This is a genomic window from Rhodococcus sp. NPDC058505 (assembly GCF_042720095.1).
Taxonomy (GTDB): domain Bacteria; phylum Actinomycetota; class Actinomycetes; order Mycobacteriales; family Mycobacteriaceae; genus Rhodococcus_G.
Genome location: NZ_JBHXNB010000007.1, coordinates 1 through 54,803, shown reverse-complemented (window position 1 = coordinate 54,803; position 54,803 = coordinate 1). Strand labels below are relative to the sequence as shown.

Below are 54,803 nucleotides of genomic sequence, written 5' to 3'. Positions count from 1 at the left end.
GGCGGGCGCCCGCAGCGGGGCACGCAACACCGCCGCGTGGGCCGCCCGGCTCGGTCGGCCGGTGCTCGCGGTGCCGGGGCCGGTCACGTCGGCGGCCTCGGTGGGATGCCACCGGATGATTCGTGACGGGGACGCCCGGCTGGCCGCGACGGCAGCGGACGTCGTCGACGTGGCGGGCCCGATCACGGTGGGGGACACCGCGTCCGGGCCCGCCCGCCGACTCGACGCACTCGGTGAGACCGAGTCGCTGGTGTACGAGGCGCTCCCGTCGTCGGGTGCGGCCGGGGTGCGGGAGCTGTCCGAGTCGTCGGGCCGGACCGTCGACGCGGTGCGGGGGGCGCTGCCGACGCTCGAACTGATGGGGCTGGTCGGGAGGGACGAGACCGGGTGGTACCGGCGCGGGTGAGGCGCAGGGACGATTAGGCCCCGAACTGCGGGCAGAGGTTCTCGAGCGCCGACGAGTACAGCTGCTTGGCCTCGGCGCTGTCGTCGCCGCGGGTCATCATCTCGACGTAGCCGTTCCAGTCCGACCAGGCGTCGGTCGAGACGGCCGACGGGCGCAGGTGCTCGTAGGTCTCGCAGAAGCTGTGCCCGGCGGCGACGATCGCGGCGCGCTGCGAGCGTTGGGACGGGACCTCGGTGCCGTCGGGGGTGGTGGTCGCATCCCAACGAGACTGCCCGCACACGGCCTTCACGAAGGCGGCATCCCCGCCCTCCGGGATCGCGGTGAACACGGCACCCGACTGCACCTGCGCGATCCGGGCATCCCGGGACTCCTCGAACTGCGCGGCCAGCTGACGGTAGGCGTCGTCGGGCTCGCCCGCGGGCTGCGGCCGGAGCACGTCCACCAGTTCCTCGGCGGTGGCGTTGGGAAGGCCGACGTCCACGCACCCGGTGTCCGCGGCCGTGTCGGCCTCCGAGGGGGACGAGCAGCCGGTCAGCACGGCGGCGGCGACGAGCAGAACGGCGGGCGTGATGCGACGAGCGAGTTTCATGATCCTCCGATGGAAGGGGCTGCGACCGAAGGAGTATGTCAGCAGGGTCCATCTCGCCGTACCGAATCGTGCGGCTGGCGACGCCACCACGCGCCCGCGTACAGTTAGGTAATCCTAATTCTCTGGAGGTTCGAGGATGACGCGGCCGACCGTCACACTGACCGTGCAACGCACCGAGCAACTCGCCCCGCACCTGGTGCGGGTGTACCTCGGCGGCCCGGGATTCGAGGAGTTCGTCCCCAACGGGTACGCCGACGCCTACGTCAAGCTGGTGTTCGGTACCGACACCGAACCCGTGCTGCGGACCTACACGGTGCGCCGGGTCGATGACCGGAGCCGGGAAATCGCAATTGATTTCGTGGTTCACGGCGACGAGGGCGTCGCCGGTCGATGGGCGGCGACCGCCCGGCAGGGGGAACAGCTGCGGCTGCGTGGACCGGGCGGAGCGTACGCGCCGCGCCGCGACGCGGACTGGCACCTGCTCGCCGGGGACGAATCCGCGCTGCCCGCGATCGGCGCTGCGCTTGAGGCGCTACCCGCGGGTGCCCGCGCACAGGTCTTCGTCGAGGTCGCCGGGCCCGGCGACGAGATCGCCCTGCCCACCGCCGCCGACGCCGCCATCACCTGGATCCACCGCGGCGGCGCGGCGGACGAGGTCGGCGACGACCGCGCGGGCGAGCACGCCCCACTGATCGCGGCGGTCACCGCCGCCGACTGGTGGCCCGGCCAACCCCAGGTGTTCATCCATGGTGAGGCACAGGCGGTCATGCACGGGCTGCGCCCGTACATCCGCAGGGAGCGGGGCGTGCGGGCCGAGTGGGCGTCGATCTCCGGGTACTGGCGCCGCGGCCGCACCGAGGAAGGATTTCGGGTCTGGAAGTCCGAGCTTGCTGCGGCCGAACCGGGCGGCTGACCGTCAGCCGGTGACCGCCGGCGCAGGCTCGGCGGTCGGGGCCGTCGCGGGCCGGGCCAGGGTGAGCAGCGCGACCAGCGCGAGGACCGAGCAGGCCAGAATGCTGATCGCCATGCCCGCCGCAGATCCGCCGACCAGCGGAGCGACCAGCGCGGCAAGGCCGAACTGTCCGGCCCCCATCACCGCGGACCCGGTGCCTGCGGCGTCGGGCACCTCGGCCTGGCCGAGCGCGGTCGCGTTGCCCATGATGAAACCGATCGCCGTCGTCACCACGAACAGCAACGGCAGCACCGCCGCCGGGCCGATGCCGCCGACGGCCACCACCAGGACCAGTGCGGCACCGGCCGCGGTGACCAGCAGGACGCCGAAGGTGAGCAACTGGCTGGCGTGGAATCGCCCGATCAGGCGGGTGTTGACGATGCTGCCGAGCACGATGCCGACCGAGTTGACCCCGAACACGATCGAGAACTGTCCTGCGGTCAGGCCGAGGACGTCCTGCACCACGAACGGCGACGCCGAAATGTAGGAGAACAGCGCGCCGAACCCGAACATGAACGCCAGCGCGTAGCCGACGAACCGGCGATTGCACACCACGTACCTGCCGTTGCGGGCCAGCGCGGCGAGACCACCGCCGTGCCTGCGGTCCGGCGCCAGCGTCTCCGGGATCAGGGCGAGCACGCCCACCACCATCACCACGCCCGCGACGGCGAGCACCCAGAAGATGCCGCGCCAGCCGATCGGGCCGAGCAGCGCACCGCCAGCCATCGGTGCGACCACCGGGGCAACGCCGCCGATGATCATCATGAGCGAGAACAGCTTCGCGGCGGCGTCACCCGACGCGCGGTCGGCGATCACCGCCCGCGCCAGCACGATCGCGGCACCGCCGCTCAACCCCTGCACCAGACGCGCCGCGATCAGGACACCCGCCGACGGCGCGATCGCGCACAGGATCCCGCTGAGCGCGAACACCGCGGTGCCGCCGAGCAGCAGCCCGCGGCGCCCCCACCCGTCGGAGAGCGGCCCGACGATCAGCTGCCCGATGCCGAGCCCGGCCATGAACGTGGTCAACGTCAACTGCACGGTCGAGTCCGATGTCGACAGGTCGTCGCCGAGCATCGGAAGTCCCGGCAGGTACATGTCCGTCGCCAGCGGGGCGATCGCCGACAACAGGGCGAGGGTCAACAGCATCGGAACCGGTATCGCACGCATCACATGGGAGTACCAGCGGCGCGTGTGCTTGCTTTATTCCCGTGGCGGGGTGATCTTTTGGGGATGACCTCCGACGCGCAGGATGCCGGGCCCGCCGAACTTCCCGCACGCCTCGCCGACCTCCTCGACGTGTACGCCGACCACCTGCGGCTCGAACGCGGCAGATCCGAGCACACCGTCCGCGCCTACCTCGGTGACGTGCGGTCGCTGCTGGCGCATGTGGTCGCGACCGACCCCGACGCCCGACTCGAGGATCTGGACCTGGCCACCCTGCGGGCCTGGCTGTCGGGGCAGGCCGCCGCGGGCGTTGCCCGCACCACCCTCGCGCGTCGCACCGCATCCGCCCGCACGTTCACCGCCTGGCTCACCCGCACCCGCCGCATCCCACGAGACCCCGGGGTCCGGCTGGCGTCCCCGAAGACGCATCGGACGCTGCCGGCCGTGCTCCGGCAGGGTCAGGCCGAGGATGCGATGCGGGCCGCCGAATCGGGTGCCGCGCAGCATGATCCGGTGGCACTCCGGGACCGGCTGATCGTGGAGATGCTGTACGCCAGCGGAATTCGGGTTGGAGAGTTGTGCGGACTCGACCTCGGCGACGTCGACCACGAGCGGCGGGTGGTTCGCGTGGTTGGCAAGGGCGACAAGCAGCGCTCGGTCCCGTTCGGGGGGCCCGCCGCCGCCGCCCTCGACCTGTGGCTGCGCGTCGGGCGTCCCGCCCTCGCGAATCCCCGGTCCGGCGAGGCGTTGCTGCTGGGCAAACGGGGTCGGCGACTCGACCAGCGGCAGGCGCGGACCGTGGTGCATGAGGTGCTCGAAGCGGTCCCCGGGGCGCCGAGCCTCGGGCCGCACGGCCTGCGGCATTCCGCGGCAACCCACCTGCTTGAGGGCGGCGCCGACCTGCGCGTCGTGCAGGAACTGCTCGGCCACAACAGCCTCGCGACCACTCAGCTCTACACCCACGTGTCCGTCGCCCGGCTCCGTGCGGTGCACGATCAGGCCCACCCGCGGGCCTGACGCCCGCCCCGGTCGTGTGAGCGGGCCTGACACCCCGCCTCCCGGTCAGGAATGGAGCGGCTTCAGCCGGACCGGGCCGGGCCGGAGCAGGGCAAGCGGGTCCAGGTACACGTCCCGTCCGCGGCGTACCCCCCAGTGCAGGCAGCTGCCGGGGCAGCCCGGGTGCCCCGCGGCCAGGGTGCCGAGCCCGGCCCCCCGGGCCACCCGCTGCCCGACCCGGACGCTCGCCAGCACCGGCTCGTAGGTCGTCCGCAGCCCGCCGCGGTGGTCGACGGACACCACCGGCTTGCCCGCGACCTCGCCTGCGAAGGCCACCACCCCGTCGCCGGCGGCCAGCACCGGCTGACCGGCGGCGGCGGACAGGTCGACGCCGCGGTGCCCGGCCAGCCAGTCGCGGGCGGGCGGATCGAACGGGGTCACCACGATCGGACGGGGGGTGAGGGGCCAGCCGAAGCCAGCGGCCGCGGCGGGGGCGGCGGCGCCGAGCAGCAGAGCGGCGCAGAACCCGAGGAGCATCGGCAGTCGCATCTCCCCACCCTGACCGTTCCCGGTCAGCCGCGGGAGCCCGCGACCGCGCCCTGGGGAGAATTCCGCGCGTTCTCCACAGCCCGCGGAGGCCGATTGGGAGCTGCACCGTGCACCCCGTACACTCGACACGCGGTCTGTGTTCGCGCAGTCCGACTTCGCGCGCCCGCGCATCGACAAGCAGCCCTCGGCTGGTCCCGCATTCGTGCAGGTCCGAGGGTTGGTGGGCGCCAGGGCAGGGGTCACCCGACCGCCTGCGTCAACCGGAAATGAAAGAGGTACACAGCCATGGCTGTTGTGACCATGAAGCAGATGCTCGACAGTGGAACCCACTTCGGGCACCAGACCCGTCGCTGGAACCCGAAGATGAAGCGGTTCATCCTCACGGACCGCAACGGCATCTACATCATCGACCTGCAGCAGACGCTCACGTACATCGACAAGGCGTACGAGTTCGTCAAGGAGACCGTCGCGCACGGCGGCACCATCCTGTTCGTCGGCACCAAGAAGCAGGCGCAGGAGTCCATCGCCGAAGAGGCCACCCGCGTCGGCATGCCGTACGTGAACCAGCGCTGGCTCGGCGGCATGCTCACCAACTTCACGACCGTCCACAAGCGCCTGCTGCGCCTGAAGGACCTCGAGGCCATGGAGCAGACCGGCGGCTTCGAGGGGCGCACCAAGAAGGAAATCCTCATGCTCACGCGTGAGATGACCAAGCTGGACCGCACCCTCGGCGGCATCCGGGACATGGCCAAGGTTCCGTCGGCCATCTGGGTCGTCGACACCAACAAGGAGCACCTGGCGGTCTCCGAGGCGCGCAAGCTGAACATCCCGGTCATCGCGATCCTGGACACCAACTGCGACCCCGACCTCGTCGACTACCCGATCCCGGGCAACGACGACGCCATCCGCTCCGCCGCGCTGCTGACCAAGGTCGTCGCGTCCGCCGTCGCCGAGGGTCTGCAGGCCCGCGCCGGCCGCAACGCCGCCGACGACAGCAAGCCCGAGGCAGGCGCCGAGCCGCTCGCCGAGTGGGAGCAGGAGCTCCTGTCGCAGGCCGCGCCCGCCGCCGACGCCGAGGCTGCGCCCGCCGCCGCCGCCGACGCCGAGGCTGCGCCCGCCGCCGAGGCCGCGCCCGCGACCGACGCCGAGGCCCCGCAGGCCTAGTTGATCCGGCCCCGACCCATCGCTGCACGGCCGGGTCGGGGCCGTTTCGCTCCCCATCCAGACACTCATTCGAGGAGGCTCGCCCCCGATGGCGAACTACACCGCCGCTGACGTGAAGCGGCTCCGCGAGCTCACCGGCTCCGGCATGATGGACTGCAAGAACGCGCTGACCGAGACCGACGGCGACTTCGACAAGGCCGTCGAGCTGCTGCGCATCAAGGGCGCGAAGGACGTCGGCAAGCGCGCCGAGCGGTCCACCGCCGAGGGCCTGGTCATCGCCAAGGACGGCGTGATGCTCGAGCTCAACGCCGAGACCGACTTCGTCGCCAAGAACGCCGAGTTCCAGGCGCTGGCCGACACGGTCGTCGCCGCGGCCGCCGCCGCGAAGCCTGCCGACCTGGACGCCCTCAAGGCGGTCGAGGTCGACGGCAAGACGGTCGACGCCCTGGTTCAGGAGCTGTCCGCGAAGATCGGCGAGAAGCTTGAGCTGCGCCGCGTCGTCTCCTTCGACGGCCCGGTCGCGACCTACCTGCACAAGCGTGCGTCCGACCTGCCGCCCGGTGTCGGCGTGCTGATCGAGTACACCGGCGAGGGTGACGCGGCGGCCGAGGCCGCCCGCGCCGCCGCCATGCAGGTCGCCGCGCTCAAGGCGAAGTACCTGACCCGCGACGAGGTCCCCGCGGATGTCGTCGAGAACGAGCGTCGCATCGCCGAGCAGACCGCGAAGGAGGAGGGCAAGCCGGAAGCAGCCCTCCCGAAGATCGTCGAGGGTCGCGTCAACGGCTTCTTCAAGGATGTCGTGCTGACCGAGCAGTCCTCGGTGACCGACAGCAAGAAGACCGTCAAGGCCCTGCTCGACGAGGCGGGCGTGACCCTGGTCCGCTTCGCGCGGTTCGAGGTCGGCGCCAGCTAGTCGCGGGCACCACCGCCGAAACGGCCCCGTCACCACCCGGTGACGGGGCCGTTCGCGTGCCTGCGGCACTGTGCGTGATTCTTACCCCCACTGGGGTAAGAATCACGCACGGGCGCGAAGTCGCACCCGACGGTGGTTCGCGCGGGTGGATAGGGCAGGATGGAGAGGTCATCTGTGGCTGTACCGCCGACGGTGGCCGATTCATGCTGGTCGCACCATCTGCGCGGCCGTGAGACGAGAGAGAGCCATGACCGAATCCGCCTCAACCGACACCACTGCCCGACGTGACGGCTTCAAGCGCGTCCTGTTGAAACTCGGCGGCGAGATGTTCGGTGGCGGCGAGGTCGGCCTCGACCCGGACGTGGTGCAGACCGTCGCCCGGCAGATCAAGGCCGTGGTGGAATCCGGGGTGCAGGTCGCGGTCGTGATCGGCGGCGGCAACTTCTTCCGCGGCGCCGAACTGCAGCAGCGCGGCATGGACCGGGCCCGCTCCGACTACATGGGCATGCTCGGCACCGTCATGAACTGCCTTGCGCTGCAGGACTTCCTGGAGAAGGAAGGCATCGACACTCGTGTGCAGACCGCCATCACGATGGGTCAGGTCGCCGAACCGTACCTGCCGCTGCGGGCGCGCCGTCACCTGGAGAAGGGGCGCGTCGTCATCTTCGGTGCGGGCATGGGCATGCCGTACTTCTCGACCGACACCACCGCCGCGCAGCGCGCCCTCGAGATCGGCGCGGAGGTCGTGCTGATGGCCAAGGCCGTCGACGGCGTGTACACCGCCGACCCCCGGCTCGATCCCACCGCGACGATGTACACCGAGATCAGCCACCGTGAGGTCATCGAGCGGGGCCTGAAGGTCGCCGACGCGACCGCCTTCAGCCTCTGCATGGACAACCAGATGCCGATCATGGTGTTCAACCTGCTCACCGAGGGCAACATCGCGCGCGCGGTGTCCGGTGAGAAGATCGGAACCCTGGTGAAATCGTGACCATCACACCATCCGCAGCCACCCCCGCGAGCCTGGAGGAACACCGTGATCGATGAAGCGCTCTTCGATGCCGAGGAGAAGATGGAGAAGACCGTCGCGTCGGCGAAGGACGACCTCGGCGGAATCCGCACCGGGCGGGCCAATCCCGGCATGTTCAACCGGATCGCGATCGAGTACTACGGCGCGATGACGCCGATCTCGCAGCTCGCGTCGATCACCGTTCCGGAGGCCCGGCTCGTGGTCATCAAGCCCTACGAGCAGGCCCAGCTGGGGCCGATCCAGAACGCGATCCGGAACTCGGACCTCGGCGTCAACCCGACCGACGACGGCACCCTGATCCGGGTGTCGGTGCCGCAGCTGACGGAGGAACGCCGCCGCGAGCTCGTTAAGCAGTCGAAGGCCAAGGGCGAGGACGCGAAGGTCGCGATCCGCAACGTGCGGCGCAAGGCGATGGACGAGCTGAACCGCATCCAGAAGGACGGCGAGGCAGGCGAGGACGAGGTGGCCCGCGCCGAGAAGGAGCTCGACAAGACCACGGCGAAGTACGTCGGGCACATCGACGAGCTGGTCAAGCACAAGGAAGCCGAATTGATGGAGGTCTAGGCGGTGCCCACCGACAGTCCCACCGGCGCCGCGCGCCACGATGGGACGGATGGTCCCCATCCGGACGGCATGACCACCGCCGTCGCCTCCAAGGCCGGCCGAAACCTACCCGCCGCGATCGCGGTGGGGGCGGGTCTCGGCGCCCTCGTGATCGCCTCGCTGCTGTTCGTGCCCATGGTGTGGTTCGGCATCGTCGCCGCGGCGATGGCGATCGCCACCTGGGAGGTGGCGAAGCGGCTGCGGGAGAGCGACGTCTCCGTCCCCCTGATCCCGCTGCTGCTCGGCGGCCAGGCGACGATCTGGCTCGGCTGGCCGTACGGGACGACCGGGGTGCTCGCCGGGTTCGCCGGCACCGTCCTGGTGTGCATGGTGTGGCGGCTGCTGGCGCAGGGGCTGCGGTCCGCGCCGCGAAACTATCTGCGGGACACCGCGATCACCACGTTCGTCGCGGCCTGGATCCCGCTGCTCGCGGCGTTCGCAACCCTGATGGTCACCCACGAGGGCGGCAACAGGTGGGTGTTCGTGTTCATGATTGGTGTCGTCTGTTCGGACGTCGGCGGCTACACCGCGGGCGTCCTGTTCGGCAAGCATCCGATGGTGCCCGCGATCAGCCCGAAGAAGTCCTGGGAGGGCCTCGGCGGGTCGCTGCTGTTCGCGATCATCGGCTCGCTCGCGACCGTCACCCTCATCCTCGACGCGAACCCGTTCATCGGCGTGCTGCTCGGCGTCGTGCTGGTGCTCACCGGCACCCTCGGCGACCTGATCGAGTCGCAGGTCAAACGGGACCTCGGCATCAAGGACATGGGCACCCTGCTGCCCGGGCACGGCGGCATCATGGACCGGCTCGACTCGTTGTTGCCGTCGGCGTTCGTGACCTGGCTGGTGCTCACGGCGCTGCTGTGACCCGGCGCAGGCCGCCGCACGGGCGGCCGATCCCGAGCCCGAACATCTGGCACTGGCCGCGGATCTACGAGGTGGAGAACCGCGCCCAGGACGCGGACGGCGCGATCTTCGCGGAACTGCGCCGGGTCGCGGACTGGGCCGGTCGCGACCTCGTCGATGTCGGCTGCGGAACCGGGTTCCACCTGCCGACATTCGCGGCGGCCGCAGGCAGCGTCACCGGGGTCGAGCCGCACCCGCCGCTGGTTGCGGCGGCGCGGGCGCGCACCGACTCGCTGGCCGGGGTCCGGGTGCTGGCGGGGACCGCGGAGGCGCTGCCGCTCGCGGACCGCAGCGTCGACGTCGTGCACGCGCGCACCGCGTACTTCTTCGGACCTGGCTGCGGGCCCGGCATCGCCGAGGCGATGCGGGTGCTGCGCCCCGGTGGCGTCCTCGCCGTCGTCGACCTGGACGCCACCGCCCCCGGCTACGGGGACTGGATGCGCGCCGACCTGCCGCACTACGACCCGGCCGTCGTCGAGGCGTTCTTCGCGGCGCAGGGCTTCGACCTCGTTCGGGTGCCGACCCGGTGGGAGTTCGAGGACCGCCGCGCGCTGCGGGCCGTCCTCGGGATCGAGTTCGGCGAGAAGATCGCGGATCTGGCGTTCGCCCAGACCCCCGGACTGGCGCTGGACGTGCGGTACCGGATCCACACCCGACGGGCTCCGCGGGGCCTGCTCGGCGGCTGACCCGGCGTCAGCCCGACGTCGACCGCTTCGCGAGGCGGCGGATCTGCATGATCCGCACCCCGCCGGCCAACGCCATGATCAGCGCGCCGGCGATCGCGGCAAGCAACAGGCTGACGCCAAGCGGGAGCGAGAACTCCCACCAGAACAGGTTCCACGTCACCGAGTCGAGGTTCTGCAGGATGAACACCAGCAGCAGGATCAGCACCAGCGTCCCGATGACCAGGCCGGTCCAGGTGGCGGCCGCCTTGGTGTGACCGAGGCGGGGGTGCCCCGGCGGGGTGTCGGCGGTCCCGGACGCCGCCGGGTGCGGTCCGGGCTCCGGGGCCGGGACCGCCGGTGTCGGGCCGGGCGGCTGGTCCGCACGGTCGGCAGGGTCCGAGTCGTCGCGGTGCGGTCCGTCGGTGGGGGACATGGACCGATCATCATGCACCGGATGTGTGATTGCACGCGCATCCCGCTCGGGAAGTTCGCATGTCGCCCCGGCCGATGGAACACTGGGGACACTATGGCCGTTTCCCTGCCCCTCGTGTTCGACGCTCCCCGCCGCGGCATGCCGCCCACCCACCTGGCCGATCTCGACGCCGACGGCCGCAAGTCCGCCGTCAAGGACCTCGGGTTGCCGGGCTTCCGCGCCGATCAGCTCGCCCGCCAGTACTACGCCCGGCTCGAGGCCGACCCGGAGCGGATGACCGATCTGCCCGCCGCGGTCCGGGAGGCGGTCGCGGAGCGGCTGTTCCCGACCCTGCTCACCCCGGTCAAGCACGTCGCGTGCGACGACGGAACCACCAGGAAGACGCTGTGGAAGGCGCATGACGGCACGCTGCTCGAATCGGTGCTGATGCGCTACCCCGACCGGGCGACGCTGTGCATCTCCAGCCAGGCGGGGTGCGGCATGGCCTGCCCGTTCTGTGCGACCGGGCAGGGCGGCCTTGATCGGAACCTGTCGACCGCGGAGATCGTCGACCAGGTGCGGGCGGCGGCAGCCGCGATGCGGGACGGGGACATCGAGGGCGGGCCCGGTCGGCTGTCGAACATCGTGTTCATGGGGATGGGGGAGCCCCTCGCCAACTACAAGCGGGTGGTCGCCGCGGTCCGCCGGATCACCTCGCCCGCCCCGGACGGCCTCGGCATCTCGCAGCGTGCCGTCACCGTCTCGACGGTCGGGTTGGCGCCCGCAATCCGCAAGCTCGCCGACGAGAACATGTCGGTGCGACTGGCGGTGTCGCTGCACACCCCCGACGACGAGCTCCGCGACACCCTGGTCCCGGTCAACAACCGGTGGTCCGTCGCCGAGGTCCTCGACGCCGCCCGGTACTACGCCGACCGGAGCGGGCGCCGGGTGTCGATCGAATACGCGCTGATCAAGAACGTCAACGACCAGCCGTGGCGGGCGGACATGCTCGGCAAGAAGCTGCACAAGGCGCTCGGTCCGCTGGTGCACGTAAACCTGATCCCGCTGAACCCGACCCCGGGCAGCGAGTGGGACGCGGCCCCGAAGGACGTCGAACGCGAGTTCGTGCGCCGCGTCATCGCGCAGGGCGTGTCCTGCACGGTCCGCGACACCCGCGGCCAGGAGATCGCCGCCGCCTGCGGGCAGCTGGCCGCCGAGAACTGAGCGCCACCCACGACAACGGCCGCGCGGCTCCTTCCGGAGCGGCGCGGCCGTTGTCGTGGACGGGTGGCTACCGCGGCTTGCGGCGACGGATGATGTCGCGAACGAGCAGGAACACCATGCCGGCGGCGAGGCCGACGAGCCACAGGTCCTCGACCCGGCCCTCGTGGTTGCCGACCGTGTAGAGCAGCAGGAACGCGGCGAAGAACCAGCCGAGGAAGCGGAACAGTCGCGGCGCCTCACCGCTCCAGCCCCATTCCGCAGAGGGCACCTCGGCGGTGTCGACTTTGCTGGTGACGATGGGCTCGCTGGCGGCCACGGCCGATCCTCCTGCTCGTGCGGGTATGCGGATTGCTCGCATATCGTGGCATACGACCCGACGTCGTAGCGAGCGGGGTGGACATGTGGGAGGGGCGTTTCGGATGACCGTCACAGCGACCGGACGGGTGATGGTCACCGATGCCGGTGTCCCGAAGCGGCACGGTGAGGCCGTGGTGGCGCGGCGAGCCGACGGCCGATGACGATCCTCGTCACCGGCGCCCGAGACGGTGCGCACTGTGGTTGCCATGGCCAGGGACGCGGGAGTCGAGCACATTGTCGACCTGTCCGGTGAACCCGAATCGTGGTGGATGAGGCCATCGCCTCGATGGTGGGTGCGCCGCAGGCCGCGACGACCACGGTCGCCGACGTGACCGGGCAGCCCGCGACGAGCCACGCCGCGTGGGCGGCCGCGCACGCCGACCACTTCCGCTGACCGCCGGGCTGTCAGGTTGCTCTCAGGTCGCATCGGGAACAATGGACGGGTGGCAGAACCTACGCGCGTGCTCCTGCTCGGCAGCACCGGCTCCATCGGCACCCAGGCCCTCGAGGTCATCGCCGCGAACCCCGACAAGTTCACCGTCGTCGGCCTGGCCGCGGGCGGTGGCAACATCGACCTGCTCGCCGACCAGATCCGCGCCACCGGCGTCACCCGGGTCGCGGTCGCCGACCCCGCAGCCGCCGCCCGGCTCGACCTGCCCGGCGTGCTCGCCGGCCCCGACGCCGTCACCGAACTGGTCCGCACCACCGAGGCGGACGTCGTGCTCAACGCCCTCGTCGGGTCGCTCGGCCTCGAACCGACCCTTGCCGCACTCGCATCCGGCGCGCGGCTCGCGCTGGCGAACAAGGAGTCCCTGGTCGCGGGCGGACCGCTGGTCACCGCCGCGGCCGCGCCCGGCCAGATCGTGCCGGTCGACTCCGAACACTCGGCGCTCGCCCAGTGCCTGCGGGGTGGTCGCGCCGACGAGGTGGACCGCCTGATCCTCACCGCGTCCGGCGGCCCGTTCCGCGGCTGGACCGCGGACGCGCTCGAGGACGTCACCCCCGAGCAGGCCGGCGCCCACCCCACCTGGTCGATGGGCCCGATGAACACCCTCAACTCGGCGTCGCTGGTGAACAAGGGCCTCGAACTGATCGAGACGCACCTGCTGTTCGGCATCGACTACGACCGCATCGACGTCACCGTGCACCCGCAGTCGGTCGTGCACTCGATGGTCACCTTCACCGACGGGTCCACGCTCGCCCAGGCCAGCCCGCCGGACATGAAGCTGCCGATCGCCCTCGCGCTGGGCTGGCCGGACCGGGTGCCCGGCGCGGCCACCGCCTGCGACTTCCGGACCGCGTCGACGTGGACGTTCGAACCGCTCGACGGCGCCGTCTTCCCGGCCGTCGACCTGGCGCGGGCGGCGGGGAAGGCGGGCGGATGCATGACCGCGGTCTACAACGCGGCCAACGAGGTCGCCGCCCAGTACTTCCTCGACGGTGCTGCCCCATTCCCGTCGATCGTGCGGACCGTGGAGCGGGTGCTGGCGGGCGGCGGCCAGTGGTCGGCGGCACCGGCTACCGTGGATGACGTGCTCGCGGCGGATGCCTGGGCAAGGGCACGCGCCCACGAACTCGTCGAGCGGAAGGGCTGACAACCGGCATGTTGATCATCGGCGTGATCCTGTTCGCGCTCGGCATCACCGTTTCGATCGCGCTGCACGAGGCCGGTCACATGTGGACCGCCCGCAAGCTGGGCATGAAGGTCCGCCGGTACTACATCGGCTTCGGACCGAAGATCTTCTCGTTCCGCCGCGGCGAGACCGAGTACGGGCTCAAGGCGATCCCCGCCGGCGGCTTTTGCGACATCGCGGGCATGACCGTGCACGACGAGCTCGCCCCCGACGAGGTCGACCGGGCGATGTACAAGCAGAAGACGTGGAAGCGTCTCGTCGTGATGTCCGGCGGCATCGTGATGAACTTCGCGCTCGGCCTGCTGCTGATCTTCCTGCTCGCGGTGGGCTGGGGGCTGCCGAACCGGGACGACCGCGCGGTGGTCGACGCGCTGGTGTGCGTGTCGCCGTCACAGGCCCCGAAGGAGCAGGACTACGCGCTGGCCGACTGCTCCGGCGTCGGTCCAGCGGAGGCGGCCGGGATCGAGCAGGGCGACGTCATCGTCGCGGTCAACGGCACGCCGACGCCGACGTTCTCCGACGTCGTGACCGCGACGCAGCCGGTGACCGGGACCGCGGAATTCACCGTCGAGCGGGGCGGCGAAACGCTGACCGTCGACGTGCCGGTGACGCAGGCGCAGCGGTGGGTCAATAACCGGGATTCGACGCCGGAGAACCCGCTGCCCCCGGTGTCGAAGGAGGTCGGCGCGATCGGCATCGCCGCGCCGCCTGCGTGGGTGGAGTACTCGGCGGTGACCGCGGTCCCCGCGACGTTCGTCTACACCGGGGACCTGTTCGTGCAGAGCGTGCAGGGGCTGATCCAGATGCCGTCGAAGGTGGCCGACCTGTGGACGGCGGTCACCGGCGGCGAGCGGGCGATCGACACCCCGGTCAGCGTGGTCGGCGCCTCGGTGATCGGTGGGCAGGCCGCCGAACGCGGCCTGTGGGAGATGTTCATCGTGCTGCTCGCGTCGCTGAACTTCTTCCTCGGCATCTTCAACCTGCTGCCGCTGCTGCCGTTGGACGGCGGGCACATGGCCGTCGCCATCTACGAGAAGATCCGCAACAGCCTGCGGATGCGTCGGGGCCTGCCCGCGGGTGGGCCGGTCGACTACATGAAGCTGATGCCGCTGACGTACGTGGTGATCGCGATCGGCGGAGCGTTCATGCTGCTCACGCTCACCGCGGACATCATCAACCCGATCAAGATTTTCTAGCCCGACTAGACTTCCCTGGTACCGCAAAAACGAAAGTAGGCAACCGTGACCAGCCCCGTCGGTTTGGGCATGCCCGACGTCCCCGCAGTCCTCGCCCCGCGTCGCACGACCCGGCAGTTGATGGTCGGGGGTGTCGGAGTCGGCAGCGACCATCCCGTGTCGGTGCAGTCGATGTGCACCACCAAGACGCACGACGTGAACGCCACCCTGCAGCAGATCGCCGAACTGACGGCATCCGGCTGCGACATCGTCCGTGTCGCCTGCCCCCGGCAGGAGGACGCGGATGCGCTCGCGACGATCGCGAAGAAGAGCCAGATCCCGGTGATCGCGGACATCCACTTCCAGCCGCGGTACATCTTCGCCGCGATCGACGCCGGCTGCGCAGCGGTCCGCGTCAATCCCGGCAACATCAAGGAGTTCGACGGCCGCGTCAAGGAGGTCGCGAAGGCGGCCGGGGACGCGGGCATCCCGATCCGGATCGGCGTCAACGCCGGCTCCCTCGACCCGCGGCTGATGCAGAAGTACGGCAAGGCCACCCCGGAGGCCCTCGTCGAGTCCGCGCTGTGGGAGGCGGGCCTGTTCGAGGAGCACGGCTTCGGCGACATCAAGATCTCCGTCAAGCACAACGACCCGGTCGTGATGGTCGAGGCGTACCGGCAGCTCGCCGCGCAGTGCGACTACCCGCTGCACCTCGGTGTCACCGAGGCCGGTCCCGCCTTCCAGGGCACCATCAAGTCGGCGGTCGCGTTCGGCGCGCTGCTGTCCGAGGGCATCGGCGACACGATCCGGGTGTCGCTGTCGGCGCCGCCCGCCGAGGAAATCAAGGTCGGCACGCAGATCCTGCAGTCGCTGAACCTGCGTCCCCGCAAGCTGGAGATCGTGTCCTGCCCGTCCTGTGGGCGGGCCCAGGTGGACGTGTACACCCTCGCGAACGAGGTGACCGCGGGCCTCGAGGGCATGGAGGTTCCGCTGCGCGTCGCGGTGATGGGCTGCGTCGTCAACGGTCCCGGCGAGGCCCGCGAGGCGGATCTCGGCGTCGCGTCCGGCAACGGCAAGGGGCAGATCTTCGTCAAGGGTCAGGTCATCAAGACCGTCCCGGAGGCGCAGATTGTGGAGACCCTGATCGAGGAGGCAATGCGCATCGCCGAGGAGATGGGCAACGATTCGGAATCGGGAACGCCGGTCGTCACCGTCAGCTGACCGCGGACCGTATCCTGTCGGCACGCCCACCGCGTGGGTGATTCAAGTGTCCGATTCGTTCGACGAGACCCGGGGGTGACGGGGTGCTCAAACTCCTCGGCGCCAGGCAACTCGGCGCGCGGGACCGCGCCGACGTGCTCCGGGTGCTCGACGCCGACCCCGTCGCGACGTGCATGGTCGCCGCCCGGGTGCAGGACCTCGGTGTCGAACCGCGTTCGATCAACGGGGAACTGTGGAGTCGCGGCGGGCCCGACGAGTCGCTGTGCTTCTCCGGCGCGAACCTCGTCCCGCTGCGCGGCACCATCGGCGATCTGCGCGCCTTCGCGGACCGGGCGTGCCGGTTCCCGCGCATGTGCTCCTCGCTGGTCGGGCGGGCCGAACTGACGATGCCGCTGTGGGAGATGCTCGAATCCGACTGGGGCCCGGCCCGGGAGGTCCGTGCCGACCAGCCGCTGCTCGCGCTCGCCGCGCGGCCACTCGTCGAACCCGATCCGCAGGTTCGCCTGGTCAGGATGGACGAGCTCGACGCCTACCTCGTCGCCGCCGTCGACATGTTCATCGAGGAGGTCGGTGTCGACCCGCGCGCCGGTGACGGGGGCCGCGGATACCGGCGCCGCGTCGCCGGGCTCATCGCCGCGGGCCGCGCGTTCGCCCGCTTCGAGAACGGCGCCGTGCTGTTCAAGGCGGAGATCGGGTCCGCGTCCCGCCAGGTGGGCCAGATCCAGGGAGTGTGGGTGCACCCCGAACACCGCTGTCGTGGCCTCGGCGCCGCGGGCACCGCCGCGGTCGCCGCCGCCGTCGTCGACGGCGGCCGCACCGCCAGCCTGTACGTCAACAGCTTCAACGCCCCGGCCCGTCGCGCATACGAGCGGATCGGCTTCACCCAGGTGGCCACCTTCTCGACCATCCTCCTCGACTAGCCTGCCCTCGGTCGGCTCCGCCGCCGTGCGTGCCGAGCACCCCGGTCGGGGTACACATCGCGCACGGTCGTTGGGCCGAATGCGTGCGCGGCGCACCTACTATGGGCGTCGATGAAGTCACGTGTCGCCCACCGCGCCCGCACCCCGTTCGTCCTCGCGCTCGCCGGGGCGCTCACCGTCGGGCTCGCCGCGTGTACCCCGAAGCCCGACGGGCCCGAACCGGCGGCCCAGCAGTTCGTGACCGCGCTCGCCGGGCGGGAGACTGCCGCAGCGGCCGCGCTGTCCGACCGGCCCGACGTCGCGCAGCAGGCGCTGGACTCGGCGTGGGACAACCTGCAGGCCGAGTCGATGACCGCGACGCTCGGCGACGTCCGGGTCGCCGGCGACACCGCGACCGTCGGCTACACCTACGAGTGGCACCTTCCGAAGAACCGGGTCTGGACCTACAGCGGTGACCTGCAGATGGGCAGGAAGGATGGGGACTGGGCGGTGCGGTGGAATTCGACCGACCTGCACCCGAAACTCGGTGACACCCACACGATGTCGCTGCGCGCGATACCGGCACCCCGGGCCAGGGTCAACGAACGGTCCGGAACCGACGTGCTGGTGCCCGGCACCATCGAACGGATCAAGCTGGACGCGCGGAAGGCGGGCGACCTGGGGTCCGTCGCAGGCGCGCTCGCGAGGATCCTGGCGCCGTTCGTCCCGTCCCTGACCGCGCAGTCGATCGCCGAGTCGGCGTCCAGCGTCAAGGGCACCTATCTGGTCGCGAGCCTGCGCGAGGAGGACTACGAGACGGTCGCCGCGTCCCTGACCGAACTGCCGGGGGTCACGGTCGACGAGGAGGCCGACCTGCTGTCCACCGACCGCGACTTCGCGCCCGACCTGATCGGCCAGGTCAAGAAGCGGGTCATCGACGAGGTGGACGGCACCGCCGGGTGGAGCGTCGTGACCGTCAACCAGAACGGCCTCGACACCGACGTGCTGACGGACACCAAACCCCAACCGGCCCCGTCGTTCTCGGTCAGCCTCGACCGCCCGATCCAGGTCGCCGCACAGAACGCGGTCGACGCCCGCACCGAGCAGGCGATGATGGTGGTGATCCAGCCGTCCACCGGGGCGATCCTCGCCGTCGCGCAGAACAAGGCCGCCGACCGGGACGGCCCCGTCGCGTCCACCGGCATGTACCCACCCGGCTCGACGTTCAAGATCATCACCGCTGGCGCGGCGATCGACACCGGCCTCGCGACCCCCGGCACCATGGTCGGCTGCCCGGGCCGGATCGTGATCGGGGAACGATCGGTGCCGAACTACAACGAGTTCGCGCTCGGCACCGTGTCGATGAGCACCGCGTTCGCGCGGTCCTGCAACACCACCTTCGCGAAACTGGCCAGCGAGATGGAGCCGGACACGCTGACCAGGGCGGCAGCGCAGTTCGGCATCGGCGTCGACTACGACGTCCCCGGTTTACCCACCGATGCGGGCTCGGTGCCCCCCGCCGACGACCTGGTGCAGCGCACCGAGGACGGGTTCGGTCAGGGCAAGGTGCTGGTCAGCCCGTTCGGGATGGCCTTGGCCGCCGCGACCGTCGCGAACGGCTCGACACCGGTGCCACATCTGATCGTCGGCGACGAGACCACCGTCGACGGCGAGCGCACCCCGATCACGCCGCAGATGGTCGACGGGCTGCGCGGCATGATGCGCGAGGTGGTCACCTCGGGCACCGCGACCCGGATCGCGGGGGAGGGCGACGTCTACGGCAAGACCGGGGAGGCCGAGGTGGACGGCGGTTCCCACGCGTGGTTCGTCGGCTACCGCGGCGATCTCGCGTTTGCGACGCTCGTGGTCCGCGGTGGCAGCTCCGACAACGCGGTCGCGGTCACCAACGACATGTTCGCCGCGCTGCCCGCCGGGTACTGAGCGGGCGCTACCCGGACACGGGTGCCGCGGCGGCGCCGCGGTGGTCGCGCACGACGGGTTCCGGCTGGGGGGTGCGGTGGTCCCGCACGACCGGTTCGGGTTCGGTGGGGCCGACCAGGACCCCGCCGCCGGGCTCCCCGCCCGGACCGCGGTGATCACGCACCTCCGGTTCCGGGTCGACCACGGTAGGCCCCGGATCCAGGACGCCGTGCGGTGTCGTCACCCGCGGGTCGCTCGGGCAGACCTCCGCGCGCGCCATGCCCGGGTCGTGCGGCGGCATCGGGCACGCGTCCGCGGGATCCGTTGCTCCACCGTCCGGGACGCCGGGGTGCATCGGAGCGGTGAGCGTCGGGTCGAGGTCGGGGACAGCGGCCGCCGACGCGACGCCGGTCAGGCCGAGCGTCAGTCCCGCCGACGCGGCGAGCACGGTGATGATGGTTCGGGCGGTGCGGGAACGGCTCATGAGGGACTCCCTGTGGGTGTTGTGGTCGAGTGCCCCATCAGCGTCCCGCGCGGCGGCTGGCGCGGACACCCACCCCGGGTGGTGGAAGATCCCACCCGCCCTGCGCGAGCGGTCCGGGTCAGGAGTAGATGACGGCGCGGACCACCCGCAGGCTCCGGCGGTCGAGGTAGCAGCACAGCAGGGCGGGCGCGCCGTCGGCGGTGCAGGACGCGGTGACGGCATCGCCGGCGGCGATCACCTTCGTCAGGTTGGTGACGGTGCGGCCGCCGAGGGTGCGCGCGGCGCCGGTGTCGCCCCGCCCCGCGGCCTCGACGAGGTGCCGGACGGCCTGCTTGCCGCGGTCACCGACGCTGCGGACCGCGGCGCCGAACGCGAGCGTCCCGCCGACGCCCTGGTGCCGCAGCATCCGCCCCGCCATCGAAAGGCCGACCCGCACCTTCGCGGGGTCAACGCCCGCGACCTGCGCGAACATCGGGGCCACCGCCCAGTGCGCGGCGATCCGACGGATTCGGGGTTCGCCGTCGTCGAGGGTGGTCTCGTACAGCAGATGCATCGGCGCCTTCGCGACGACGCCGCCACCGAGCCGGGTCTCGATGGTGACGTCGCGGACCACCGTCATCCCGTCGACGATGTCGTCGCGTTCGACGTGGAAGCGAATGTCGTTGGGAGCGATGAAGGTGTCCCAGAAGCGGGCGAGGGGCTGGCCGCCGCGGCGGCGGCTGCGCCGGTCGTAGAGGCCGCCGAGGACGGGCCTGCCCCCGACCGGGTCCTCGACCACGTGCGACCGCGCGAACAGGCCGAGCCACGCATCCCTGTCGTGGTCGGCGACCGCGGCGGGGGAGGCGTGCGCGAGCGCGAGCAGGGCGGCGGGATCGGCGAGCATGGGCACACCTCGGGGTCGGTGAGGGCTGTGGGTACCGCGGAGTATGCCAGAGTTCTGGAACGTGTTCTAGAAGTCAGTTGGTGGGGCCGTGCGGGTGCGCCGGATCGTCCCCGAGGTACTCCGGGTGCAGTTCGCCCTTGACGCCGAGCTTCTTGTTGACCAGGACGTTCACGAACCACAACACCACCCCGATCGCCAGCAGCGCCCCGGCGATCGCGTACTGGTCGGGGTTGCGGTCGGTCAGCGGGGTTGCCAGGAACGCGCAGCTGAGCGCGCCGACCACCGGAAGCACGGTGGGTGCCCGGAAGTGCTTGTGGTCGACCGGGTTCCGCCGCAGCACCAGGACCGCGACGTTGACGATGGTGAACACGCAGAGCAGCAGCAGCGCGGTGGTGCCGCCGAGCTGGGGCACCTCGCCGACAAACGTGATCAGGCCGAGGGCCAACAGGGTGGTGAAGCCGATCGCGATGTACGGGGTGCGCCGGGACCGGTGCACCCGGCCCAGCTGTGGTGGCAGCACGTGCTGCCTGCTCATCCCGTACAGCAGCCGGCTCGCCATCAGCATGTTGATCAGCGCGGTGTTCGCTACCGCGAACATCGTGATGAACGCGAAGATCCCGATCGGGAACCCGGGCGCCCCGGCCTGCACCACCTTCAGCAGCGGGGTGTCGCCCTCGCCGAGCTCGGCCGCAGGCACCAGCGCGATCGCGGTCACCGACACCAGCACGTAGACCAGGCCGGTGAACAGCAGACCGATCAGCAGCACCTTCGGAAAGATCCGGCTCGGATCCTTGCATTCCTCGGCCATGTTCACCGAGTCCTCGAATCCGACCATCGCGTAGAAGGCCAGCGTGGTCGCCGCGATCACCCCGCCGAGCGCGGTGCGATCCCCGGTGTCGAACGTCATCGCGCGGGAGAAGTCGCCGTCGCCGACGCCGAGCGCCCACATGCCGATGAAGATGATGATCAGCAGGCCCGACAGCTCCACGCAGGTGAGCACCACGTTCACCTTCACCGATTCGCCGACGCCGCGGAAGTTGACCGCCGCGACGATCAGCATGAAGGCGATGCCGAGCAGGGTGATCCCGATGCCGGTGCGCAGGTCGAGGTCGAAGGCCTCGGCGAAGTTCGCGGCGAACGCGCGGGACGCGGTCGCCGCCGACGTGATCCCCGAACACATCACCGCGAACGTGACCATGAACGTCAGGAATTGGATGCCGAACGCCTTGTGCGTGTACAGCGCGGCCCCGGCGGCCTGCGGATACTTGGTGACCAGCTCCAGGTAGCTGAACGCGGTGATCAGCGCGACCCCGAACGCGACGAGGAAGGGCAACCACACCACGCCGCCGACATCCTTGGCCACCTGCCCGGTCAGGGCGTAGATGCCGGTGCCGAGGATATCGCCGACGATGAACAGCAGCAGCAGCCACGGTCCCATCACCCGTCTGAGCGTCGGTTCCTGTCCGGTGTCGGCCGGTGTGGTCATGACGCCTCCTTGAGTGGAATCGCCTTCGGGCCTAGGGCAGCAGGCCGAGCCGCCGCGCGCTCACCACCGCTTCGTGCCGGGAGTGCGCGTCCAGCTTGCCCATCGCGCTGCGCAGGTAGCTCTTGACCGTCTCCGCCCCCAGCGAGAGTCGATGCGCGACTTCGTTGTTCGTGCAACCCAAGGCGATGTGGGCGAGGACGTCGAGTTCCCGCGGCGACAGGGCGACGGCGCCCGGGTCGGCGCCTGCGGAGAGCAGCCCGGCGAGCTTATCCGCGACCGCACGCAGCCGCCGCCGCAGCGCGTCGTCGGGGACGTCCGTGGCCAGGCTCCGCAGGTCCGCGTTGGCGTCCCGGATGCCCTCGGACACCGCCGCGTCGACGCCACCCGCCGCCGCGTCGCGGGTGCCGAGCAGACGCAGCCTGCGGTCCACCTCGTCGCGGATCGTGATCTCCGCGGCGAGTCGGCGCCCGGACAGTGTCAGCACCTCGGCGGTCCGGTCACCGATCGGTGTCGACTCCCGGATCGCCGCGTACAGCACGGCCCGGGACACGCCGTCGACGACGACCGGCACGGCGAGCACCGACCGCAGCCCCTCGCCGAGGACCGGGCCGTCGAAGTGGTGGGTGATGCTGCGGGCGATGCGGTAGTCGGGGACCGATGCGGGACGGCGTTGGTGGGCGGCGCGGCCGCCGAGACCGGATGTGGACGGCACGGTCAGGCCCCTTAGCCCGTTCGTCCGGGTGCCGAGGAACTCGGTGAGCAGCAGGTTGCCGTCGTGAACCTCGCCGCCGAACAGCACGGGAACACCCGTCAGGCCCGCCGCATGACGCAGCTCGGCGCGCAGCGCGTCGCCGTCCCTGGGACGTAGGAGGGGGCTCGGCATCGGCATCGGTGGCTACCCCTTTCCGGGGGTGGTGAACGGCTCCTGTGAGCTAGATCATAAGGCCAGTGACGTGGTCGGCGTCACGCCCGGAACGGAAGTGGGAGGAACCACCGATGAACGACACCGCGACCCGCGTTGGTGCGCTGCTGGCCCGATACGACACCGCCGACGCCTGCGCGGCCGAGCTGCTGTGCGACCGGCACCCGGCCGACGCCGTCGCGTTCACCGTGATCGACGCGGACCTGTCCTCGCGGGACCTCACCTACGGCGAGCTGCGCGACGAGTCGACGCGGTTCGCCGCCGCGCTCGCCGACCTGGGGGTCGAGCCGGGCCACTGCGTCGCCACCCTGATGGGCAAGTCCGCCGAACTCGTCGTCGCGCTCCTCGGCATCTGGCGCCGCGGCGCCGTCCACGTGCCGCTGTTCACCGCGTTCGCCCCGCCCGCGATCGCGTTCCGGCTGACCTCGGCGGGCGCGCGGGTCGTGGTCGCGGACCGGGACCAGCTGGGCAAGCTCGCGCCGGGCGACGACATCCCCGCCGACGCCCCGTGGACGACGGTCGTCGCGGCGGGAGACCCGGAGTCCGACGCGCAGCTGCGGCTCACCGACCTGCTCGCCGCGCACACCGCGGACGACCCGAAGGGCGCGGCCGTCGCGGTCGGGGGCGCGGCGCCGCTGGTGCAGCTGTTCACCTCCGGCACCACCGGAACGCCGAAGGGGGTGCCGGTCCCGGTGCGCGCGCTGGCCTCGTTCCACGGCTACCTCGAGTTCGGCCTCGACGTGCGTCCCGACGATGTCTTCTGGAACGCCGCCGACCCGGGCTGGGCGTACGGCCTGTACTACGCGCTGCTCGGCCCGATGGCGGCCGGGACCCGCAGCCTGCTGCTGCACGCCGGATTCTCGGCGGCGCTGACCTGGCAGGTGATCGAGCGCTTCGGGGTCACCAACTTTGCCGCCGCGCCCACCGTGTACCGCAGCCTGCGCGCCGACACCGGGCCGGTCCCCGACGGCCTGACGCTGCGGCGCGCGTCGTCGGCGGGGGAGCCGCTGACCCCCGACGTCGTCGCCTGGTCGCGGTCCACCCTCGGCTGCGAGGTGCGCGATCACTACGGGCAGACCGAGCACGGCATGTTCATCGTCAACGCCTGGGCCGACGGCCTGCGTGAGCAGGTTCCGGCCGGGTCGATGGGGCGGGCGCTGCCGGGCTGGTCGTGCGCGGTGCTGCGCGACGACGCCGACGAGGTGGCGCCGCCGCGGACCGCGGGCCGGGTCGCGATCGACACCCGTCGCTCGCCGCTGATGTGGTTCGCCGGCTACGTCGACGCCCCGGAGAAGACCAGGCAGCGGTTCACCGCGGACGGCCGCTGGTACATCACCGGGGACGCGGGCAGCACCGACGAGGACGGGCACTTTTTCTTCTCCTCCCGCGATGACGACGTGATCATCATGGCCGGCTACCGGATCGGCCCGTTCGACGTCGAGTCCGTCCTGGTGATGCACGAGCACGTCGTCGAGGCCGCCGTCGTCGGCATGCCCGATGAGCTGCGCGGTGAGGTGCTTGAGGCGTTCGTTGTGCTCCGGGACGGGGTGGATGGCACCGACGACCTCGAGGCCGAGCTGCAGCAGCTGGTGAAGAAGAAGTTCGCGGCGCACGCCTATCCGCGGACCGTGCACTTCGTGCCGTCGCTGCCGAAGACCCCCAGCGGCAAGGTACAGCGGTACATCCTGCGGCTGCGCCCGTGAGTCCTTTTGGCCCCCAGCGGGACCAGAAGGACTCACGGGTGCGTCAGCGCCTGCGGAGGCGGCCGACGACCAGCAGCGCGAGCAGGGTGACCGCGAGCAGCAGCGTGGTGTTCGCGGCGGCCTGGAACACCTGGCCGCGGTCGGTGAGCCCGAAGATGGTCACCGGCAGCGTCTTCCACGTCGCCGGGTACACCATCACGGTGGCCCCGAGCTCACCCATCGACAGCGCGATGGACAGCCCGGCGGCGGCGCCGATCGCGGGCAGCAGCAGCGGCAGCGTCACCCGCAGCAGCACCCGGACCGGTCCGGCGCCGAGCGACTCGGCGGCCTGCCGGTAGGCGGGGTCCATCCGGTCCAGCGCGGCGGAGACAGAGCTGAACGCGAACGCCAACACCAGCACCGTGTGCGCGAGAATCACGATCCACTTGGTGCCGCCGAGCAACAGCGGCCGCGAGTTGAACGCGATCAGCAGGCCGAGGCCGATCGCCACCGACGGCACCGCGATCGGCAGGTGGAACACGGCGTCGGTGAGCTTCCGCAGCCAGGCCGGCGCCTCCCGTGCCGCGAGCGCCGCCCACGTCCCGACCCCGAGCGCGAGGGCGCCCGCGATGAACGCCGTCTGCAGGCTCACCGCCAGGCTCGCCAGGTTGTCGTCCGACAGGGCGGCGGCGAAGTGCTTGCCGCCCAGGTCCGACGGCAGCGGCCCGGTCCAAGACCCGGCGAGGCCCGCCGCGATGACCGTCGCGATCGGGGCAACGAAGACCACCGCGACCACCAGCCCGAACACGGTCAGCGTGAGTGCCCTAGCGCGCGTTGTCCACAGCAGCACGGCTGCCTCCCATCGGTCGGTTGAACAGGACCCGGTAGCCGACGTACAGCGCGATCGACAGCGCCACCTGCACCGTCGCGATGACCGCGGCGCCGGGCAGGTCGAAGGTCACGATGCCGCGGGTGTAGATCAGCACCGGCAGCGTCACCACGTCCTTCGCCCCGGTGAACAGCACGATGCCGAACTCGTTGAGCGTCAACAGCAGGACCAGTGATCCACCGGACATCAGCGCAGGCCACGCCTCCGGCATCACCACCGTCCGCAGCACCCGGGCCGGTGACGCGCCGAGGCTGGCGGCGACGTCGAGCTGCTCGCGCGGCAGCTGGGTGAACGCGGCGAGCAGCGGCCGCACGACGAACGGGGTGAAGAAGGTGATCTCGGCGGCGATGACGCCGAGCGGGGTCGCGAGGAAGTTCAACGGCCCCTGCTCGGCGCCGGTGATCCGGGTGATCAGGGCGTTGACCGCGCCCGCGGTGCCGTACAGGAACGTGAACGCGAGGGTGATCAGGAACGACGGCAGCGACAGCACCGTGTCGATCAGCCTGCCCACCACCTTCGACCCGGGAAACGGGACGAACGCGAGGACCAGCGCAAGGAACGTGCCGAGCACCATCGCGCCGAGCGTCGACAGCGCCGCGATCTGCACGGTGCGCCACAACGCGTTCCGGAACAGCTCCGACCCCAGCACCTCGGTCCAGGTGGACCAGCCGCGGCCGTCGTCGGTGACGGTGGACTCGGCAAGCACCCGGGCCATCGGGTAGACGGCGAACCCGAGCACCAGCAGCAGCGGCGGCAGCGCCAACAGGGTCGGTGCCCATCGGCGCGGTTCGGGCCGCACCGGGATCGGGTCCGACACCGGGCGGTCCAGGAGCGCGGTCACGACACCGGTCCCGGGGCCGGGACCAGCACCGCGCTCAGGTCGGGGAAGCTCACCCCGACCGGGCTGCCGATCGGTCGACCGTCGTGTCCGGTGACGTCCACGTCGACCGGATGCCCGGGCAGCCCGTCGAGGGTGACGGTGAGGCGGGTGGTTGCGCCGCGCCAGACGCTCCCGGTGACGGTCCCGGCCAGCGCACCCCGCTCGCCGGGGGACACCAGGGTCACCGCGTGCGGCCGGATGCACAGCAGGGCGGCGGAATCGGCGGCCTCCCAGTCGGCGGCACCGGCCGGTGTCGCTGGCGCCTGGGCGGTGACCGGAACACCGGCCAGCGACACCAGGGCGGATCCGCCGATCACCCGGGTCACCGCGGCTGGCAGCAGGTTCGCCCCGCCGAGGAACGCGGCGGTGAAACTGCTCGGGGGCCGCTTCCACAGGTTCTCGGTGGTGTCCACGTCCACCAGTCGGGCGTCGCGCATCACGGCGATCCGGTCGGCGAGCGCGAGCGCCTCGGACTGGTCGTGGGTGACGTAGAGCATCGCGGTGTCCGGCAAGGCCGCCCGCAGCTGCTGCAGTTCGGTGAGCATCGACTGCCGCAGCTGCGCGTCGAGCGCGGCGAGCGGCTCGTCCAGCAGCAGCACCTTCGGGCGGATCGCGAGCGCCCTGGCGATCGCCACCCGCTGCTGTTGTCCGCCGGACAGTTCGCGGGGAAAACGCTTGCCGTAGGCCGACATTCCGACCATCTCGAGGGCGTCCGCGACCCGGCCGCCGATCTCGGACCGCGGCACGCGCTGCGAGCGCAGGCCGAACGCGACGTTCTCCGCGACCCGCATGTGCGGGAACAGCGCGTAGGACTGGACGACGACGCCGATCCCGCGCCGGGCTGGGGGCAGGTCGGTCACGTCGACGTCGCCGAGGCGGACGGTGCCCGACACCGGGCGGTTGAACCCGGCGAGCGCCTTGAGCGCGGTCGACTTGCCGGACCCGCTCGGCCCGAGCAGGGCGACGGTCTCGCCCGGCGCCACCCGCAGGTTGAAGTCGATCAACGCCCGGGTGGCGCCGCGTCCCCGCCCGTAGGCCACGTTGACGCGGTCGAAGGTGATCGCAGGGTGGGTGGCGCCGCGGGTGCCGCGGTCGGTGCCGGTGTCCGTGGCGCGCCACCGGGTGTTGATCCTGTTCATGTCAGCTCCCGGTCGCCTTCTGGTATGCGGCCAGGTCGGCGTCGAGGTCGCGCAGCACGTCGTTCCAGTTCGGGGTCCACACGTCGACGCCTGCGAGGGCCCCGGACGGGGTGTTCGGGTCGGTGCCCTCGCCCGCCGTGAGGTCGGTGCGCACCGAGACGCCGAGCGCGTCGGTGCCGACGGCGCGCTGCGCCTTCTCCGAGAGCAGGTACTCCATCAGCTGCTTCGCTTCCTCGGAGCGGGGGGCGCCCGTCGCAAGGCCCATCACGTAGGGGAGCGCGATGGTGGTGCGGGTGCCGTCCGGGTTCGCCGGGAAGAACAGGTCGAACTGCGAGCCGTCGTCCCTGATCGACGCCAGGTTCATCTGCACGTCGCCGTTCGCGACGAGCAGTTCCCCGTTGCTGACCTTCGGCTGCAGCTTGCCGGTCGACGACGACGGGCCGACGTTGTTGGTCTGCAGCGCCGCCAGGTAGTCGAGCGCGCCCTCCTTGCCCATCAGGTGCTGCAGGAGCAGCAGGACCGCGGTGCCGTCGCCGGCCTGGCCCGGCGTCGAGTACTGCAGCTTGCCCTTGAACTGCTCGGTAAGCAGGTCGTCCCAGGTCGTCGGGGCCGGGTTCGCGCCGGGGTTGGCGATGAAGGTCAGGTAGTTGTTCACCACCGGGACGTAGCTGCCCGCCGGATCCTGCACGTCGGCGGGGACGGCGGAGGTATCGATTCCGCTCGGCTGCAGCAGGCCCTGCGCCGCCGCCTTCTGGATGAACGGGGGCAGCGTCACGACGACATCGGCCTGCGGGTTGGACTGCTCCTTCTCCACCCGGGAGACGACCTCACCGGAGCCGGCCTCGACGAGGTTGACCGCGATGCCGGTCTCCTTGGTGAATTCCTCGAACTGTGGTTCGTACCAGGAGGCGAGTCCGTCGGCGCTGTAGACGGTGACGACACCGCCGTCGGAGTTTGCGGCGGTGCCGGTGCCCCCGCACGCGGTCAGGGTCAGGGCCGTCGCGACCAGTGCGGCCGCGGCGGCGGCGGGGCGGATCGTGAAGGGACGCATCGAAATCCTCACTGTGGGTGAACGGTGTCAGCGGGTGGACAGGACGAGGTCGGCGAATTCGCGGACCGAGGGCAGGACGGCGGTGGCGCCTGCGGCGCGCAGCTCGTCCTCGCCGTGCGCCCCGGTGAGCGCCCCGGCAACGACGGTGGCGCCTGCCCGCAGCCCGGAGGTGACGTCGTTGGCGGTGTCGCCGAGCACGGCGACCTCGCGGACGTCGTCGATCTGCAGGCGCAGCAGGGCGGTCAGGATCAGGTCGGGGTAGGGGCGCCCCCGTCCGGCGTCGGACGGCGCCAGCGTCAGGTCGGCGATCTCCTGCCACCCGAGGGCGGCAAGCAGCTTGTCCTGCGTGCCGCGGCTGAACCCGGTGGTGAGCGCGACCTTGACGCCCGCGTTGCGGAGCGCGGTGATCGCGTCGGCCGCGCCGGCGATCGGTTCGGCGTTGCCCTCGTCGATCAGGCGGTCGTAGGCCGCCTCAAATGCCGCGTTGGCGGCCCGGGCGCGTTCCTCGTCGCCGCCGGTCAACGCGCGGAACACGATGATCTTGGACTGGCCCATCGTGTCGAGGACGTATCGCCGGGCGGCGTCGCCGTCCGGGCCCTCGGTGGGGATTCCGCCCGCGACGGACGCGTCGGCGAAGGCCCGAAGGACGAGTCCGTCGTCGGCGACGGTGGTGCCTGCCATGTCGAGGACGGCGAGGCGGATCTGGGTGGTGGACATGCTGTCTCCTGCGGTTGTCTCTAGAGGCCGAGCTGCTCGGCGGTCTGTTCGGCGAGGGCGGGCCCGAGGGTCATGCCGCGCCCGCCCGGCCCGGCGACGACCCAGATGCCCGCGGCGGGCTGCCCGCGGTGCACCAGCTGGCCGGGGTCGAGGTGCTGGCTGTAGACGCCGGCCCACCGCTGCACGATCGGCGGGAGCTTGCGGCCCAGCAGCTCCTCCATGACGGAGGTCAGGTGCTGGTACGGGGCCTCGTCGACGTCGAAGGTGAACGGCTCGTCGTATTCGTGGGTGTCGCCGATCGTCAGGCCGCCGTGCAGACGCTGCACGCACAGCAACTGCATCCGGTGCGCCGCCGCGGTCGGGGACTGCGGCTGCGCCGCCTTCAGGGCCTCGAGGGCGTCGCCGGCGAACCCGGGGTAATAGCGGAGGCTGTCGCCGTCCGCGATCGCGGTGGTGAGTGATTCGCCGAGCGGGGCGGTCTGCATCATCTGCAGCCGGACCCGGCGCAGCGGCAGGTCCCCGGCGAGGTCACGGGCCAGCCCGCCGAGGGTGGCGCCGGGGCACACGATCGCGAGATCGGCGTCGAAGGTCCGGCCGCGGTCGTCGCGGATATGGACGCCGGTATCGTCGCTGGCCACCTCGCGGGCCTCGGTGGAGGCGTGGAAGGTGTAGCGCCCGCTGGCCTCCAGATGCGCGCGGATGGCGGGCAGCGTCACCCGGGATTCGACGGCACCGTCGCGGCTGCAGTGCAGGCCAGCGAGGTACCTGCCGCGCAGCGCGGGGTTGACGCCGCGAACCCGGTCGGGATCGAGCAGCGTGAACCCGCGGGCGTCGGCGTCGGGCCGGGCGAGCACCTCCTCCGCGACCGCCACCTCCTCGGGGGTGCGGAGCAGGGTCAGTGATCCGGCCGGACGAAAGCCGATGGCGGGGACCCGGGCGGCCAGGTCCGCCCACAGTTCGCGCGAGCGCAGCGCCGCGTCCAGTTCGTGTTCGGCCCGCCCGGACACCCAGACCAGACCGAAGTTGCGTACCGTGGCACCACGTGCCTCGGGTTCCCGTTCGAGGTGGACCACCTCGTGCCCTCTGCGGATCGCCTCGTCGGCGTGTGCCGTGCCGAGGATTCCGCCTCCCACAATTGCAATTCGCATGAGGGCAGCATGGGCATTGGTCTAGACCAACCGGGGGACGCCCGGGAAACTCCAGGTGAACAGTTGGTATAGACCAAATCTGAGGTACTGTGACGACCGTGAGCGACGACGCAATCGTGTTCGAAGAGGTTGGCGCACTGCCGGATTCGGCCCACCGTCGGCCTGGTGCAGCGGCATCGTGACGGCCGAGGGCGTGCCCAAGCATTACGTGGTGCGCACCCACGTCGAGGACCTGCTGGCCGGCCTCGCCGAGGGTGATCCGGTACCCGCGGAGCGCGAACTCGCCGCGACCTGCGGGGTGTCACGGGAGACGGTCCGGCAGGCGCTGCACGAGCTGCTCGTCGCCGGCCGCGTCGAACGGCGGGGGAGGGGCACCGTCGTCGCCCGACCCAAGCTGGTGCAGCCCCTCTCGCTCGGGTCGTACACCGAGGGCGCGCTGAGTCAGGGCCGGGAACCGGGCCGAATCCTGGTGCGGTGGGAGGAGATCGACGCGCGGGAGCGACTGTCCGAGAATCTCGAGATCGCCCCGGGTGCCCCGGTGATTCACCTCGAGCGGGTCCTGCTCGCCGATGGCGAGCGGATCGGACTGGAGAGCACTTATCTGCCGTTGGCGCGCTTCCCGGACCTGGCAGACACCTTCGATCCCGAGAGTTCTCTCTACGCGGCGATCCGCGCCACGGGGGTCCGGTTCGCGACGGCGACCGAGCGGATCGAGACCGTGCTGCCCACCCCGCGCGAGGCGGGGCTCGTCGAGGCGAGCACCGCGCTGCCGATGCTCAAGTTGGATCGGGTGTCCCGGGATGCTGCCGGGGTGCCGATCGAGCGGGTGCGGTCGCTGTACCGCGGTGACCGGATGGCCTTCGTCGCCGAGCTTCGCTGACCCGCCGTGCCCGTCCCGCCCGGATAACGAATTCGGTTCACCGGTGTCGCGACGGGCGAGGGCGACGGACAATGGGCACACATTCCATGTCGACGAAAGGGGTGCCGAAGTGAACCGGACCGAACTCCCGCAGACGTTGCGTCGATCCTCCAGGGAGGTGCAGGAGGCCTTCTCGGCGGCCCACGAGACGGCCGTCAGGCGGTACGGCGAGGGCGAGGACGCCCAGCGTGCCGCGTACGGGCAGCTCAAGCAGGGCTACGAACTCGAGACCGACCATTGGGTGCCCAAGCAGGGGTGAGTCGGATCAGTCGGTGAGGAACCCGGCGCCGAGCGCGGCATAGATCAGTGTGAGCGTCATCAGGACCCAGCCTGCGCCGTGCCACACCGGCCAGGTGCCGCCCCGCTTCCACACCGTGTAGGTGCGGACGAAGGCGCCGAGTCCACCGATCGCCAGGATCGCGGCGGGGGCAATCGCGAGGAGATAGCGGTCGGCGGTCGCGCAGACGGCCGCCTCGGTCGCCGTGCAGTCGCTGCGCCCGAGATAGGCCCAGAGCGCACTCGCGGCCATGACCGCGAGGGCGGTGCCCGCCGCGATGCAGGTATAGCGGGTGGCCCGCCGGAGTTCCGGCGGATCGTTCCACCGCTTCTCGACGTCGTCCGACATGCCGCGCGCCTCCACCCTGCCGCCCGCCGGGCGGCGGGCGCATTCCACGCTACGCCCGGGTCCGCCGCTCAGCCTGCCTCGTCGACCCGCCGCGCGGCGGACGGCCGCGGCCAGACCCGCCCGGTGCGCCGCTCGACGTCGATGTTGAAGCGCTTGAGCAGGTCCGCGAACAGGGTTCGGTCCTCCTCCGACCAGTCGGCGAGTGCGCCTTCGATGCCGAGGACCCGCAGCGCCCGCTCGTCCTGTAGCCGGCTCAGTCCCTCCTCGGTGAGCCGGAACTTGCGGGCGATGCCGCCGTCCGGATCGGGAATGCGCTGTACCAGGCCGGATCCCAGCATCGCGGTGGTCTGACGGCTCAGCGTGGAGGTGTCCAGGCCGAACGCCTCGGTGAGTTCACCGACCGACATCGGTCCCTGGACGGCCAGCCTGCTGAGCACCACGAAGGCGCTGTGGTCCAACCCGTCGGCGCCGCGTCGTGCGCGGGGCAGGTGCCGGGCGAGCAGCATCGTTTCGAACTGGATCCGATCCGCGGGCGTGTACATCGACGTCCTTCCGAGAGTTGCATCGCGCACGAAGATTGTATCGGGCACCGAATATGTATGATGCAATGAATTTGCATGCTGCAAGTTCGAGTGGTGAGGAGGTGCCCGTGGCAAGGTCCGCTGGCGGGGTCGGTGCGGTGAACGAGAACAGGCTCGTGGGGGTGCTCGCCGCGACCGGCATCGTCGCCGCGCTCATGCAGACCCTGGTGGTCCCGCTGATCGGCGACCTGCCGCAGCTGCTGGACACGTCGGCATCGAACGCGACCTGGGTGATCACCGCGACGCTGGTCGCGGGCGCGGTGTGCACCCCGATCACCGGCCGCCTCGGCGACATGTACGGCAAGCGGCGCATGCTGCTGATCGTCACGGTGCCCCTGATCGTCGGATCGCTGGTGTGCGCGCTGGCGACCTCGGTGCTACCGATGATCGCCGGGCGCGCACTGCAGGGCGTCGGGATGGGGCTGATTCCGCTCGGCATCAGCGCGATGCGCGATCTCCTTCCGCCGCAGCGGCTGAACTCGGCCATCGCACTGATGAGTTCGTCGATGGGAATCGGCGGCGCGTTGGGTCTGCCGCTCGCCGCGGCCGTCGCTCAGAACGCCGACTGGCGGATGCTGTTCTGGGGTGCGACCGCCGTCAGCGTTCTGGTGGCGGGGTTGATCTGGAGGACCGTCCCCGCGACCCCGGTCGACCCCGCGGCGGGCCGGTTCGATCCGATTGGTGCCGCCGGTCTTGCCGTCGGGCTGGTCTGCCTGCTGCTCGCCGTCTCGAAGGGCGGCGACTGGGGCTGGACGGACGGGCTCACCGTCGGCCTGGTCGTTGCCGCCGTCGCCGTCCTGCTGGCCTGGGGCTGGTGGGAGCTGCGGGTCACCGACCCGCTCGTCGACCTGCGGACCACCGCGCGGATGCAGGTGCTGCTGACCAACGTCGCTGGCGTGGTCGTCGGGTTCTCGATGTACGCGCAGTCGCTGATCCTGCCGCAGCTGCTGCAACTGCCCGAGAGCACCGGGTTCGGCCTCGGCCAGTCGATGCTCGAGATGGGCCTGTGGATGGCGCCCGGCGGGTTCGTGATGATGGCGGTCGCCGGCGTCGGTGCCCGGCTCTCGTCCGCTCGCGGGCCCAGAATCACCCTGATCGTCGGCGCCCTGATCCTCGCGGTCGGCTACGGGTCCTCGCTGCTGCTGATGGGCTCGGCGTGGGGCATCATGATCGTGGCCTGCATCTGCAGCGCCGGAACCGGTTTCGCCTACGGCGCGATGCCCGCCCTGATCATGGGGGCGGTTCCGCGCTCGGAGACCGCGGCCGCCAACGCCTTCAACGCCCTGACCCGATCCCTCGGCACCGCGGTCGCCGCCGCCGTCGTCGGCGTGGTGCTCGCCCAGATGAGTGTGCCGGTCGGGGACTTCACGCTGCCGACGGAGGCTGGCTTCCGGACCGGGCTGCTGATCGGATGCGGTGTCGCGCTGGTCGCGGCGACCGTCGCCGCGGCGATCCCGGCCCGGCGGTCCGCCGCAGCGGACGCCTCGGTGCCGGACCTGGTCGCGCAACGCTGATCGCCCCGCCCGGCGGGCCTCCCTCGCGGGCGCCGCCGGGCTCGCCCCCGTCGGTGGTCACGCGGCGCGTAACCTTGACGCCATGTCTGTGCGCGCACCCCTGGTCCCCGGAACCGTCTCGCCGACCCTGGCCGTTCCCGGGAAGATCGAGCGCCCCGAGTACGCATGGAAGCCCACGGTCAACGAGGGCAACGAGCCGTGGGTGCAGACGCCGGAGACGATCGAGAAGATGCGGCTCGCGGGGAAGATCGCCGCGCAGGCCCTGCAGGAGGCGGGTCGGGCCGTCGCGCCGGGGGTGACCACCGACGAGCTCGACCGGATCGCCCACGAATACATGGTCGACCACGGCGCCTACCCGTCGACCCTGGGCTACAAGGACTTTCCGAAGTCGTGCTGCACCTCGCTGAACGAGGTGATCTGCCACGGCATCCCGGACTCGACGGTGATCCAGGACGGCGACATCGTCAACATCGATGTCACCGCCTACCTCGACGGGGTACACGGCGACACCAACGCCACCTTCCTTGCCGGCGACGTCTCCGAGGAGCACCGCCTGCTGGTCGACCGCACCCGGGAGGCCACCATGCGCGCAATCAAGGCCGTTCGACCCGGACGCGAACTCAACGTGATCGGCCGCGTCATCGAGTCGTACGCAAACCGGTTCGGCTACGGCGTCGTCCGGGACTTCACCGGCCACGGCATCGGCGAGACGTTCCACAACGGACTGGTGATCCTGCACTACGATCAGCCGAACGTGGACACGATCATCGAACCCGGCATGGTGTTCACGATCGAACCGATGATCAACCTCGGCACCGTCGACTACGAGATCTGGGACGACAACTGGACCGTCGTCACCAAGGACCGCCGGTGGACGGCCCAGGTCGAGCACACCCTGGTGGTCACCGACACCGGCGCCGAGATCCTCACGTTGCCGTGACCGGCGGCGCCCTGCTGGTCGCAGGCACCACCTCCGATGCGGGCAAGAGCGTCCTCGTCGCGGGCCTGTGCCGCCTGTTGGCGCGTCGAGGGATCTCGGTGGCGCCGTTCAAGGCGCAGAACATGTCCAACAACTCCGTCGTCACCCTCGACGGAGGCGAGATCGGACGCGCCCAGGCGCTGCAGGCGCGGGCGTGTGGACTCGAACCGAGTGTGCGGTTCAATCCGGTCCTGCTCAAGCCGGGCAGCGACCGCACCTCGCAGCTCGTGGTCCGCGGCAAGGCCGTCACCTCGGTCGGCGCCCGCGACTACATGACCCATCGGCAGTGGCTGCGTGGGGTGGTCGCCGACGAACTTGCGTCGTTGCGCGCCGAATTCGACATCGTCGTCTGCGAGGGTGCAGGCTCGCCCGCCGAGATCAACCTGCGCGCAACGGACCTCGCAAACATGGGCCTCGCGCGTGCGGCGGGGTTGCCGGTCGTCGTGGTCGGCGACATCGACCGCGGGGGAGTGCTCGCGCATCTGTTCGGCACCGTCGCGGTGCTCGAGCCCGAGGACCAGGCACTGATCGCCGGGTTCGTGGTGAACAAGTTCCGCGGTGACGTCGGGTTACTGGAACCCGGACTGCGGCAACTGGAGTCGTTGACCGGGCGTCCCACCCTCGGGGTGGTGCCGTTCGCCGAGGGCCTGTGGATCGATGCGGAGGACTCGCTGTCGACCACCGCGGACGCCCCGGTCGGCAGGCCGGCGCCGCCGCGCGGCCGGGACTGGTTGCGGGTGGCCGCGATCCGGCTGCCCCGCGTCTCGAACGCCACCGACGTCGAGGCGCTGGCCTGCGAGCCGGGGGTGTCGGTGCACTGGGTGAGCGAGCCGTCCCGGCTCGCCGACGCCGATCTCGTCGTGCTCCCCGGCAGCAAGTCCACCGTCGCGGACCTGGCGTGGCTGCGGTCCTCGGGGCTCGCCGCCGCGGTGACGTCCCGGGCGGCCGCCGGACTGCCGATTCTCGGGATCTGTGGCGGCTACCAGATGCTCGGCCGCCGGATTACCGACACGGTGGAATCCGGTGTCGGCGCCGTGGACGGTCTCGGCCTGCTCGATGTCGACGTCGAGTTCGCCCCGGACAAGGTGCTGCGGCAGGTGACCGGAATCGCGGACGGAATCGCGGTGTCCGGCTACGAGATCCACCACGGTCGGGTGACCCGGACCGGGGATCCGGCGCTGCTGGGCCACGAGGACGGCACCCCGGAGGGCAGCATTCGCGGTGCCGTCCTCGGCACCCACTGGCACGGCCTGCTCGAGTCCGACGGGTACCGGCGCAGGCTGCTCACCGACATCGCCGTGGCCACCGGCAGGGACTTCACCGTCGCCCCCGACACGTCCGTCGCCGCCGAACGCGCCGCCCAGCTCGACCTGCTGGCCGATCTGGTGGAACGGCACGTCGACGTCGACGGAGTGCTCGCGCTGATTGATCGCGGTGCGCCGCAGGAGCTTCCGGTGATCACGAGTCAGTGGCAGCCGGACGTCCGCTCCTGACCGGCGATCACACCGCTGCGCGGCGCAGCGCGATCCAGCCGAACCCGATGCTGAGCACGGCGGGCACCAGTGGCAGCACCACCATCGGCATCACCCTCGGGGTATCGACGAACCAGGAACCGATCGCAGGCCACCATTCGGCCCAGGTGATCACGATCGCCGCCAGCCCGAGCGTCACGAGCAGGGCGACGCCGGCCGCGAGCAGGCCGGTGGTGCGCCACCGCTGATAGATCGCCCCGGCGAGCATCGCGACCCCGGTGCTGAGCAACAGGATCGAGAACAGACAGAGCAGTTGCACGAGGGGACTGTCCGTGAAGTACCGGGTGATCCCGAACATTCGCATGTGGACGCCCCACCCGTCGGTCGCGGCCTCGACCAGCGACAGCGCCCACACCGCGACCGCGAAGATCGCCGACTGGGCGACGGCCATCAGGGTCGTCGCGGTGTAGAACTCGCGGCGGGTCACGCTCAGTCCCAGCGCGAACGGGAAGCTCTGCGTCAGCGCCTGGACGTAGAACGCGATCGCGAAGCCAGCCAGGGCGGTGACGCTGCCGGTGAAGCCCTCGCCCTCCTCGTTCCCGACCAGGTAGTAGATCATCCAGCTGATCGCGAACGCCACCGTGAGCAGACCGACCGGCCAGGCGATCAGCAGGGGCCAGGCCACGGTGTGCAGGCGGAGCACCGATCCGATCCGGGAGGGGCCGGTGACGGCGTGGTTGTCGGTCGCGGCGGGCAGGGTGGCTGCGGTCATGACGTCTGCTCCTGGGTGGTGGTTCGGATCACGAGTTCCTGCAGTGAGGCGGGCTCGATCGCACCGCCCGCGTCGATCAACCGGGCCCGATCGGCCTCGCCCGAGGCGATCTGGACGGTGGCGCGGGACTGCGAGCCGAGGGCTTCGTGGTGCAGGACCGTCCCGTTCGTGGCGAACTCCGTCACGGCGGTGGTCGGACCGGTGACGGTCACCGCGCGGCTGCGGAGGGTGTCGGTGTCGTCGTCGAGCAGGATCCGCCCCCGATCGACGACGATGACGTGCTCGAGCAGGTTCGCGACCTCGTCGATCAGATGCGTCGACAGCACGATCGTGCGGGGATGCTCGGCGTAGTCCGCGAGCAGCCGGTCGTAGAAGAGTTGGCGGGCGACGGCATCGAGGCCGAGGTACGGCTCGTCGAACAGGGTCAGCGGCGCCCGCGACGCGAGGCCGATGGTCACCCCGAGCGCGGACCTCATGCCACGGGAGAGCTTCTTGACCTTGCGGCACAGCGGGAGTTCGAAGTCGTCGAGCAGGCGGGCCGCGAAGTCGCGATCCCACCGTTCCATCAGGTGCTCGGCCGCCTTGAGCACGTGGGCAACCCGGAGTTCATCCGGGTAGGTCTGGCTCTCCTTGATGAAGCAGACGTTCCGCAGCACCTGCGCGTTCTCGAAGGGGGTGCCGTCGAAGACGGTGACGTTGCCCGACGTCTGGACGGACTGGCCGGTGAGGATCGACATGATCGTGGACTTGCCTGCGCCGTTGCGTCCGAGCAGGCCATAGATCTTGTCGCGTTCGATAGTGAAGGAGATGTCCGTGAGGGCGTCGAACTCGCCGTAGCGCATCCCGATCCCGCGCATCGACGCGACCGTGTCGGCCGCGGTCGCAGCGGTGCTGTGCAGTGCCGTCACACTTCGTGTCATCGGGCCACCTCCCTGGTGTCGAGCATGGATTTGATGTCGTCGAGCGGGATCGCGAGGCGTTCCGCCTCCGCGACGAGCGGCTCGATGAACTGGCGCGCGAACGCATCGCGCCGCCGGCGCCGGAGCGTCTCGCGCGCTCCTGCCGTGACGAACATTCCGATTCCCCGTTTCTTGTAGAGGATCCCCTCGGCGACCAGTTGATTGAGGCCCTTGGCCGCGGTCGCCGGGTTGATCCGGTGGAAGGCAGCGAGTTCGTTGGTGGAGGGAACCTGCGTCTCCTCGAGCAGCGAGCCGTCGATGATCGCGCCCTCGATCTGTTCAGCGATCTGTTGGAACAGCGGCCTGCCGTCGTCGATCACGGGAACCGCCCCGCGGTCAGGCTCACTGGTTCATTACTCATGTAATGAACCATAGAGGCTTGGCGGGCGTTCGACAACCCCGACGGTTCCGGGGCCGCGCCGCGGCTGCGTGTACCGTCCGGTGCCATGGAGTTGACGGAAGTGTCGGTCGGCGGGGTGGTCCGGACGGTTCGGGTCGACGGGCCCGAGAGTGCCCACGTGGTCGTGCTGCTGCCCGGTGCAGGCGAGGACGCGACCGTGTTCGACGCGGTCTGCGAGCGCTTGCACGGCTCCGACCTGCGCACGATCGTGCCCGACACGATCACCGGCCTCGACGTGGCCGGGCTGCTCGCGCTCCTCGACGGTCTGGGCCTGAGCTACGTCAACCTGGCGGGCGACCGCGAGGGCGGGGCCCTGGCCTGGGAGGCCGCGGCCCGGACCTTCGGGCGGTTCAAGAGTCTGGTCGTCGCCGACAGCCCGCACCCCGCGGTCGCGGGCGGGGACTGCCCGGCCGTCGAGATCCCGTCCACCCTGCTGATCGGTGGTCCGGACGCCCGCCCCGAGGCCGACGCCAGCGGGCGGCGCTGCTACTCCGACTTCCGCGTCGTCGAACTCGCGGTCGGCTCGGTGCCCCGCGACGCGGCGGCCGCGTTCGCCACCGAGATCTCCCTGCGCACCAGCATGTGGTGAGAATCGTCGGCGGCCGCCACGTGCCGTGGTGCGCCGATCAGCGCGGCCGGGTGGACTCCCGGTGGTCCTCGCTGGCGGCCGTCGGTTCCGGTCTGGGATGCGAGAGGTCCTGCAGGCCTGCGACCCGCAGCAGATCGAGTTTCGCCGCGTCGGCGGAGCCGGGTACCGCCGTGTAGACGACGATCCGCAGATCGCCGCTGCCCGGTGCGCCGAGGACATCGCAGTCGACGGTAATGTCGCCGACCGTCCTGGTGCGCACGGTCTTTCGGCTGGACCGGTGCAGCGCCACGTGTGCCTGCGCCCACCGCGCCGCGAACTCGGCGGACTCCGCGAGCAGGCGGTCGACGAGGTTCCGCAGCGGGGCGTCGTCGGGGTACCGCCCCACCGCGGAGCGCAGGTCCGCGACCAGGTCCGCTCGGAACTCCTCTTCCCCGGCGGTGGTGTGGGTGACGGCGGTGCTTGTTTCGGTGAACACCAGCCAGACAAGATTTCGCCGGAGCCCGGACAGCGACGACGGGTCGCCGAGCAGGGCCGCCCAGAGCGGATTCCACAGCAGGATGTCGTGTGCGGCGCTGTACACGCTGACCGGCACGTCGCCGAGACGGTCCACGATGCGTTGGACGCCGGGACCCACGTGCCGCGGCACCGAGGAGGGCGTCGCGGCGGCGACGCCGCCGACCCGGTACAGGTGGTCGCGCTCGTCGTCGGTCAGCCGCAACGCGCGGGCTAGGGCGCCGAGCAGTTGCGCCGAGGGGTTGGTTGCCCGACCCTGCTCCAGCCGCACGAGGTAGTCGACGCTGACTCCCGCGAGCATCGCGAGCTCCTCGCGTCGCAGCCCCCGCGCGCGTCGACCCGTTCCCGGGGGCAACCCGACCTGCTCTGGCTGCACCCGGTCGCGCCAAGCGCGCAGCACCCGCGCGAACTCGTCCATGCCCCCATCCTGCTCGCTACCGTCGCGAGGTGGGTGGTACTGCCGGACCCACCGTGGGTCTGTGCCTGGTGCGTGCGCCGGAGCCGCGCAACCGTGGTGGGCATGACCACCACACTCATCACGGGAGCCAACCGAGGCCTCGGCCTGGAGACCGCCCGCAGGCTCGTCGACGCCGGGCACACCGTCTATGCGGGCATGCGCGATCTCGCCTCCGCCGCGGAGGTGCGTAGGCACGGCGCCCACCCGGTGCAGCTCGACGTCACCGACCAGCGCAGCGTCGACCGGGCGCTCGCCGGGCTGCCCGAGCTTGACGTCCTCGTGAACAACGCGGGCGTCCTCGGCAGGTCCTTCGGCGTCGATGACCTCGATGTCGCCGCCGTGCAGCAGGTGTTCGACACGAACGTTCTCGGGATCGTGCGTCTCACCCAGGCCGCGCTCGCGCTGCTGCGGGACTCGGCGAATCCGGTGATCGTCAACGTCGCCTCCGGCGTCGGATTCGCCCGCGCGTTGAGCACTCCCGGCAGTGACGAGTACGCCGTTCGGGGGGTGCCCTACGCATGCTCGAAGGCGGCCGTGATCGCGCTGACGGTCCAGTACGCCAAGAGCCTGCCCGGATTTCGGATCAACGCCAGCGACCCGGGCTACACCAGCACCGACTTCAACCGGCACACCGGGCACCAGACGGTGACCGAGGGAACGGATGCGACGGTGATGCTGGCCCGGCTCGGTCCCGACGGCCCGACCGGACAGTTCTTCGACCGCGCGGGCCGCATCGAGTACTGAGCAACAGCGCGACCCGCTTGCCGGGCCAGGGGCGGGCGGGCCACCCGCGGCCGCGACGCGCACTACACTCTGCCGGTGCTCGACACCGTCCCCGCCCCGCCCGACATCACCTCGGTCCGTTCCGCCCTTCGCTCGCCGCGCAGGCTGAGCACCGAGATCCTCGCCGGGTTGGTGACATCGTTGGCGCTGATCCCCGAGGTGATCTCGTTCGCGGTCATCGCGGGCGTCGACCCGAAGGTGGCGCTGTACACCTCCTGCATCATGGCGATGACGGTCGCGATCGCCGGCGGCCGCCCCGCGATGGTGTCGGCGGCGGCGGGGGCCACCGCGTTGGTGATCGCGCCGCTCGTCGCGGCGCACGGCATCGACTACCTGATCGCCGCGGTGTGGCTCGCCGGGGCAGTGCAGATCGCGTTCGCGGCAGCGGGCCTCGCGCGGCTGGTGCGGTTCATCCCGAGGTCGGTGATGATCGGGTTCGTCAACGCGCTCGCGATCCTGATTTTCAGTGCCCAGATTCGGCACCTCGTCGACGTTCCGTGGCTGGTGTATCCGCTGGTGGTCGCGGGGATCGCGATGGTGGTCCTGGTTCCGCGGCTGACGCGGGCGGTCCCGGCGCCGCTGATCGCGATCGTCGTGCTCACCGGGGTGGTCGCCCTGTTCCGGCTGGACGTGCCCGACGTCGCCGACCAGGGCGCGCTGCCGTCCGGTCTGCCGACGTGGATGATCCCGGACGTCCCGCTCACCTGGGAGACGCTGACGATCATCGCGCCGTTCGCCCTCGGCCTGGCGCTGGTTGGCCTGCTCGAATCGCTGCTCACCGCGAAACTCGTCGACGACCTGACCGGCACCGAGTCGGACAAGACCCGCGAATCCCTGGGGCAGGGCGTCGGGAACCTGGCGGGCGCCCTGTTCGGCGGCATGGGCGGCTGCGCGATGATCGGCCAGACCATGATCAACGTCAAGGAGGGTCGCGCCCGAACCCGGATCTCCACGTTCCTGGCGGGCCTGTTCCTGTTGGTGCTCTGCCTGACGGTCGGCGATGTGGTCGGCGCGATCCCGATGGCCGCGCTGGTCGCGGTGATGGTGCTGATCGCGGCGACCACCTTCGACTGGCGCAGCATCGCCCCGCGCACGCTGCGGATCATGCCGCGCAGCGAGACCGTCGTGATGATCGTGACGGTCGTCGGGACCCTGGCGACCGAGAACCTCGCGGTCGGCGTTGTCCTCGGTGTCCTGGCCGCGATGGCCGCGTTCGCGCGGCGGGTCGCGCACCAGACGACGGTCACCGTCGAGGACCGCGACGGAGACCGGGTGTACCGGCTGACCGGGCAGCTGTTCTGGGCGTCGAGCAACGACCTGGTGCGCCGGTTCGACTACGCGGGCGATCCGTCGTCGGTGATCATCGACCTCGGGGCGGCCGACGTGTGGGACGCGTCCACGGTCGCCACCCTCGACGCGGTGCGGGAACGGTACGCGGCGCTCGGCAAGTCCGTCCGGATGGTGGGATTGACCGGGGCGGGCCGAGACCGTGTGGACCGGCTGTCGGGGAGGCTGTGACCGTTCACCGCATATTTGTCGCCGTCCGGCGCCGCGCGTATACGCAGGATTTGAACTATCTACCGTCGGCGCATTAACGTGCAGTCACACCCGACTCGTACGCGGTAGCAACGATCTCGTTCGGAAGGACCTCGATGCGCGGCACGGCACGCACCGCCGACCCCACGACCATGTGTCGTGGTTGTCGCATGCGCCAGCGCTGAGACGAGAGCCCCGCGACGGCACCCCGGCCGCTCCGCAACTTCCCGTGATTTCCCGGGCACCGACTCGTCACAGCGCCTGTTCTTCCCGGTGCCCGTGGCGAAAGGATCCGTCCCATGTCCGCCCCCGCCCTCCCGATCATCGATCTGGAGAACCTCGACGTCGACGCCCTGCGCCGGGTCACCCACGAGATCGGGTTCTTCTACCTCACCGGTCACGGCATCGACCAGCGGCTCACCGACGACCTGATCGCCACGGCGCGCGCGTTCTTCGCGCTGCCCGAGGCGGACAAGCTTGAGATCGAGAACGGGAACTCGCCGCAGTTTCGCGGCTACACCCGCGTCGGCGGCGAACGCACGCAGGGCTACATCGACTGGCGCGAGCAGCTCGACATCGGCCCCGAACGGGCTGCCGTCGACCCGATCGACCCGGCCCGCCCGTGGGACGTGCTGCACGGACCGAACCTGTGGCCGACCGCGGTGCCGCGGCTGCGGCAGCTGGCGCTCGAGTGGTCGGCGCAGGCGCAGGACGCGGGCCTGCGGCTGATCCGCGGCTGGGCGGTCTCGCTCGGCGCGCCAGCGGACTTCTTCGATGCCGCCTTCGCCGACCCCGACCCGCTGCTCAAGATCGCCCGCTACCCGGGCCACGACGGCTCGGTCACCGACCAGGGCGTCGGTAGCCACAAGGATGTCGGCGCGCTGACCCTGCTGTACCCGGAGCCCACCAGCGGCGGCTTCCAGGTGGAAACAGATGGCGGATGGTTGGACGTCGACCCGCTGCCCGGACATCTGCTCGTCAACATCGGCGAACTGCTCGAGGTCGCCACCGGTGGCTACCTCAAGGCCACCGTGCACCGGGTGCGCCCGCCCGCCGCGGGCACGGACCGGGTGTCGTTGCCGTTCTTCCTCAACCCCGGCTACGACGAGGCCCTGCCGGTGATCCCGCTCGCGCCGGAACTCGCCGCCGACGCGGCGGGCGTCGGCCCGGACCAGCACGGCGGCACCCTGCACGCCCGGTACGGGCTCAACGCCCTCAAGTCCCGGCTGCGCGCCCACCCCAACGTCACCGAGCGGTACCACCGCGACCTGCAGGGCCTCCCCGCCCTGCGCGGCTGACCGACCCACCCACCCGGAAGGTATCTCCCGAATGCTCCTGCGCCGCACCGCAATCCTGTCCGCCGCCGCCCTGCTCGCCGCGGGCCTCGCCGCCTGCTCGTCGGGGAACGACGCCGAGACGCTGGTGATCTCCGCATCCAGCACCCCGCACGTCGAGATCCTCGAGCACATCGCCGACTCCGGAGTGCTCGGCGACGTCACGCTCGACATCAAGCCGGTCACCGGCGAGATCGACCCCAACGAACTCCTCGCCGCGGGGGACGTCGAGGCCAACTACTTCCAGCACGCCCCCTACCTGTCGGACTGGCAGAAGCAGAAGGGCGTCGACGATCTCGTCTCGGTCGCCGACGTGCACCTCGAGCCGATGGGCCTGTACTCGGAGAAGATCACCGCCGTCGACCAGCTCGCCGACGGCGCCACCATCGCGCTGCCCAAGGACACCACCAACTTCTCCCGCGGCCTCTATCTGCTCGAGTCCGCCGGCCTGATCGAGATGGACGTCCCGTTCGCCGACGCCAACCTGTCCGTCGTCACGCAGGCCAACATCAAGGCGAACCCGAAGAACCTGAAGTTCATCGAGATCGAGCGCTCGCAGATCGCCCGCAACCTCGGCGACCCGCAGATCACCGCCGCCGTCATCAACTCCAACTACGCGCTCGAGGCCGGCCTGAACCCGACGACGGACACGCTCATCGCGGAGAAGGCCGAGGGCAACCCGTTCGCGAACCTGCTCGTCGTCCGCGCCGCGCAGGAGAACGATCCCGGCGTCCAGGCGCTCGCCGCGGCGCTGCAGTCCCCGGAGACCGCCGCCTGGATCGAGGAGAACTACTCCGGCGCCGTCATCCCCGTGCACGCGGCCGGCTGATGATCACCGTCGAAAGCCTGGTCAAGACCTTCCCCGCAGTCGGAGGCTCGGGGGAGGTCGCGGCCCTGCGCGGCATTGACCTCGACATCGCCGAGGGCGAGATCTTCGGCATCGTCGGGCCGTCCGGGGCGGGCAAGTCGACGCTGCTGCGCTGTTTGAACCTGCTCGAGCAGCCCACCAGCGGGCGCATCCTGCTCCGCGGTGACGACCTGTCGCGGCTCTCCGGTGCTGGCCTGCGGGCCGCCCGCCGCCGCATCGGCACCGTGTTCCAGCAGTTCAACCTGCTGCACTCGCGGACCGTGCGGGCCAACGTCGAGTTCCCCCTCGAACTGGCCGGGGTGGGCCGGGCCGAGCGCCGCGCCCGCGCCGACGAACTGATCAAGCTCGTCGGGCTGGCGGGCAAGGAGAAGGCGTACCCGTCGCAGCTGTCCGGCGGCCAGCAGCAGCGCGTCGGCATCGCCCGCGCGCTCGCGTCGAACCCGGACGTGCTGCTGTGCGACGAGGCGACCAGCGCCCTCGACCCGGACACCACCGACCAGGTGCTCGACCTGCTCGCCGAGGTGAACCGGGCGATCGGCGTCACCGTCGTCCTCATCACCCACGAGCTCGGGGTGCTGCGCCGCATCTGCACGTCCGCGGCCCGGCTCGACGACGGCCGCATCGCCGAGACCGGGCGCATCCTCGACCTGGTCGCCGCGCCCGGCTCGATCCTCGGCTCGGCGATCGTCCCGGTCGGGGGAGACCCCACCGAGGAGGTGAGCGACACCGCGATCGTCACCACCATCGGCGACGACGCGCACGGCCCCTGGCTCTCCCAGCTCGTCCGGGCACTCGACGTCGACATCTCCGTCGTCGGCGGCCGCGTCGAACAGGTCGCCGGGGTCACCGTCGGTCGGTTGCGGCTGAGCTTCGGACCCGATGTCCGCCGCGCGGACGTTGAGGCGTTCGTCGCCGCCCAGCCGAACACCACGCTCGCGTGGGGCGCCGACGCCCACCTGGAAGGGGTGCTCTCGTGAACAAAACGTCCTGGCAGGACTCGCTGCCCGACGTGTGGGAGGCGACCCTCGAAACGCTGTACATGGTTGGCGTCGCGTTCCTGCTCGCCGTGGTCGGCGGCGTCCTCATCGGGGTGGTCCTGCATCTGACCTCGCCGTCCGGGTTGTGGCCGCAGCGGGCGTTGAACGCGGTGCTCGGCGCGATCGTCAACGTGTTCCGGTCGCTGCCATTCCTGGTCCTGATGATCGCGCTGATCGGGTTCACCCGGCTGATCGTCGGCACCGCGATCGGCCCGACCGCCGCGATCGTGCCGCTGACGATCGGCGCGATCCCGTTCTATGCCCGCGTCGTCGAGTCCGCGCTGCGGGAGGTGCCCGTCGGCCGGGTCGAGGCCGCGCAGGCGATGGGCGCCACCAACGGGCAGATCGTCCGCACGGTGCTGCTCCCGGAGTCGTTGTCGGCGCTGATCGCGGGCGCGACCCTGACGTCGGTGCTGCTCGTCGGGTACTCGGCGATGGCCGGTGTGATCGGCGGCGGCGGGCTCGGCGACTTCGCGATCGTGTACGGCTACCAGCGGTTCAACACGCCGGTGCTGCTCGTCGCGGTCGTGGTGCTGATCGTCATGGTGCAGATCATGCAGACGATCGGTGACCGCGCGGTCCGGGCACTGGACCACCGCAAGTAGGCGCGCGCTCCGCGAACCGTGCGTGCGGTGCACCCCGGCCGGGGTGCTCCGCACGCACGGTTCCGGTCAGAGGCCAAGCAGCGCGTTCTCGACGACCTCGGTGAGCGCGGGATGAATCCAGTACTGCCCCAACGCCATTTCCCGGGCGGGCAGGCCGAAGCTCATCGCCTGGATCAGCGGCTGGATCACCGTCGACGCCTGGGCGCCGAGCACGTGCGCACCGACCAGGTGACCGGTGCCGCGGTCGGCGATCACCTTGCACAGTCCCTCGTCGTCCTCCATCGCCCACCCGTAGGCGACGTCGGCGTAGCGCTGCACCTTCACCGCGACATCCAGGCCCCGCGCGCGGGCCTGCGCCTCGGTCAACCCGACCGTGGCGATCTGCGGGTCGGTGAACACCGCGGCGGGCACGAACCTGTGGTTTGTTCGCGCCAGTTCCGTGCGGGCCGGGTCGGCGCCGTTCCGCCAGGCGTCGCGCAGCAGGTTCGCCTGCACCACCCGCGCCTCGTGATTGGCGACGTGCTTGAGCTGGTGCGGCGACGACACGTCCCCGAGCGCGAAGACGCCCTCGGCGGCGGTGCGCTGGAACTCGTCGACGACGACGCGGCCCCGATCGTCCACGTCGACGCCGGCGGCGTCGGCACCGAGCCGGTCACCGTTCGGGGTGCGGCCGGTCGCGACGAGCAGCGTGTCCCCGGCGACGACGGTGCCGTCCGCGAGCACCGCCTCGACGCCGCCTGCGGCGTCCCGCAGCTCGGCGACCGGATTTCCGAGGTGCACATCCCATTTCGAGCGCGCGAGGTCGGTGAACCGCTGCGAGATGTCGACGTCGAGGTCGCGCAGCAGGCGGTCGCCGCGGCCGATGATCGACACCTGGGCGCCGAGGGCGGAGAAGACGTGCGCGAATTCGGACGCGATGAACCCGCTGCCGAGGATCACCAGCCGCTCGGGCAGGTCGGGCAGGCGCATGATGTCGTCGTTGGTGACGTACCGGACACCGCTGCGGGTCACCACGTCGGGGATGACCGGCCGGGATCCGGCGGCGATCACCACCTGGTCGGCGGTGATGACCTCCCCGGTTCCGGTGCGGATGGTCCGTGGGCCGGTGAAGGTCGCGTAGCCGGGGAACACGGTGGTGTTGGGGCTGCCGTCCCGCCGATACCGTTCGCCGCCCTCCGAGATCGGGTCGATGCGGCCGAACACCCGTTCCACGATGTCGTTCCACCGCACCTTTTCCACCCGCGCGTCGACGCCGTAGCGGGACGAGTCCCGGATGGTGCGCGCGACCTCGGCGGCGTAGACGAACATCTTCGTCGGGATGCAGCCCACGTTCAGGCAGGTGCCTCCGAACGTGCCGCCCTCGCAGATCGCGACGGTCATGTCGGCGAACCGGTCGTCGAGAATGGTGTTGCCGGAACCGGATCCGATGATCGCCAGATCGAAGTGGGTCACGAGGGCCGCCCTTCCGTCGCGCCCTGCCGCTCCAACCAGTCCAGCCACTGATCGACCTCGTCGAACGCCTGTTTGCGGGGCACCTCGCGGGACAGGAACACGTCGTGCCGGGCACCTTCGATCGGAACGATGGTGGTGCGGTCGCCCAGGCAGCCCGCCCAGCGCGCGATCTGCTTGACGTCGAGCACCAGATCCGCGGCCTCCGACTTCTCCGTGTACCGCATCGAGTAGTGCGTCACCTTCGAGCGCAGGATCAGCGACGGCACCCCGATGTCGAGGCCCCGATGCAGCCGCGCCTGCGCGCGGCGGACGGCGCGCAGCCACCCGAAGGTCACCCCGTACCCGCGCAGCGGCTTCCATTCGAGGTCGTAGTCCCATTCGCCGCGTTGGCTGCGGTGCAGGGTGCGGCCGTACACGTCCATCGGCGGCTGCTTGAGTTCGAGCTTGTCCCGGAGTCGGCCGACGGTCCGGATCGCGACCGTCCCGACGTTGCGCACGTACGACGGGCCCTGCAGGTCGAACCACGGGCTGTTGAGGATCGCCCCGGCGACCCCGGCGGCCGCGCTGCCCCCCGGCCGGGCATTGAGCCGGTCCAGCCACATCGGCAGGATCAGGCCCCCCGTGGAGTGGGCGGTGAGCAGCACCGCACCGCCCTGCACCTGGTCGCGGACCGTCGCAAGCGCCCACTCCAGTTCGGCGTCGTACAGTGCGAGATCCGTCACGAAGTGCGGGGTCTGGCCCGGCCGCCGCGAACGGCCACACTTGCGCAGGTCCAGCGCGAAGAAGTCGTATCCCCGCCCGTGGAAGTGCTCGGCGATGTGGGTCTGGAAGAAGTAGTCGGTGAATCCGTGCAGGTAGAGCACCGCGCGGCGGCGGGGTGTCGCCCCGTCGGGCCGGTATCGGACGAGGGTCGCGACCACCTCGCCCTCCCCGTCGGGATCCGTGCCGAGCGGCAAGGTCGTCTGTTCGTAGCCCTCGCCAAGGAGGTCCCGCACCCAGGTGGTCACAGATCACAATCGTAGTGGGCGTTAATGTGAACTCGGGGGAGCACAATTGAGGCGAGGTCAACCCCGCTCATACGCGCGGGTAACCTACTCCGCGTGCAGTCGGCGTGACTGCCGCTGCCAATGGACAAGGAAGTCGATTTTCCAGTGTCAGACAACACCGCGGTACACAAGACCGATGTAGTTCTCGTGGGTGCGGGCATCATGAGTGCCACGCTCGGTGCCCTGCTCCGGCAGCTGCAGCCGGACTGGTCGATCAGCGTGTTCGAGCGTCTCGACGCCGCCGCCGCCGAGAGCAGCGACCCCTGGAACAACGCAGGCACCGGACACTCGGCGCTGTGTGAGCTCAACTACACGCCTGCGACCAAGGACGGCTCGGTGGACATCACCAAGGCCGTCAACGTCAACGAGCAGTTCCAGGTGTCGCGGCAGTTCTGGGCCTACGCGATCGAGAACGGCATCCTCACCGAGCCGAAGGAATTCGTCAACCCGATCCCGCACGTGAGCTTCGTGCACGGGGCGGAGAACGTGAAGTACCTGCGGGCCCGCTACGACGCCCTCGCCGGCCACCCGCTGTTCGCGGGGATGGAATACACCGAGCGCCCCGACGAGTTCGCCAAGCGCCTGCCGCTGATGGCCACCGGTCGTGACTTCTCCGATCCGGTCGCGTTGAACTGGACCGACGGCGGCACCGACGTCGACTTCGGCGCCCTGACCAAGCAGCTGCTGGGCAACATCGGCGCCACCGGCGGCACCGTCCACTTCGGCCACGACGTCCGCAACATCACCAAGCAGTCCGACGGCAGCTGGACCCTGAAGGTCGTCAACCAGCGCACCGGCGACAAGAAGACCGTGAACGCGAAGTTCGTCTTCGTCGGCGCGGGCGGCGGTGCGCTGCACCTGCTGCAGAAGTCGGGCATCGCCGAGGCCAAGGGCTTCGGTGGCTTCCCGGTCTCCGGCGAGTTCCTGCGCTGCACCAACCCGGATCTGATCGAGCAGCACAACGCCAAGGTCTACGGCAAGGCCGCGGTCGGCGCGCCCCCGATGTCGGTGCCGCACCTCGACACCCGCGTCATCGGCGGCAAGAAGGGCCTGCTGTTCGGCCCGTACGCCGGCTGGTCGCCGAAGTTCCTCAAGAACGGCAAGGTCACCGACCTGCCCGGATCCATCAAGCCGAACAACCTGATGTCGATGCTCGGTGTCGGCGTCACCGAACTCGGCCTGACGAAGTACCTCATCGGTGAGCTCCTGCAGTCGGCCGACGACCGGATCGAGACGCTGCGCGAGTTCGTGCCGCGCGCGACCGGCGGCGACTGGGAACTGATCACCGCGGGTCAGCGGGTGCAGGTGATCCGCAAGAAGGGCGGCGGGGGCGTGCTCGAGTTCGGCACCGCCGTCATCAACGCCGCGGACGGCACCATCGCGGGTCTGCTCGGCGCCTCGCCCGGCGCGTCCACCGCGGTCCCCGCGATGCTCGACGTCCTGCAGCGGTGCTTCGGGGACCGGTGGAGCGCATGGGAGCCGCAGCTCAAGCAGATGGTCCCGTCGCTGGGTCTGAAGCTGTCCGACAACGAGTCGCTGTTCCGTGAGGTGTGGGACTGGAGCAACCGGGCGCTCGAGCTCGAGGCCCCCGTCGAGGTCCCGGCCGCCGCATCCGCCTGATCCGTCCACCCGTTCACCGGCCGTCACCTGCCCAGGTGGCGGCCGGTGTCGTTGCACCGGATAGAGTTCGCGGCGAACATCATGTTTCCCGTCGCGGGGAAGTCCTGTGGAAGTCAGGCGCGGTCCCGCCACTGTGACGGACACCGAGCCACGATCGGTTCCGAAGTCAGATTGCCGCGGCGGCGGAACTTTTCGTCCGACCCCCGGCGCGGAGACCGGGGAGTGAGGAGAGTGGCGCCGTGACGCAACAGGATTCGGCAGACCCCGGTTTTCCGTTCAGTGCCATCGTCGGGCAGGACCAGCTGCGGCTGGCGCTGACCCTGTGCGCCGTGCATCCCGGCATCGGCGGAGTGCTGGTGCGCGGCGAGAAGGGCACCGCGAAGTCGACGGTGGTCCGCGCGCTCGCCGCGCTGCTGCCCCCGACGGCGGGCGGCGACCCGGCCCGCCTGGTGGAACTGCCGGTCGGCGCCACCGAGGACCGGGTGATCGGCTCCCTCGACCTGGAGAAGGTGCTCCGGGACGGCGAGCGTGCCTTCCAACCCGGCCTGCTGGCCGCCGCCCACGACGGTGTGCTCTACGTCGACGAGGTGAACCTGCTGCACGACCACCTCGTCGACGTGCTGCTCGACGCCGCAGCCATGGGCCGCGTCCACGTCGAACGCGACGGTGTCTCGCACTCCCATCCCGCCAAGTTCGTCCTCGTCGGAACAATGAACCCGGAGGAGGGCGAGCTGCGTCCGCAGCTGCTCGACCGGTTCGGCCTCGCCGTCGACGTCGCCGCGTCCCGAGACGTCGACGTCCGCATGCAGGTGATCCGCCGCCGCCTCGACTTCGAGGCCGACCCCACCGGATTCGCGGCCGGCTACGCGGGCGCCGACGCCGACACCGCCGCCAGGATCGCCGCCGCGCGGGCCGCGCTGCCCGCGGTCGGCCTGCCCGACACCGAGCTGCGCCGGATCGCCGCGCTGTGCGCCTCCTTCGACGTGGATGGAATGCGCGCCGACCTGGTCCTGGCCCGCACCGCGACCGCGCACGCGGCATGGCGCGGTGCGACCGAGGTCGCCGAGCCGGACGTGCGGGTCGCGGCCGAGCTGACCCTGCCGCACCGCCGCCGCCGCGACCCGTTCGACGAACCGGGCCTGGACCAGCAGCAGCTGGACGAGGCGATGCGGGACGCCGACGAGCAGGCCCGCAGTCACTCCGAGCCCGAGCCCGAGCATGACCCCGAGCCCGACCCCGAGCCGGACGGTCCCGGTGGCGGCGCCCCCGCCCCGGACGCCGGTGGCCCCGCACCCGACGCCCCCGCCCCGGATGGTGCGGCGCAGGCCGAGGAACCAGAATCGACCGGCCCCGGCGCGCCGCCGGAACGCCCGGTCGGCGCGCCGACCGGCCAGTTCCGCACCCGGCTGCTGACCGTCCCCGGCGTCGGCGAGGGCGCGCCGGGCAGGCGGTCCCGGTCCCGGTCCGTACGCGGGCGGACCGTGCGCGCGACCACCGACCCCGGTCGCGGCCTGCACCTGGTCGCCACCCTGTTCGCCGCCGCCGAGCACCAGTCCACGCGTGGGCGCACCGACGGCCGGATGCTGTTGGCGCCCGGAGACATTCGGGGCGCGTTGAGGGAGGGGCGCGAGGGCAACCTGATCGTGTTCGTCGTCGACGCGTCCGGGTCGATGGCGGCCAGGGACCGGTTGTCCGCCGTCACCGGTGCCGTGGTGTCGCTGCTCCGCGACGCCTACCAGCGGAGGGACAAGGTCGCGGTCGTCACGGTCCGCGGCGCGTCCGCCGAGGTGGCGCTGCCGCCGACCTCCTCCGTGGACATCGCGGTCCGCAGGCTGGCGTCGCTGCGCACCGGTGGGAGAACCCCACTCGCGCAAGGGTTCCTCACGGCCCGCGAGGTGGTGCTGCGGGAACGGCTGCGGGATCCGCACCGGCGTGCGATGGTCGTCGCCCTCACCGACGGCCGCGCCACCGGCGGCACCGACCCGGTGCACCGGGCGAAGGTCGCGGCGGGTCTGCTCGCCGACACGGCCGCCGCCGCCGTCGTCGTCGACTGCGAGACCGGGATGGTCCGGCTGGGGTTGGCCGCGGAACTCGCGACCGCGCTGCGGGGGGCCTGCGTCCGGCTCTCCGAACTGTCCGCGGAGCAGGTCGCCGGCGTCGTCCGCGCGGCCGCCTGACCGACCGTCCCCTGCCCAACCCCCAACCCGACGAGGAGAATTCGCATGCCCAAGGGTGTCCCCGACAACGTTCCCGACGACGGGCTGACCACCAGGCAGCGTCGCAACGCCCCCGTCCTGGCCGTGCACACCGGGCCCGGTAAGGGCAAGTCCACCGCCGCGTTCGGGATGGCGCTGCGCGCCTGGAACCAGGGCTTCGACATCGGGGTCTTCCAGTTCGTCAAGTCCGCCAAGTGGAAGGTCGGGGAGGAGGCCGCGTTCCGGGCGCTCGGCGACCTGCACGAGTCCACCGGGGCAGGCGGCCGGGTGTCCTGGCACAAGATGGGCGACGGCTGGTCGTGGACCAGGAAGAAGGGCGACGACGAGGACCACGCCCGGGTCGCGCTCGACGGCTGGCGGGAGGTGGCCCGGCGGATCGAACGCGAGGAACACCGGTTCTACGTCCTCGACGAGTTCACCTACCCGCTCAAGTGGGGTTGGGTCGACGTCGACGAGGTCGTCGACGTCCTGGTGCGCCGTCCCGGCCAGCAGCACGTGGTGATCACCGGCCGGGACGCCCCGCAGGCGCTGCTCGACGCCGCCGACCTGGTCACCGAGATGACGAAGGTCAAGCACCCGATGGACGCGGGCCGCAAGGGGCAACGGGGCATCGAGTGGTAGATCGCGCCGTCCCGGCGGTGGTGATCGCCGCACCCGCATCGGGCAGCGGAAAGACCACCGTCGCAACGGGACTCATCGGTGCGCTGCGCGCTGCGGGGGACCGGGTCGCCCCGTTTAAGGTGGGCCCGGACTACATCGACCCCGGCTATCACGGCCTCGCGGCGGGCCGGGTCGGGCGCAACCTGGATCCGGTGCTGGTCGGTGCGGACCGGATCGGCCCGCTGTACCGGCACGGCAGCGCGGGTTGCGACATCGCCGTCGTCGAGGGCGTGATGGGGCTGTTCGACGGCAAGATCGCGGACCCCGCGCCGGACGGGGCGGCCGAGGGCTCCACCGCGCAGGTGGCGGGGCTGCTCGGCGCGCCCGTGGTGCTCGTCGTCGACGCCCGCGGCCACAGTCAGTCCCTCGCCGCGGTGCTGCACGGCTTCGCGACCTTCGACCGGAACGTCCGGATCGGCGGGGTGATCCTGAACCGGGTCGGCAGCGCCCGGCACGAGCAGGTGCTGCGCCAGGCCTGCGAGCGGGTCGGGATCCCGGTCCTCGGTGTGGTGCCGCGCCTGGCCGAGCTGGCGGTGCCGTCCCGGCACCTGGGTCTGGTGACCGCCGTCGAGCACGGCGGCGCCGCCACCGCCGCGGTGGGCGCGATGACCGACCTGATCGCCAGGCACGTCGACCTGGACGCGGTGCGGGCACTGGCATCGTCGACGGTGACTGCGCTGGCGTGGGACCCGGTCGTCGCGGTCGGCCCTGCGGTCGCGGGTGCCCCGGTCGTCGCGGTCGCTGGCGGTGCGGCCTTCACGTTCGGGTACGCCGAGCACCGGGAACTGCTCGAGGCGGCAGGAGCGCGGGTGCAGCTGTTCGACCCGGCCACCGACGACCTCCCCGACGGTGCCGCCGCGCTGGTGCTGCCCGGCGGGTTTCCGGAGGAGCACGCGGCGGCGTTGGCCGCGAACACCGCGTTGCTGACCTCGGTGCGGGAGCGGGCGCGCCGCGGCATGCCGATCCACGCCGAATGCGCCGGACTGCTGTACCTGACCCGCGCCCTCGACGGGCATCCGATGTGTCGGGTGATCGATGTCGACGCCACCTTCGGTTCGACGCTCACCCTCGGTTACCGGGAGGCGGTGGCGCTCGCCCCGTCCGTGCTGTTCGCGGCCGGGGAACGGGTGGTCGGCCACGAGTTCCACCGGACCGCGCTCGCCGCGCAGTCCGCCGACGGCTGGGCGCCCGCGTGGGGCTGGCACGCGAGCGGGGCCGCGTCCCGGGAGGGCTTCGTTGGCGGGGGAGTGCACGCGTCCTACCTGCACACGCATCCGGCCGGGAACCCGGACGCGATCCGTCGATTCGTCCATGCGGCAAGCGAGTTCGGTGCCCGACATGGTTGACCTGGTGGTCGGCGTCGGACTTCGGTCCGGGGTGCGGCCCGACGCGGTGCTGGAGGCGATCGTCTCGATCGTCGACGACCGGACCGCACTGCGGGCGGTGGCGACGCTCGACCGGAAGGCCGCCGACCCGTCCGTGGTGACGGCCGCCGCCGAACTGGGTGTCCCGGTGCTCGGGTTCACGGCGGCCGAACTGTCCGCGGTGACCGTGCCGAGCCCGTCGGCGCGGGTCGCCGCGGCGGTCGGGACGGCGAGTGTCGCGGAGGCCGCCGCGATCCTCGGGTCGGGCGGCGGGGACCTGCTGGTGCGCAAGCGTGCCCGCGATGGCGTCATCGTCGCGCTCGCCCGTACTGTTTGGTGACCGGACGCAACCGTGCGTGATTTTTAAACCCAAAGGGGGTAAAATAAAGCACCGGGGCGGAGCGCCAGTAGGAGAAATGTAGTTGGAGCAGACGAGTGGAAC

The 54,803-nt window shown here is 71.0% G+C and carries 57 protein-coding genes and 1 riboswitch (1 of these 58 running past the window's edge); of the genes, 34 read left to right on the top strand and 23 right to left on the bottom strand.

Annotated features, from left to right (window positions below):
* Positions 1-406, top strand: the 3' portion of a protein-coding gene (dprA, locus tag ACFWPA_RS07850; RefSeq protein ID WP_378506635.1) for a DNA-processing protein DprA. It extends 725 nt beyond the left edge of the window; only the last 406 of its 1,131 coding nucleotides appear in the window; its start codon lies beyond the left edge, outside the window; its stop codon occupies positions 404-406.
* A gap of 13 nt (positions 407-419) precedes the next feature.
* On the opposite strand, the gene ACFWPA_RS07845 is transcribed toward dprA, so the two are convergent.
* On the bottom strand, positions 420-995 hold the full coding sequence (locus ACFWPA_RS07845; RefSeq protein WP_378506636.1) for a hypothetical protein: 576 nt from the start codon (positions 993-995) through the stop codon (positions 420-422).
* A gap of 136 nt (positions 996-1,131) precedes the next feature.
* On the opposite strand from ACFWPA_RS07845, the gene ACFWPA_RS07840 reads away from it, so the two are divergent.
* Positions 1,132-1,908, top strand: coding sequence for a siderophore-interacting protein (locus tag ACFWPA_RS07840; RefSeq protein ID WP_378506637.1), 777 nt, complete (start codon positions 1,132-1,134; stop codon positions 1,906-1,908).
* Between the two features lie 3 nt (positions 1,909-1,911).
* On the opposite strand, the gene ACFWPA_RS07835 is transcribed toward ACFWPA_RS07840, so the two are convergent.
* Positions 1,912-3,096 (bottom strand): multidrug effflux MFS transporter, encoded by a 1,185-nt coding sequence (locus ACFWPA_RS07835; protein ID WP_378506638.1) that lies wholly within the window; start codon positions 3,094-3,096, stop codon positions 1,912-1,914.
* Between the two features lie 84 nt (positions 3,097-3,180).
* On the opposite strand from ACFWPA_RS07835, the gene ACFWPA_RS07830 reads away from it, so the two are divergent.
* A complete protein-coding gene (locus tag ACFWPA_RS07830) occupies positions 3,181-4,131 on the top strand; it encodes a tyrosine recombinase XerC (protein WP_378506639.1) in 951 nt (316 codons plus the stop codon).
* Between the two features lie 45 nt (positions 4,132-4,176).
* Here the strand turns inward: ACFWPA_RS07830 and ACFWPA_RS07825 are convergent, their stop codons facing one another.
* Positions 4,177-4,659 carry a M23 family metallopeptidase gene (locus ACFWPA_RS07825; protein ID WP_378506640.1) on the bottom strand — a complete coding sequence of 161 codons (483 nt, stop codon included), beginning with the start codon at positions 4,657-4,659 and terminating at the stop codon, positions 4,177-4,179.
* Positions 4,660-4,944: 285 nt separating this feature from the next.
* On the opposite strand from ACFWPA_RS07825, the gene rpsB reads away from it, so the two are divergent.
* From rpsB to ACFWPA_RS07795, 6 genes are all read left to right on the top strand, one after another.
* Complete coding sequence (gene rpsB, locus ACFWPA_RS07820; RefSeq protein ID WP_378506641.1) at positions 4,945-5,823, top strand: 30S ribosomal protein S2; 879 nt, start codon at positions 4,945-4,947, stop codon at positions 5,821-5,823.
* 88 nt (positions 5,824-5,911) lie between these two features.
* Positions 5,912-6,736 (top strand): translation elongation factor Ts, encoded by an 825-nt coding sequence (gene tsf, locus ACFWPA_RS07815; protein WP_378506642.1) that lies wholly within the window; start codon positions 5,912-5,914, stop codon positions 6,734-6,736.
* Between the two features lie 247 nt (positions 6,737-6,983).
* Positions 6,984-7,727, top strand: a complete 744-nt coding sequence (gene pyrH, locus ACFWPA_RS07810; RefSeq protein ID WP_378506643.1) for a UMP kinase — start codon at positions 6,984-6,986, stop codon at positions 7,725-7,727.
* Between the two features lie 45 nt (positions 7,728-7,772).
* On the top strand, positions 7,773-8,330 hold the full coding sequence (gene frr, locus ACFWPA_RS07805) for a ribosome recycling factor (protein WP_378506644.1): 558 nt from the start codon (positions 7,773-7,775) through the stop codon (positions 8,328-8,330).
* A 69-nt stretch (positions 8,331-8,399) separates the two neighbouring features.
* On the top strand, positions 8,400-9,233 hold the full coding sequence (locus tag ACFWPA_RS07800) for a phosphatidate cytidylyltransferase (protein ID WP_378506645.1): 834 nt from the start codon (positions 8,400-8,402) through the stop codon (positions 9,231-9,233).
* Positions 9,230-9,958 carry a methyltransferase domain-containing protein gene (locus ACFWPA_RS07795; protein WP_378569943.1) on the top strand — a complete coding sequence of 243 codons (729 nt, stop codon included), beginning with the start codon at positions 9,230-9,232 and terminating at the stop codon, positions 9,956-9,958. The genes ACFWPA_RS07800 and ACFWPA_RS07795 overlap by 4 nt, the downstream gene beginning before the upstream one ends.
* Positions 9,959-9,965: 7 nt before the next feature.
* On the opposite strand, the gene ACFWPA_RS07790 is transcribed toward ACFWPA_RS07795, so the two are convergent.
* Complete coding sequence (locus ACFWPA_RS07790) at positions 9,966-10,370, bottom strand: lipopolysaccharide assembly protein LapA domain-containing protein (RefSeq protein WP_378506647.1); 405 nt, start codon at positions 10,368-10,370, stop codon at positions 9,966-9,968.
* Between the two features lie 93 nt (positions 10,371-10,463).
* Between ACFWPA_RS07790 and rlmN the strand changes: the two genes are divergently transcribed.
* Entirely contained in the window at positions 10,464-11,573 is a 1,110-nt protein-coding gene (gene rlmN, locus ACFWPA_RS07785; protein WP_378506648.1) for a 23S rRNA (adenine(2503)-C(2))-methyltransferase RlmN, read from the top strand.
* A 67-nt stretch (positions 11,574-11,640) separates the two neighbouring features.
* On the opposite strand, the gene ACFWPA_RS07780 is transcribed toward rlmN, so the two are convergent.
* On the bottom strand, positions 11,641-11,931 hold the full coding sequence (locus ACFWPA_RS07780; protein WP_378569942.1) for a DUF2631 domain-containing protein: 291 nt from the start codon (positions 11,929-11,931) through the stop codon (positions 11,641-11,643).
* A gap of 264 nt (positions 11,932-12,195) precedes the next feature.
* Between ACFWPA_RS07780 and ACFWPA_RS07775 the strand changes: the two genes are divergently transcribed.
* The 6 genes from ACFWPA_RS07775 to ACFWPA_RS07750 all read left to right on the top strand — a co-directional run bounded on the left by ACFWPA_RS07775 (position 12,196) and on the right by ACFWPA_RS07750 (position 18,800).
* Positions 12,196-12,324 carry a hypothetical protein gene (locus ACFWPA_RS07775; RefSeq protein WP_378569941.1) on the top strand — a complete coding sequence of 43 codons (129 nt, stop codon included), beginning with the start codon at positions 12,196-12,198 and terminating at the stop codon, positions 12,322-12,324.
* Positions 12,325-12,373: 49 nt separating this feature from the next.
* On the top strand, positions 12,374-13,525 hold the full coding sequence (gene dxr, locus ACFWPA_RS07770; protein ID WP_378569940.1) for a 1-deoxy-D-xylulose-5-phosphate reductoisomerase: 1,152 nt from the start codon (positions 12,374-12,376) through the stop codon (positions 13,523-13,525).
* Positions 13,526-13,533: 8 nt separating this feature from the next.
* Positions 13,534-14,760 (top strand): M50 family metallopeptidase, encoded by a 1,227-nt coding sequence (locus tag ACFWPA_RS07765; protein ID WP_378569939.1) that lies wholly within the window; start codon positions 13,534-13,536, stop codon positions 14,758-14,760.
* A 45-nt stretch (positions 14,761-14,805) separates the two neighbouring features.
* Positions 14,806-15,960 (top strand): flavodoxin-dependent (E)-4-hydroxy-3-methylbut-2-enyl-diphosphate synthase, encoded by a 1,155-nt coding sequence (ispG, locus tag ACFWPA_RS07760; RefSeq protein WP_378506653.1) that lies wholly within the window; start codon positions 14,806-14,808, stop codon positions 15,958-15,960.
* A gap of 83 nt (positions 15,961-16,043) precedes the next feature.
* Positions 16,044-16,880, top strand: coding sequence for a GNAT family N-acetyltransferase (locus ACFWPA_RS07755; RefSeq protein WP_378506654.1), 837 nt, complete (start codon positions 16,044-16,046; stop codon positions 16,878-16,880).
* Between the two features lie 111 nt (positions 16,881-16,991).
* Entirely contained in the window at positions 16,992-18,800 is a 1,809-nt protein-coding gene (locus ACFWPA_RS07750) for a penicillin-binding transpeptidase domain-containing protein (protein ID WP_378506655.1), read from the top strand.
* A gap of 7 nt (positions 18,801-18,807) precedes the next feature.
* On the opposite strand, the gene ACFWPA_RS07745 is transcribed toward ACFWPA_RS07750, so the two are convergent.
* The 4 genes from ACFWPA_RS07745 to ACFWPA_RS07730 all read right to left on the bottom strand — a co-directional run bounded on the left by ACFWPA_RS07745 (position 18,808) and on the right by ACFWPA_RS07730 (position 22,521).
* A complete protein-coding gene (locus ACFWPA_RS07745) occupies positions 18,808-19,263 on the bottom strand; it encodes a hypothetical protein (RefSeq protein ID WP_378506656.1) in 456 nt (151 codons plus the stop codon).
* A gap of 118 nt (positions 19,264-19,381) precedes the next feature.
* Positions 19,382-20,146: a nuclear transport factor 2 family protein gene (locus ACFWPA_RS07740; protein ID WP_378506657.1), complete on the bottom strand. Its 765-nt coding sequence runs from the start codon at positions 20,144-20,146 to the stop codon at positions 19,382-19,384.
* Positions 20,147-20,219: 73 nt separating this feature from the next.
* Positions 20,220-21,632, bottom strand: coding sequence for an APC family permease (locus ACFWPA_RS07735; protein ID WP_378506658.1), 1,413 nt, complete (start codon positions 21,630-21,632; stop codon positions 20,220-20,222).
* A 31-nt stretch (positions 21,633-21,663) separates the two neighbouring features.
* Positions 21,664-22,521 (bottom strand): LuxR C-terminal-related transcriptional regulator, encoded by an 858-nt coding sequence (locus ACFWPA_RS07730; RefSeq protein ID WP_378506659.1) that lies wholly within the window; start codon positions 22,519-22,521, stop codon positions 21,664-21,666.
* Between the two features lie 107 nt (positions 22,522-22,628).
* Here ACFWPA_RS07730 and ACFWPA_RS07725 point away from each other — a divergent pair, with 107 nt between their 5' ends.
* Positions 22,629-24,257 (top strand): AMP-binding protein, encoded by a 1,629-nt coding sequence (locus tag ACFWPA_RS07725; protein WP_378506660.1) that lies wholly within the window; start codon positions 22,629-22,631, stop codon positions 24,255-24,257.
* Positions 24,258-24,300: 43 nt separating this feature from the next.
* On the opposite strand, the gene ACFWPA_RS07720 is transcribed toward ACFWPA_RS07725, so the two are convergent.
* The 6 genes from ACFWPA_RS07720 to ACFWPA_RS07695 are packed head-to-tail and all read right to left on the bottom strand — an operon-like array spanning position 24,301 to position 30,060.
* The gene (locus ACFWPA_RS07720) at positions 24,301-25,086 is read right to left on the bottom strand and encodes an ABC transporter permease (protein WP_378506661.1); all 786 of its coding nucleotides are present in this window, start codon (positions 25,084-25,086) and stop codon (positions 24,301-24,303) included.
* Entirely contained in the window at positions 25,061-25,966 is a 906-nt protein-coding gene (locus ACFWPA_RS07715) for a 2-aminoethylphosphonate ABC transporter permease subunit (protein WP_378506662.1), read from the bottom strand. Before ACFWPA_RS07715 ends, ACFWPA_RS07720 begins: the two co-directional genes overlap by 26 nt.
* Positions 25,963-27,144, bottom strand: a complete 1,182-nt coding sequence (locus ACFWPA_RS07710; RefSeq protein WP_378506663.1) for an ABC transporter ATP-binding protein — start codon at positions 27,142-27,144, stop codon at positions 25,963-25,965. The genes ACFWPA_RS07715 and ACFWPA_RS07710 overlap by 4 nt, the downstream gene beginning before the upstream one ends.
* Position 27,145: 1 nt before the next feature.
* Positions 27,146-28,195 (bottom strand): 2-aminoethylphosphonate ABC transporter substrate-binding protein, encoded by a 1,050-nt coding sequence (locus ACFWPA_RS07705; RefSeq protein WP_378569938.1) that lies wholly within the window; start codon positions 28,193-28,195, stop codon positions 27,146-27,148.
* Between the two features lie 27 nt (positions 28,196-28,222).
* Positions 28,223-28,912, bottom strand: coding sequence for a phosphonatase-like hydrolase (locus ACFWPA_RS07700; RefSeq protein ID WP_378569937.1), 690 nt, complete (start codon positions 28,910-28,912; stop codon positions 28,223-28,225).
* Between the two features lie 20 nt (positions 28,913-28,932).
* Positions 28,933-30,060: a TIGR03364 family FAD-dependent oxidoreductase gene (locus ACFWPA_RS07695; RefSeq protein WP_378569936.1), complete on the bottom strand. Its 1,128-nt coding sequence runs from the start codon at positions 30,058-30,060 to the stop codon at positions 28,933-28,935.
* Positions 30,061-30,235: 175 nt separating this feature from the next.
* On the opposite strand from ACFWPA_RS07695, the gene ACFWPA_RS07690 reads away from it, so the two are divergent.
* Together ACFWPA_RS07690 and ACFWPA_RS07685 are read left to right on the top strand one after the other, a co-directional pair.
* Entirely contained in the window at positions 30,236-30,940 is a 705-nt protein-coding gene (locus ACFWPA_RS07690; RefSeq protein WP_378506752.1) for a GntR family transcriptional regulator, read from the top strand.
* A 109-nt stretch (positions 30,941-31,049) separates the two neighbouring features.
* The gene (locus ACFWPA_RS07685; RefSeq protein ID WP_378506667.1) at positions 31,050-31,238 is read left to right on the top strand and encodes a ChaB family protein; all 189 of its coding nucleotides are present in this window, start codon (positions 31,050-31,052) and stop codon (positions 31,236-31,238) included.
* A 6-nt stretch (positions 31,239-31,244) separates the two neighbouring features.
* Here the strand turns inward: ACFWPA_RS07685 and ACFWPA_RS07680 are convergent, their stop codons facing one another.
* Together ACFWPA_RS07680 and ACFWPA_RS07675 are read right to left on the bottom strand one after the other, a co-directional pair.
* Positions 31,245-31,604 (bottom strand): hypothetical protein, encoded by a 360-nt coding sequence (locus tag ACFWPA_RS07680; protein ID WP_378506668.1) that lies wholly within the window; start codon positions 31,602-31,604, stop codon positions 31,245-31,247.
* Positions 31,605-31,672: 68 nt separating this feature from the next.
* On the bottom strand, positions 31,673-32,146 hold the full coding sequence (locus ACFWPA_RS07675) for a MarR family winged helix-turn-helix transcriptional regulator (RefSeq protein WP_378569935.1): 474 nt from the start codon (positions 32,144-32,146) through the stop codon (positions 31,673-31,675).
* A 65-nt stretch (positions 32,147-32,211) separates the two neighbouring features.
* On the opposite strand from ACFWPA_RS07675, the gene ACFWPA_RS07670 reads away from it, so the two are divergent.
* The 3 genes from ACFWPA_RS07670 (at position 32,212) to ACFWPA_RS07660 (ending at position 36,171) form a co-directional block, all read left to right on the top strand.
* The gene (locus ACFWPA_RS07670) at positions 32,212-33,699 is read left to right on the top strand and encodes an MFS transporter (RefSeq protein WP_378569934.1); all 1,488 of its coding nucleotides are present in this window, start codon (positions 32,212-32,214) and stop codon (positions 33,697-33,699) included.
* 82 nt (positions 33,700-33,781) lie between these two features.
* Complete coding sequence (gene map / locus ACFWPA_RS07665; RefSeq protein ID WP_378569933.1) at positions 33,782-34,639, top strand: type I methionyl aminopeptidase; 858 nt, start codon at positions 33,782-33,784, stop codon at positions 34,637-34,639.
* Positions 34,636-36,171, top strand: coding sequence for a cobyric acid synthase (locus tag ACFWPA_RS07660; protein ID WP_378506672.1), 1,536 nt, complete (start codon positions 34,636-34,638; stop codon positions 36,169-36,171). The genes map and ACFWPA_RS07660 overlap by 4 nt, the downstream gene beginning before the upstream one ends.
* 7 nt (positions 36,172-36,178) lie before the next feature.
* On the opposite strand, the gene ACFWPA_RS07655 is transcribed toward ACFWPA_RS07660, so the two are convergent.
* Genes ACFWPA_RS07655 through ACFWPA_RS07645 form a run of 3 tightly spaced genes read right to left on the bottom strand, consistent with a single transcriptional unit; the run spans position 36,179 to position 38,201 of the window.
* Complete coding sequence (locus tag ACFWPA_RS07655) at positions 36,179-36,922, bottom strand: ABC transporter permease (protein WP_378506673.1); 744 nt, start codon at positions 36,920-36,922, stop codon at positions 36,179-36,181.
* Positions 36,919-37,842 (bottom strand): ABC transporter ATP-binding protein, encoded by a 924-nt coding sequence (locus ACFWPA_RS07650; protein WP_378506674.1) that lies wholly within the window; start codon positions 37,840-37,842, stop codon positions 36,919-36,921. The genes ACFWPA_RS07655 and ACFWPA_RS07650 overlap by 4 nt, the downstream gene beginning before the upstream one ends.
* Positions 37,839-38,201, bottom strand: a complete 363-nt coding sequence (locus tag ACFWPA_RS07645; protein WP_378506675.1) for a GntR family transcriptional regulator — start codon at positions 38,199-38,201, stop codon at positions 37,839-37,841. The genes ACFWPA_RS07650 and ACFWPA_RS07645 overlap by 4 nt, the downstream gene beginning before the upstream one ends.
* Positions 38,202-38,327: 126 nt before the next feature.
* Between ACFWPA_RS07645 and ACFWPA_RS07640 the strand changes: the two genes are divergently transcribed.
* Complete coding sequence (locus ACFWPA_RS07640) at positions 38,328-38,870, top strand: alpha/beta hydrolase (RefSeq protein ID WP_378569932.1); 543 nt, start codon at positions 38,328-38,330, stop codon at positions 38,868-38,870.
* Positions 38,871-38,907: 37 nt separating this feature from the next.
* Here ACFWPA_RS07640 and ACFWPA_RS07635 read toward each other — a convergent pair whose 3' ends face one another.
* Positions 38,908-39,801 (bottom strand): helix-turn-helix domain-containing protein, encoded by an 894-nt coding sequence (locus ACFWPA_RS07635; protein ID WP_378569931.1) that lies wholly within the window; start codon positions 39,799-39,801, stop codon positions 38,908-38,910.
* Positions 39,802-39,903: 102 nt separating this feature from the next.
* Here ACFWPA_RS07635 and ACFWPA_RS07630 point away from each other — a divergent pair, with 102 nt between their 5' ends.
* From ACFWPA_RS07630 to ACFWPA_RS07605, 6 genes are all read left to right on the top strand, one after another.
* Positions 39,904-40,584: an SDR family NAD(P)-dependent oxidoreductase gene (locus ACFWPA_RS07630; RefSeq protein ID WP_378506678.1), complete on the top strand. Its 681-nt coding sequence runs from the start codon at positions 39,904-39,906 to the stop codon at positions 40,582-40,584.
* 75 nt (positions 40,585-40,659) lie between these two features.
* Complete coding sequence (locus ACFWPA_RS07625) at positions 40,660-42,141, top strand: SulP family inorganic anion transporter (protein WP_378506679.1); 1,482 nt, start codon at positions 40,660-40,662, stop codon at positions 42,139-42,141.
* Positions 42,142-42,458: 317 nt separating this feature from the next.
* A complete protein-coding gene (locus tag ACFWPA_RS07620; RefSeq protein WP_378506680.1) occupies positions 42,459-43,457 on the top strand; it encodes an isopenicillin N synthase family dioxygenase in 999 nt (332 codons plus the stop codon).
* 31 nt (positions 43,458-43,488) lie between these two features.
* Positions 43,489-44,322, top strand: a complete 834-nt coding sequence (locus ACFWPA_RS07615; protein ID WP_378569930.1) for a MetQ/NlpA family ABC transporter substrate-binding protein — start codon at positions 43,489-43,491, stop codon at positions 44,320-44,322.
* Positions 44,322-45,338 (top strand): methionine ABC transporter ATP-binding protein, encoded by a 1,017-nt coding sequence (locus ACFWPA_RS07610; RefSeq protein WP_378506682.1) that lies wholly within the window; start codon positions 44,322-44,324, stop codon positions 45,336-45,338. Before ACFWPA_RS07615 ends, ACFWPA_RS07610 begins: the two co-directional genes overlap by 1 nt.
* A complete protein-coding gene (locus ACFWPA_RS07605; protein ID WP_378569929.1) occupies positions 45,335-46,003 on the top strand; it encodes a methionine ABC transporter permease in 669 nt (222 codons plus the stop codon). Before ACFWPA_RS07610 ends, ACFWPA_RS07605 begins: the two co-directional genes overlap by 4 nt.
* Before the next feature lie 66 nt (positions 46,004-46,069).
* Here ACFWPA_RS07605 and mtr read toward each other — a convergent pair whose 3' ends face one another.
* Positions 46,070-47,455: a mycothione reductase gene (mtr, locus tag ACFWPA_RS07600; RefSeq protein WP_378569928.1), complete on the bottom strand. Its 1,386-nt coding sequence runs from the start codon at positions 47,453-47,455 to the stop codon at positions 46,070-46,072.
* A complete protein-coding gene (locus ACFWPA_RS07595) occupies positions 47,452-48,462 on the bottom strand; it encodes an alpha/beta hydrolase (protein ID WP_378506685.1) in 1,011 nt (336 codons plus the stop codon). Before ACFWPA_RS07595 ends, mtr begins: the two co-directional genes overlap by 4 nt.
* Positions 48,463-48,582: 120 nt before the next feature.
* Between ACFWPA_RS07595 and mqo the strand changes: the two genes are divergently transcribed.
* The 5 genes from mqo (at position 48,583) to ACFWPA_RS07570 (ending at position 54,701) form a co-directional block, all read left to right on the top strand.
* Positions 48,583-50,121 carry a malate dehydrogenase (quinone) gene (gene mqo, locus ACFWPA_RS07590; RefSeq protein ID WP_378506686.1) on the top strand — a complete coding sequence of 513 codons (1,539 nt, stop codon included), beginning with the start codon at positions 48,583-48,585 and terminating at the stop codon, positions 50,119-50,121.
* A 70-nt stretch (positions 50,122-50,191) separates the two neighbouring features.
* Positions 50,192-50,352: riboswitch (adenosylcobalamin (AdoCbl) riboswitch) on the top strand.
* An 8-nt stretch (positions 50,353-50,360) separates the two neighbouring features.
* On the top strand, positions 50,361-52,298 hold the full coding sequence (locus ACFWPA_RS07585; protein ID WP_378506687.1) for a VWA domain-containing protein: 1,938 nt from the start codon (positions 50,361-50,363) through the stop codon (positions 52,296-52,298).
* A 45-nt stretch (positions 52,299-52,343) separates the two neighbouring features.
* On the top strand, positions 52,344-52,958 hold the full coding sequence (cobO, locus tag ACFWPA_RS07580; RefSeq protein WP_378506688.1) for a cob(I)yrinic acid a,c-diamide adenosyltransferase: 615 nt from the start codon (positions 52,344-52,346) through the stop codon (positions 52,956-52,958).
* Positions 52,952-54,343, top strand: coding sequence for a cobyrinate a,c-diamide synthase (locus tag ACFWPA_RS07575; RefSeq protein WP_378506689.1), 1,392 nt, complete (start codon positions 52,952-52,954; stop codon positions 54,341-54,343). The genes cobO and ACFWPA_RS07575 overlap by 7 nt, the downstream gene beginning before the upstream one ends.
* Positions 54,336-54,701: a cobalamin biosynthesis protein gene (locus ACFWPA_RS07570; RefSeq protein WP_378506753.1), complete on the top strand. Its 366-nt coding sequence runs from the start codon at positions 54,336-54,338 to the stop codon at positions 54,699-54,701. Before ACFWPA_RS07575 ends, ACFWPA_RS07570 begins: the two co-directional genes overlap by 8 nt.
* The last annotated feature ends 102 nt before the right edge of the window (positions 54,702-54,803 follow it).

What these genes read in the sequence shown, in the direction of transcription:
- ACFWPA_RS07840 (WP_378506637.1), top strand. Translation starts at nt 1,132, where the DNA reads ATGACGCGGCCGACCGTCACACTGACCGTGCAACGCACCGAGCAACTC.
- ACFWPA_RS07675 (WP_378569935.1), bottom strand. Translation starts at nt 32,146, where the DNA reads ATGTACACGCCCGCGGATCGGATCCAGTTCGAAACGATGCTGCTCGCC.
- ACFWPA_RS07615 (WP_378569930.1), top strand. Translation starts at nt 43,489, where the DNA reads ATGCTCCTGCGCCGCACCGCAATCCTGTCCGCCGCCGCCCTGCTCGCC.
- pyrH (WP_378506643.1), top strand. Translation starts at nt 6,984, where the DNA reads ATGACCGAATCCGCCTCAACCGACACCACTGCCCGACGTGACGGCTTC.
- ACFWPA_RS07825 (WP_378506640.1), bottom strand. Translation starts at nt 4,659, where the DNA reads ATGCGACTGCCGATGCTCCTCGGGTTCTGCGCCGCTCTGCTGCTCGGC.
- ACFWPA_RS07835 (WP_378506638.1), bottom strand. Translation starts at nt 3,096, where the DNA reads ATGCTGTTGACCCTCGCCCTGTTGTCGGCGATCGCCCCGCTGGCGACG.
- map (WP_378569933.1), top strand. Translation starts at nt 33,782, where the DNA reads ATGTCTGTGCGCGCACCCCTGGTCCCCGGAACCGTCTCGCCGACCCTG.
- ACFWPA_RS07655 (WP_378506673.1), bottom strand. Translation starts at nt 36,922, where the DNA reads ATGACCGCAGCCACCCTGCCCGCCGCGACCGACAACCACGCCGTCACC.
- ACFWPA_RS07570 (WP_378506753.1), top strand. Translation starts at nt 54,336, where the DNA reads ATGGTTGACCTGGTGGTCGGCGTCGGACTTCGGTCCGGGGTGCGGCCC.
- ACFWPA_RS07710 (WP_378506663.1), bottom strand. Translation starts at nt 27,144, where the DNA reads ATGAACAGGATCAACACCCGGTGGCGCGCCACGGACACCGGCACCGAC.
- ACFWPA_RS07680 (WP_378506668.1), bottom strand. Translation starts at nt 31,604, where the DNA reads ATGTCGGACGACGTCGAGAAGCGGTGGAACGATCCGCCGGAACTCCGG.
- ACFWPA_RS07725 (WP_378506660.1), top strand. Translation starts at nt 22,629, where the DNA reads ATGAACGACACCGCGACCCGCGTTGGTGCGCTGCTGGCCCGATACGAC.
- ACFWPA_RS07620 (WP_378506680.1), top strand. Translation starts at nt 42,459, where the DNA reads ATGTCCGCCCCCGCCCTCCCGATCATCGATCTGGAGAACCTCGACGTC.
- ACFWPA_RS07630 (WP_378506678.1), top strand. Translation starts at nt 39,904, where the DNA reads ATGACCACCACACTCATCACGGGAGCCAACCGAGGCCTCGGCCTGGAG.
- ACFWPA_RS07830 (WP_378506639.1), top strand. Translation starts at nt 3,181, where the DNA reads ATGACCTCCGACGCGCAGGATGCCGGGCCCGCCGAACTTCCCGCACGC.
- ACFWPA_RS07635 (WP_378569931.1), bottom strand. Translation starts at nt 39,801, where the DNA reads ATGGACGAGTTCGCGCGGGTGCTGCGCGCTTGGCGCGACCGGGTGCAG.
- ACFWPA_RS07670 (WP_378569934.1), top strand. Translation starts at nt 32,212, where the DNA reads ATGAATTTGCATGCTGCAAGTTCGAGTGGTGAGGAGGTGCCCGTGGCA.
- mqo (WP_378506686.1), top strand. Translation starts at nt 48,583, where the DNA reads ATGGACAAGGAAGTCGATTTTCCAGTGTCAGACAACACCGCGGTACAC.
- ACFWPA_RS07745 (WP_378506656.1), bottom strand. Translation starts at nt 19,263, where the DNA reads ATGAGCCGTTCCCGCACCGCCCGAACCATCATCACCGTGCTCGCCGCG.
- ACFWPA_RS07610 (WP_378506682.1), top strand. Translation starts at nt 44,322, where the DNA reads ATGATCACCGTCGAAAGCCTGGTCAAGACCTTCCCCGCAGTCGGAGGC.
- ACFWPA_RS07740 (WP_378506657.1), bottom strand. Translation starts at nt 20,146, where the DNA reads ATGCTCGCCGATCCCGCCGCCCTGCTCGCGCTCGCGCACGCCTCCCCC.
- ACFWPA_RS07765 (WP_378569939.1), top strand. Translation starts at nt 13,534, where the DNA reads ATGTTGATCATCGGCGTGATCCTGTTCGCGCTCGGCATCACCGTTTCG.
- rlmN (WP_378506648.1), top strand. Translation starts at nt 10,464, where the DNA reads ATGGCCGTTTCCCTGCCCCTCGTGTTCGACGCTCCCCGCCGCGGCATG.
- ACFWPA_RS07700 (WP_378569937.1), bottom strand. Translation starts at nt 28,912, where the DNA reads ATGTCCACCACCCAGATCCGCCTCGCCGTCCTCGACATGGCAGGCACC.
- ACFWPA_RS07735 (WP_378506658.1), bottom strand. Translation starts at nt 21,632, where the DNA reads ATGACCACACCGGCCGACACCGGACAGGAACCGACGCTCAGACGGGTG.
- tsf (WP_378506642.1), top strand. Translation starts at nt 5,912, where the DNA reads ATGGCGAACTACACCGCCGCTGACGTGAAGCGGCTCCGCGAGCTCACC.
- ACFWPA_RS07695 (WP_378569936.1), bottom strand. Translation starts at nt 30,060, where the DNA reads ATGCGAATTGCAATTGTGGGAGGCGGAATCCTCGGCACGGCACACGCC.
- ACFWPA_RS07750 (WP_378506655.1), top strand. Translation starts at nt 16,992, where the DNA reads ATGAAGTCACGTGTCGCCCACCGCGCCCGCACCCCGTTCGTCCTCGCG.
- ACFWPA_RS07650 (WP_378506674.1), bottom strand. Translation starts at nt 37,842, where the DNA reads ATGACACGAAGTGTGACGGCACTGCACAGCACCGCTGCGACCGCGGCC.
- rpsB (WP_378506641.1), top strand. Translation starts at nt 4,945, where the DNA reads ATGGCTGTTGTGACCATGAAGCAGATGCTCGACAGTGGAACCCACTTC.
- cobO (WP_378506688.1), top strand. Translation starts at nt 52,344, where the DNA reads ATGCCCAAGGGTGTCCCCGACAACGTTCCCGACGACGGGCTGACCACC.
- ACFWPA_RS07800 (WP_378506645.1), top strand. Translation starts at nt 8,400, where the DNA reads ATGACCACCGCCGTCGCCTCCAAGGCCGGCCGAAACCTACCCGCCGCG.
- ACFWPA_RS07790 (WP_378506647.1), bottom strand. Translation starts at nt 10,370, where the DNA reads ATGTCCCCCACCGACGGACCGCACCGCGACGACTCGGACCCTGCCGAC.
- ACFWPA_RS07730 (WP_378506659.1), bottom strand. Translation starts at nt 22,521, where the DNA reads ATGCCGATGCCGAGCCCCCTCCTACGTCCCAGGGACGGCGACGCGCTG.
- ACFWPA_RS07640 (WP_378569932.1), top strand. Translation starts at nt 38,328, where the DNA reads ATGGAGTTGACGGAAGTGTCGGTCGGCGGGGTGGTCCGGACGGTTCGG.
- ACFWPA_RS07705 (WP_378569938.1), bottom strand. Translation starts at nt 28,195, where the DNA reads ATGCGTCCCTTCACGATCCGCCCCGCCGCCGCCGCGGCCGCACTGGTC.
- ACFWPA_RS07845 (WP_378506636.1), bottom strand. Translation starts at nt 995, where the DNA reads ATGAAACTCGCTCGTCGCATCACGCCCGCCGTTCTGCTCGTCGCCGCC.
- ACFWPA_RS07780 (WP_378569942.1), bottom strand. Translation starts at nt 11,931, where the DNA reads ATGCGAGCAATCCGCATACCCGCACGAGCAGGAGGATCGGCCGTGGCC.